This window comes from Rivularia sp. UHCC 0363 (assembly GCF_034931125.1).
GTDB lineage: Bacteria > Cyanobacteriota > Cyanobacteriia > Cyanobacteriales > Nostocaceae > Rivularia.
In genome coordinates, this window is the sequence record NZ_JAYGHM010000049.1 from 21,781 (window position 1) to 63,956 (window position 42,176).

The 42,176-nt window shown below is 39.5% G+C and carries 21 protein-coding genes; 7 read left to right on the forward strand and 14 right to left on the reverse strand.

Annotated elements, in window-relative coordinates:
- Positions 1-11 precede the first annotated feature (11 nt).
- The 11 genes from VB797_RS23965 to VB797_RS24015 form a co-directional block, all read right to left on the reverse strand.
- Positions 12-836, reverse strand: coding sequence for a WecB/TagA/CpsF family glycosyltransferase (locus VB797_RS23965; RefSeq protein WP_323240253.1), 825 nt, complete (start codon positions 834-836; stop codon positions 12-14).
- Positions 837-857: 21 nt separating this feature from the next.
- Complete coding sequence (locus tag VB797_RS23970; protein ID WP_323240254.1) at positions 858-2,006, reverse strand: glycosyltransferase; 1,149 nt, start codon at positions 2,004-2,006, stop codon at positions 858-860.
- 51 nt (positions 2,007-2,057) lie between these two features.
- Positions 2,058-2,954 (reverse strand): glycosyltransferase family 2 protein, encoded by an 897-nt coding sequence (locus VB797_RS23975; RefSeq protein ID WP_323240255.1) that lies wholly within the window; start codon positions 2,952-2,954, stop codon positions 2,058-2,060.
- A 55-nt stretch (positions 2,955-3,009) separates the two neighbouring features.
- Positions 3,010-4,026: a hypothetical protein gene (locus VB797_RS23980; RefSeq protein WP_323240256.1), complete on the reverse strand. Its 1,017-nt coding sequence runs from the start codon at positions 4,024-4,026 to the stop codon at positions 3,010-3,012.
- 34 nt (positions 4,027-4,060) lie between these two features.
- Entirely contained in the window at positions 4,061-5,335 is a 1,275-nt protein-coding gene (locus VB797_RS23985) for a glycosyltransferase family 4 protein (RefSeq protein WP_323240257.1), read from the reverse strand.
- A 69-nt stretch (positions 5,336-5,404) separates the two neighbouring features.
- On the reverse strand, positions 5,405-6,676 hold the full coding sequence (locus tag VB797_RS23990) for a glycosyltransferase family 4 protein (protein ID WP_323240258.1): 1,272 nt from the start codon (positions 6,674-6,676) through the stop codon (positions 5,405-5,407).
- A gap of 36 nt (positions 6,677-6,712) precedes the next feature.
- Positions 6,713-7,954, reverse strand: a complete 1,242-nt coding sequence (locus VB797_RS23995; RefSeq protein ID WP_323240259.1) for an O-antigen ligase — start codon at positions 7,952-7,954, stop codon at positions 6,713-6,715.
- 213 nt (positions 7,955-8,167) lie between these two features.
- The gene (locus tag VB797_RS24000) at positions 8,168-9,112 is read right to left on the reverse strand and encodes a glycosyltransferase family 2 protein (RefSeq protein ID WP_323240260.1); all 945 of its coding nucleotides are present in this window, start codon (positions 9,110-9,112) and stop codon (positions 8,168-8,170) included.
- Positions 9,113-9,238: 126 nt separating this feature from the next.
- Positions 9,239-10,576 carry a flippase gene (locus tag VB797_RS24005; RefSeq protein WP_323240261.1) on the reverse strand — a complete coding sequence of 446 codons (1,338 nt, stop codon included), beginning with the start codon at positions 10,574-10,576 and terminating at the stop codon, positions 9,239-9,241.
- Positions 10,577-10,595: 19 nt separating this feature from the next.
- Positions 10,596-11,531, reverse strand: coding sequence for a glycosyltransferase family 2 protein (locus tag VB797_RS24010; RefSeq protein ID WP_323240262.1), 936 nt, complete (start codon positions 11,529-11,531; stop codon positions 10,596-10,598).
- Complete coding sequence (locus VB797_RS24015) at positions 11,531-13,783, reverse strand: GumC family protein (protein WP_416350926.1); 2,253 nt, start codon at positions 13,781-13,783, stop codon at positions 11,531-11,533. Before VB797_RS24015 ends, VB797_RS24010 begins: the two co-directional genes overlap by 1 nt.
- 1,992 nt (positions 13,784-15,775) lie before the next feature.
- On the opposite strand from VB797_RS24015, the gene VB797_RS24020 reads away from it, so the two are divergent.
- From VB797_RS24020 to VB797_RS24030, 3 genes are all read left to right on the forward strand, one after another.
- Complete coding sequence (locus tag VB797_RS24020; RefSeq protein ID WP_323240264.1) at positions 15,776-19,078, forward strand: Ig-like domain-containing protein; 3,303 nt, start codon at positions 15,776-15,778, stop codon at positions 19,076-19,078.
- A gap of 256 nt (positions 19,079-19,334) precedes the next feature.
- On the forward strand, positions 19,335-24,044 hold the full coding sequence (locus tag VB797_RS24025) for a choice-of-anchor I domain-containing protein (RefSeq protein WP_323240265.1): 4,710 nt from the start codon (positions 19,335-19,337) through the stop codon (positions 24,042-24,044).
- 719 nt (positions 24,045-24,763) lie between these two features.
- The gene (locus tag VB797_RS24030; RefSeq protein WP_323240266.1) at positions 24,764-28,351 is read left to right on the forward strand and encodes an alkaline phosphatase PhoX; all 3,588 of its coding nucleotides are present in this window, start codon (positions 24,764-24,766) and stop codon (positions 28,349-28,351) included.
- A gap of 489 nt (positions 28,352-28,840) precedes the next feature.
- On the opposite strand, the gene VB797_RS24035 is transcribed toward VB797_RS24030, so the two are convergent.
- Entirely contained in the window at positions 28,841-29,242 is a 402-nt protein-coding gene (locus VB797_RS24035; protein ID WP_323240267.1) for a hypothetical protein, read from the reverse strand.
- Between the two features lie 181 nt (positions 29,243-29,423).
- Here VB797_RS24035 and VB797_RS24040 point away from each other — a divergent pair, with 181 nt between their 5' ends.
- Positions 29,424-30,215 (forward strand): Rpn family recombination-promoting nuclease/putative transposase, encoded by a 792-nt coding sequence (locus tag VB797_RS24040; RefSeq protein WP_323240268.1) that lies wholly within the window; start codon positions 29,424-29,426, stop codon positions 30,213-30,215.
- 639 nt (positions 30,216-30,854) lie between these two features.
- Here VB797_RS24040 and VB797_RS24045 read toward each other — a convergent pair.
- Positions 30,855-31,016 (reverse strand): hypothetical protein, encoded by a 162-nt coding sequence (locus VB797_RS24045; protein WP_323240269.1) that lies wholly within the window; start codon positions 31,014-31,016, stop codon positions 30,855-30,857.
- Positions 31,017-31,441: 425 nt separating this feature from the next.
- Between VB797_RS24045 and VB797_RS24050 the strand changes: the two genes are divergently transcribed.
- Together VB797_RS24050 and VB797_RS24055 are read left to right on the forward strand one after the other, a co-directional pair.
- The gene (locus VB797_RS24050) at positions 31,442-35,626 is read left to right on the forward strand and encodes a glycerophosphodiester phosphodiesterase family protein (protein ID WP_323240273.1); all 4,185 of its coding nucleotides are present in this window, start codon (positions 31,442-31,444) and stop codon (positions 35,624-35,626) included.
- A 488-nt stretch (positions 35,627-36,114) separates the two neighbouring features.
- A complete protein-coding gene (locus VB797_RS24055) occupies positions 36,115-38,169 on the forward strand; it encodes an alkaline phosphatase PhoX (protein WP_323240270.1) in 2,055 nt (684 codons plus the stop codon).
- A gap of 67 nt (positions 38,170-38,236) precedes the next feature.
- Here the strand turns inward: VB797_RS24055 and VB797_RS24060 are convergent, their stop codons facing one another.
- Positions 38,237-39,049, reverse strand: a complete 813-nt coding sequence (locus VB797_RS24060) for a Uma2 family endonuclease (protein WP_323240271.1) — start codon at positions 39,047-39,049, stop codon at positions 38,237-38,239.
- A 690-nt stretch (positions 39,050-39,739) separates the two neighbouring features.
- Here VB797_RS24060 and VB797_RS24065 point away from each other — a divergent pair.
- Positions 39,740-42,067 carry an alkaline phosphatase gene (locus VB797_RS24065; protein ID WP_323240272.1) on the forward strand — a complete coding sequence of 776 codons (2,328 nt, stop codon included), beginning with the start codon at positions 39,740-39,742 and terminating at the stop codon, positions 42,065-42,067.
- Positions 42,068-42,176: the final 109 nt, after the last annotated feature.

Sequence of the window (42,176 nt, forward strand, 5' to 3'; positions counted from 1 at the left end):
ACGAATTATACTCACCCCCTTCCCCTCTGCTTAGCAAGGAGAGGGGTGCCAGGGGTAGGTTTTCGGTGTATTGGACTCAATTGAATACCTCGATATTCTTGAATTAATAATTTACCGACAAACCAGGGTTGAACTAAATAACGCTTCCACAGTCTTTTCGGTTCGCTAAACAGACGATAAGACCATTCCAAACCCATTCTTCCCATCCACCGGGGAGGAGTAGGAACCACACCTGCAACATAGTCCATACAGGCACCGCTAGGTAGAATTGCATTGGTTTGCAGATGTTCGAGATTATCGATAATCCAACGCTCTTGACGCGGCATACTCATTCCTACCATTAAAACGTGAGGTTGAAAAGCATTAATTGCATTGATAACAGCTTGATTCTCTGTACTATCTCTGTCCACGTCAATATAACCGTGAGCGCAAGCAATCTTTAAACCAGGGTATTTTTCGCGTAAAATATCTGCTCCTTGTTGAGCAACTCCGGGTTTAGAACCGAGATAAAATATCCGCCAACCTTTACTAGCAGCTTGTTCCATCAAAGACCATACCCAGTCAGCATAGGTAACTCGATGTTCCCGCTCGATGGAATAACCCCGCATTTTGCCAATCAATACTAATGGCATACCATCAACATGGATATAATCTGCCTTGTCATAAAATGCACGCATCGCGGAGTCATGATGGTAGATATACAGACTATGCAAATTATGATTGGCAATAATCCATTTTTTTTGCTGTTGAATAGACTTTGCAATTAGACCATTCAATTGAGGAATATTTAACGCATCTACTTCAATGCCGAGAAATTTTAATGGGGAACGTTTCATAGATTTAAATTAATAATTACTTTAAGAATTAGTTGCGGACAACAAAACATTTGCAATAGATTGCGCTCTGGCATTCCAGGAATACTTCTCTTTAATTAAGCTGTGTGCAGCCTGAGCAAGAGGTTGATATTTGGTTTCGTTTAAAGCAACATCTAATATTTTTTGAGCAATATCTTCGGTAGAGTAACTTGTGACTAAAAGATGTTGGAGATGCTGAAATTCTTCTAAACCGCGCAATCCTTCAGGTGTAGAAATTACTAGTTTTTCACTTGCGAAATAATCAAGGGCTTTATTACGCGCTCCTCCTGCTACTGCTTGTTTAGAAAATGGTAATAAAGTAATATCTGCATATTTAATATGAGTAACAAAATCATTTCTACTGGGTAAGAATCCTGTGAATGAAATATTAGATGGTAGTGCCTCTTTAATATCATCTCGATTCCGACCAATCACAACAAAATGTATTTTTTGTGGGGAATTTTCTAGCTGTTTGGCAATATCAATGGTCATAGATACCGACATATCATTAGTTGGGAATCCATAGGTTTTTGGTGCCACAACAACTACAATTTTAGCGGGTCGTAATTCTTGATAAGGGTCTGTATCATTTAGAGAATGACTATTTAATAAATCTTCAGTAACTCCATTCCCTACACAGCAAATTTGTCGGGGAGTCTTACCATACCATTGAGAAATTAACTTAGGGGTAGATTCTCCAGCAGCAATAATGGGATGACCGGAAAAGATGAGAATTCCTTGAGCAATATAGGTTTTAATACATTGTTTGAACTCTTGGAACCAATTATCTACTGAAGATAAACGGCTCCAATATTCATAAGCAGACAAAGTATGAAAATCTAATACAAGGGAGGTTTGAGATTTTTTTGATTTCAGAGCAATTAATGCAGCGATACTTGGACGTGTTTCTTGAGCATAAATAATATCTGGACGAAACTCATCAATACACTTTTGTACTGCTTTAATATATGATTTAAGACTTCTAGAACCAACAGAAACAGCTTGAGCGTAATCAACAGATGAACAATCTAATCCCAGTTGACAAACATCGAAATGTTCAACCAAATATTGTCCGAGATAAAAAGGTCTTGTAAAAGCACCAAAAGGCTCGCTGGAATCCAGATTAGAAACAATTAATAAGCGTTTACCCATAATAGATAGTAGGGAGTAAGGAATGGGGAATTGGAAATTAAATTAAAAAGTTCAGTTTTGTTGTGGTATTTCTTCAGCAAATGTTGGAGATGCAGCCAAATTTTTATAGCCGATAATGGCGCGAATATAAGGTAATAGCCAGTAGATTAACCAAAATGGTCCGGAATGACGCGAGCAAAATGTAGTCCAAGGTTTGAGAGGAAATCCTTTTATTTGTAATATTTTTCGCAAGCGTTGTTGCAGTGGTAAATTAGTGTCAGCCCAACTATTACGGATAGAGTTTTTACTGCAAGTCCCAACATATCCAGGTGCAATCCAAATCGAGCAACCATGATTACGCGCTCTGAGACCATAATCTAAGTCTCCCAAACTATGAACAAATGCTGCATCAATATTGCCAACTTTTGCAACTACACTATGGGGGATTAATACGCAGTTACCAAACATTGCATCACATTGCTGTGTAACTTGAGTTGGTTCTAAAAATTCAAATTTATTGGAATACCATTTTTTAGATTTAACTGCTCCTCCATAGGTGGGTTTTGCGGAAATTGGGTCTTGAGTAGTACCCACCACAATTGAGTTTTGATGTTCTTGTTCGGTCAAATCAAATTGAATCTTTAATAACCTATCCAAGGTGTCAGTTTCTAGAAAAGTATCGTCATTCAACCACAGATAATAATCGTAGGAATTTTTAATTGCTGCTGCGAATGCTAAACGCATTCCTCCCACCCAGAATAAATTACCGTTTCCTTGGAGGATTGTTACTTGCGGAAATTCTGCTGAGATTGCATTTGTGGTACCGTCAGAACTGCCATCATCTGTTAAGTAAATGTCGAAATCAACTGTTTGCTGCTGTAACGCACGCAGACAATCAAGGGTTGTATTGCGTCGGTTAAAACAGGTCATGATGACCGCTATTTGTGCTTTACTTATGTTACTTTTCATTGGTGATTTTACTATGAAGTAATCGTGAAAGATATCGTTAATTTATGGAGTAAGTTTAAAGATTCGCGACTTTTTCTATCCAGCCGCTTAAGTTAATATTCAAATTAAAATTATTCAACTTTTTCTCAAACTTTCTTACCGTCAACATATGTCTGTGTAATACAGAAGTACGCGGCATTTGATGAGCCATGACTCGTTGACATAGCCATTCATATTTATCGGAATCCAGATTAAAATTCTTCAGTTTTTTGATTTGTTGATTCCAGTCATGATAATAGAACAAATTAAAATAATGCATCGAAATTAAATCATCCCACTTATTTAAACGCCATTGTTTTGCTAACCGATTGTGTAAAGGTAGTGGATAACTATAATTATCGGAAAAATGCGATACCTTTTCTGATAAAGCGCATAAAGTCACGGATAAAACTGACTGTTCGACAAAGTAAATACCTTGGGGAGGAGCAATATCTAGACGCATTACCTTCTCAAAGTTTTTCTTCCAGGATGTAAAAATACCGGCATTTCTTCTAACTGCAACTAAACCGGAATTCCAATAAGCTCTCATCTTTTTATTGCCAATTGGAGCATTAACAAATACTTCATTATTGACTCCGAGAACTTCGTAAAGCTTTTGCCAATACCATTCATGAGGGTCATTGCTACCTGTAGAACCGATACCTTGACCATATTCGGGACGCATCCGCACGTTACAATCTGCGGGGAGCAAAAATTCTGTTGGTTCTGCGAAAAAGCACTTGTCGCTATCAAGAAAAACGAGAGTTTCGGCATCTATATTCTGTTCTGCATAGGCACAGGTTAAGGGCTTATTTGCTAAGTAGTATTCGTGAAATTCTTCGTTGATCGGTAATTGCTGGTGAATTACTCCTAATTGTTGAAATGCTCTTTGGGTTTCAATAGCAATTGGTGTACCTGTTCTGGGATGAAAACTATATATGGGTGTATCTTTTAAATTGCCGCAAAATTTACGAATACTTTCTGCGAGCATTAATGATTGGGGTTCTAAACGACCCGGTTCGGTACAAATTATAAAGGCTAATGGAACTGACATTTGATTTTACTCCTTATACATTAAAGAATTGTTTTCAAACAGACTTAGAGACTTTCGTGACAATTAATGGTGTAAGCACAGTTTCTGTTCCAGAATAATTTTGCAAAATTTTCTCATAGTATTGAGTTATTGTAATTGCTTTGTTTTTCCAAGATTGCTGTTTGGCAAACTCGTAGCTAGCTCTACCCATTTCTAAGCGTTTCTGAGGATTTTTGTACATATATTCAACAGCTTGAGCTAGAGCATTAACTGTTTGATCGGGATTAGTGACGGAAACTTTTATTGCACCCTTATTTGGGACAAAATCTCTTGCTCCATGATGGTTTAAAGTAATTATTGGCAATGCTTGAGACATTGCTTCAAGTAATACAGAGCCATAAGAATCGCGCAAACTTGTAAACAGAAACACATCATTGTTCAGATATGCATCTTGCACTTCTGTCCAAGGAAGACTACCGCAATAATTTACTTTTGTTTCTAAATTAAACTGTTCTATCCACTGAGGTACATATGAGTCTAGAGAACCGTCACCAATTATCGTGAGCTTAAAAGGTATTGCAGAATTGACTTTTGAAAGTGCTTCTAAAGCCAAAAATAGCCCTTTTCTAGGTTCAATTCGGCTCAGCCAAAGTAATCGTAATTCTGGAGATTCTAATCTTTTTGGAGGTTCAACGGCAAAATATTCAGGAGGTAAACCACTATCTAAGAAAAGTTCAACATTTTTCGCGGTCATTTTTTGAGAAAGTTGAACAGTTTCTTGATTTGTTGCTAGTACCAAATCGCATCTTTTTAGAGCTTTATGCAACAAGGGGTTAAGTGCTATTAACTTGCAGTTAACGAAAGAACGTAAAGTTTCATCAAACCAACTTCCAAAAAAATATCGTTTGAAATTTTTTGGAGCTGTTTGTCCACCACCAACTGGACCAAAAACTAATGGCTTCTTAAGATTAGTAAATGATGGACCTCCTTGTAAACTCGCAATAGTCAAATGATGGATAATATCAAAATTATGTTCTTTATCTAATTGCAGTGCAATTTGTTCGGCTTTTACTTTCCATGCAAAGTATCGCAAAAAATGTAGATATTTATAACGACCTTCTGGTACGTGCTTTAAAATCGGATAAGCAACATGAACGAAATGCAAATTTGGAATTTTAGATAGTGGATGTTCTAAGCATTCAGCCGTATTCAAATTTATCACCCAAACTTCATGTCCCAATTGAGCGATTTGTATGGCATTGTTCCAGCCAAATCCTTCTTCTCTACCTCTATTCGGCATACAAGCATAAGCGCAAATTAGAACTTTCATAGTAGTTATTGATGTTGGTTTACTAATATTTTTTAGTTTGTCTAAATACTTAAACATTGAATATTTGATTCATCTACATAATTGAGATTTTCTACCCTTCATAATAATTTCTTGATATAAAGCTAAATAACGACCTGCTTGTAATTCCAACGTGAATTCTCGTTCGGCTTTCTCTCTTGCATAAAAGGATAGTTTTTCGTGTCTTTGGGTATTTTCTAAAACCCAAATAATTCCTTGAGCAAAATCATCTACATCATAGGGTTTGGCTAAATAACCACACTGTTGATGGTCAACTATATCTTTTAAACCAGTTGCGTTAAATGCTACGACTGGAGTACCACAAGCTAAAGATTCGGAAGCAGTTTGTCCGAAAGATTCTTGTAAAGATGGTACGAGCATGACATCCGCAGCAGAATAAACGGCAGCTAATGATGTATCATCATATAAATGTCCTAAATAGTGAGTTTTGAATCCTAATTCGGGTGGATTATCGGGTTGAGAAGCGCCAAATATTATCACCTCGGTATTATCTGACCATCCAGATTGACTTAATTTTTGCAACGTTGGCTGTAATAAATGAAAACCTTTATTTTTATCGCTGGTTGCCTCTATTGCTCCGAATAAAATTAGTTTTTTATCTTGAGGTAAATTAAGAATTTCACGAGCTACATTTTGTTTAATGGGTCGATATATTTGAGTATTCAATCCATGCGGAATTACTTCTACTCGCGAATTTTTAAATAATGAACTAGACCTGGCACATTCAGCTATCCAATTACTCGGAGCAATCAAAGTTAAATTTAAGTTACCTAAAGCTTTGGTTTTGCGGTTGTGTACCCAGCGAGATAAATCGCGTTCGCGACTGCTATTAAGTTGAGGACAAGCACCACAAGTTTGGGTGTAGCGTTGACAATCTCTAGCGACGTGACAACCTCCAGTAAATACCCACATATCATGAAGCGTCCACACTAAAGGCTGCTTGAGCTTCGCAATAGATTCTATTTGCATAAAGCCTCCACTAATCCAATGCAAATTAATAATATCTGGGTTAGTTTGCGCTACTTGGGGAACAACTCGATCTGGCAACCATTGACTGAAAAATGTACCTTTACTTCTATTTTTGTAAAGTTTCAAAGGTAAAGTTTCAAAGGTGAGTTTTGTTTTAGCAATACCTTGAAATAAGCGGATTTTTGGCGCAATTACTGTTTTATCGCTACTTGATTTTTCCTGCACCAACATTTGAGAATCTTGTCCTATATCTTGTAATCCTTTGTGTAGTCGATATGCAGCGCGAGCCGCACCACCGTTAGTATCCTGAGTACTTAAATGTAAAATTTTCATTGATTTATGTCGATCTCTTTGATGAATTAATTACAATTAAACTTGTGCTAGACTAAATGATTTCCTTCTAACTCTGTGATATTCCATTGTTAAAGTTAAAGAAGTTGTTAAATACATAAACCAATTCCAGCTAGGAGTTAACAATCTAGCCTCAGAAATATTAACGATAATAATAATAACAAGCATTTGCATTGGTAAATAATCTTCCGGTTTTTTTGCAACTAATACAACTCGATAAAGTGCCATAGCAAAGAAGCGCATAAATCCAATCGCAAATATTACGAAACCGCCAATTCCCATATCTAGTAGTATTTCCAAAAAGCCATTGTGAGAGTTACTTGCCCATTCGTAGGTCAATCTAAGATTAGAAGCAAATGGGCTATTCCAAAATCCAGCATATCCATAGCCAAATAAAGGTCTTTCTAGAACCTTGTTTAAAACAGGTTGCCATAAATCAGTACGTCCGCTAAAAGTCAGGTCTTTCCCCGACGTGCCAACTAAAGTTTCTGCATTCCCTGCGATTAATATCGAACCGCTAACTAACAACATTAAAACAAAACTAATTGCAATAATTTGTAATTTATAGTTATTATTTGTACTAAGTTTATATAAAGGTAAAAGAGATATCATTGCTAACACAATCATTAAAGAAGTTGTAGAACGAGATAAAATAATTAAACAAATAGCTATAGCAAATATAGTTAATCTCAGCCAGCGAAATTTGGATTCACTTAAAGCTAAATGCAAGAAAACTCCCGCACTCCAAGCCATCATGTATCCTAATTCATTTTTATGACCAAAAATTCCACTCCACATCCCAGCTAATTCTGGTGCTGTATGAATTCCGCCAAAACTTGGGATTAAGGGAAAAATCATTGATAAAACTGTTGATGTTCCTAGTGCAAAAGCAATAAATCTAATTTGTTCTTTGAAGGTGTAGCGCATTGCTAAATAAACAGCCAGCAAATAAATTCTCACTATACCTCTTACATAAGTTAAGCTCGAAGCCATATCTGCCGACCATAAAACAGAAAATAAAATTAGTATTAATAGTATTAACTGAAACACACCTTTACTACTAACATAAATAAATCCTTTCCAATAGTTGGCAATTAAAATAGATAAGATTAAATATGATAAAGCATTTAATAATGTATCTACAGATGCACCTCCAAGCGGACTTGATGAAATTTCTATTGCGGGTTTGATTGCGAAGGCACCTACAGTAATTAGTATTAGTATTAATGTGGCAAGTTTTTCAAGTCGTTCAATTTTCAATTTTATACCTCCTATCTCATAGACTTTTTTAAAACTAATTTATTTTCTTAGGAATTACGCAACAACAACGGAAAATATAGTGTCCCAGAAAATTTTGATCCCCCCAACCCCCCTTGGTAAGGGGGGCTTCCGTAAGTCCTATTTCTATTACAAATTACCCATTACCAATTACCCATTACCTATTACTCATTACTCATTACCTATTGCCCATATTTACGAATGCATAATTAACTTTTTATCTTGAAGCATTTTCTTCAATTTCTGTTTAAAAATATCTAATCGAGTTGCACCATATACGGTATTTTGAATAAATTTATCTGCTTGTAAGTTCCTTACTATATAAGGTGGATGCTGCAAAGGAAATTCCATTGTTTCTGTGGGAAGATTAATAAATGAATAGTCTTGAGAGGAATTAAAATTTGTGGAATCTGCACCAAGACCAACATTTTTAACTAAATTAACGTTAGGAATAATGTTCAATCCACCCTGCATCCAGCAAGCAAATGTCCATTGGTAATCCCAAGTGATACCCGTAGGATTATCGTAAATAGAATCAAATACACTTTCCCAATAACTCACCGCTTTAGAATCAAATAAAATGTTATTTAAAATATTAGATTCTTTGATTTCTTGCCACAATTTGATCTGCAAATCGTAATGTTGCCAAGCACGTCTCCAGCTTGCCCATCCCCAACAGTGGCTGTAAGATGAAAAGTAGTAGCTATAATCGGTACGCTTTTGTCCCAATTGGGCATTTTGAGCCGCTATTGAAGTAATTCTATTGTCGTATCGATATTTTTCTAATAATTCTTCGCAAAACTGAAAAAATGTAATATTTGGAATACAATCATCTTCTAAAATAATTGTTTCTTCTACGTTACTAAATACCCAATCTAAACCGCTAGAAACTCGTTTTGCACAACCTAAATTAACCTCAGAGTAGTTTTTTATAACTTCGCAGTTCCAATCAACTTGTTCGATAATTTCTCGTGTAGCAGCACATTTTTCGGCTTCACCTTCACGGTCGTGTCGAGGTCCGTCGGCAATCACAAACAGCTTTTTGGGTTTGACTTGACGAATAAGTTCAAAAACCTTTGCAGTGGTATGCGGACGTTTAAATATAATAAAAGTAATTGGTGTTTCTAGCTGCTTGCTCATGATTATGTTATCCAAAATCTGAATGAATATTAGTCTTATTTCGTGAAATATTCGAGTGTATGAGATACAAATAATATGTTTTAGGCTGCAAATGATAATGAAATTATTAATGTCGTTTATTAATAATTAATATTTATAGAAAGGCAAAAAAGACTCTAATTGAATCTGAAATAGTTTCCGCGTTCTTATATCGACAGCATTGCTTAGAAAAGCTGCTACAGCTTGAGATGCAATAGTTGCGATCGCAGCCCCAAGTCCAGCATATTCAGGTATTAGTAAAAAGTTGAGTATGACATTAAGAATTGCTCCTAATAAAGTTTTACCTAAAGATACATGATTTAATCCTTCAGCTATGAACCAAGGTGATGTTGCTACACCCATAAATACGAATAATGAAGCCCAAATATGCACCGCTAATATAGACCCAGCTTCTATATATCCACTACCAAACATCAGCAAAACGATGTCTTTTGAAAGGAATGTCATAGGAATAGAAATTGCTAAGGAGATATATGTCAGTAAGCGCAGTAATTGTCCAATCCGTTTATAATAATGATCTTCAGATTTCTCTTTTGCTGCATAAATTGCTGGAGCAACCGAAGAAACAATTGTGGTGGGGATAAAATACCATAGTTCGGATACACGTACAGCAGCAGAATAAATCCCAACTTCAGTATCTCCCTTCATTTGACCCAACATTATCTGGTCAATTTTCATAAAAATCAGAATCGCAAATCCTGAAAAAATTAACGGAAAGCTTTCTTTAAGTAGCTTTTTCGCAGTTGCAAAACTCCATTTCCAATTCCATAATTTTGAAAATCCTCTAACTTGATAAATAGCGATTAAAGCAACTGCACTCATGATAATTTCTGCTAATGCGACCCAAGCAAATGCGAGTAATGGTGCTTTAATTAAAATTAGCGCTACTCTTAGCAACATACTTATTAGATACGTGATATTTTTGGCAATCACGCTGTATTTCGACTGCACCTGGGATTGAAACCACAATTCAACAGTATCAGCAGAACGAAAAATTCCGGTCATGGCTAATATTGTCACCAGCCAAATTGTAGTTGCTTTATATTCTTGCAATAAGAATATGCTGAAAATTACTAACAGAACCGAAACAATTCCACCGATTAGTTTTAAGCCAAAAGTAGTCCCTAAAATTTCCGATTTATCTGACGATTCTCGGACAAGATGACGCACTACTACATCATCTAGACCCAAGGTAAAAACTGGGGTAAATAAACTGACAAAAGCCGAAGCATAATTAAACAGACCGTATTGCTCAGTCCCTAAATAACGTGCTACCCATACTCCGACGAACAAACCTCCACCCATCCGCAAAATGCGATCGCCAAATAACCATCCTGTATTACTGGCAATTGCTCTTAATTTAGAATGAGATTTAAGTTGTGATAGATTTTGTGATAGATTTCTAATCTTTAATTTTCTGAGCATAGGGAATAAGTAATCGGCTTCAGTATTTTAATTTTCCACTCATGAATACTTTGACAAAATGCATAAATAATAAAATTATTCCTTTCAACTTCCAATATAAATTTGGCTCGAAGAGAAAGATAATTTTCAAATACAAAGTGAAATCGCTAAATTTCGGACAAGGAATGGTTTTTAACTCATTAACGGATGTATAAGCTAAAAATAACGGTAAAGCTAAGCTATTTTTTTGCATGATGTAATTCATAATTGCCGATCGCTTAAACATCCTTTTATATTCAGCACTAATATCTATATCTAAAGATTTATCATTGTGAAAATTATTATTGTTGTGTATTCTATACCTAACCAAAGATTGAGACATATAAAACTTTTTGGCTCCTACTAAAGAAGCTCCCCACACCAGACAATCATCAGATCTAACCCGCCAATCATCGGTATATGGAATTGGTAAAATTTTATTTGCAATTTCTCTACGCATCGATAATGTAGATGTAATAGAGCCAATCCATTCACCAAGACAAAAGGTTTTGATTACCGAATAACCCAAATCTACATCGTATTCATATTCTTGAAATACCCCTTCTGCTACGCCAAATTTTTTATATCCACAAAAGAGAAAATCGCACTCCCGATAGCGTCGATAAAAATTTAGCGCATTCTCTAAATATTGATGTTCGTACATATCATCAGCATCGAGAAAAAAGATAATATCTCCATTTGCCGCCAAAAAGCCTTCATTAAATGAAGATAATTGTCCTTGATTTTTCTCTTTCAATATATATTTAACATTTGCTTCTCCGTCATATTTAGTAATCACTTCCGCTGAATTATCTGTAGATGCGTCATCAACTATAATAATTTCATCAAACTTCACGCTTTGATTTATCGCACTGTTAACAGCATCTGGGAGAAAATTAGCGTAATTATAATTATTAATTAGACAAGTTGTTTTCATTACTTTTCTCCTTTCGATTCAGAGAGTTCGTTTTTTTGAATCTTCTTGAACATAGTTTGTTGGATTGGGGAAAATTCATTCGGACTTGTCACCGACTCTATAGCTTCCTTGGTGTAATATAAATAGCTATTAGGTTCGTTCTTGACATTTAAACCATTAATAACTATTCCCAAAACCTTCTGATTCGACTGAGTTAGATATTCCTTGGCTGCATTTGCACTATCCAAATCGACAACACCAGGACGAACAACCAGTAAAATACCATCCGTCAAGTCGCTCAATATTGCTGCATCTGCCGTTCCCACGACCGCTGGAGTATCAAAAATGACGAAATCATAATTTTGCGTAAAATTATCTATCAACATTGCCATGCGCTGAGAATCAAGCAAAGCAATGGGATTGGGAGGTACAACACCAGAACAAAGAACATCTAAATTAGGTAAGACCTCTTGGACTGCGGCATTAATATTTAGGCGATCGATGATGACATTACTTAGACCCACTGCATTCGTCAGTCCCCAGGTATGATGCTGAATGGGATGGCGCATATCTGCATCCACGAGCAATATCCGTCTTCCCGTACTAGCCATTGCAACAGCTAAATTTGCTGCAACTTCCGATTTTCCTTCCTTACTAACAGAACTCGTGACCACAATACTTTTTAACTGAGTATCGGAACAGAGGAATTTTAAATTAGCTTGTAATATTTGATAAGCATTCCCTACAGGAAATTCCGGAATATCTCTACCGATAATTTGCGGAATGGGTCTGTTTATTCCAGCGACGGAAGAATTATGTTTGCTATGTTTACCAACTGCGGGAATAACTCCGAGCAATGTATATTTCAGGACTGCTCTAGCTTCCTTGACTGTTTTAACCGAGCGGTCTATCAAATCTAAACCAAAAGCTGTCATTAAACCTAATAACACACCAGCAGCACCTCCACCCACAATAAACAGAATTTTACGCGGTCCTTGGGGTACGTCAGGTATTAAAGCTGCCGAGATAACCCTTGCATTCGGAATCTTTTGATTTTCTGAAACATTAATTTCCTGGATTTTCGTTAACAGCGTTTCGTAAGTTGATTGTGCAGCTTTGAGTCTGCGTTCTAGTTCACGCTGGATTTGTTCTAATTGTGGTAGGTAATTAGCTCGCTGTTTATAGACAGAATATTTGTTAGAAAGCGAAATAATTTGCTGTTCCAAACCAACACGTTCTGCTTCTACGCGAGTAATCTCTGCAATCAAACCTTGTCGCAGTTCTCCCAGTTGCAAATTTCCCTGCTGAAATTGCTCTTGGGTACCCGTGATTTGGGTTGTTCTTTCGTTAAGCAGACTTTTTAAAGCCGCTACTTTTTCTTCTAAATTAACTACAGTGGGGTGTCCCGGTTGAAAACGAGTCTTTTCTAACGCTAACTGACTTTCTGCTTCCTGTAGCTGAGTAAGTACTTTTTGTATCCCTGGTGTTTGACTTAACTGTGCGGAGATAACTGCTTGTTGCGGTTCTACCTGAGCTTGAGAGCGTAAAGCTGCTAAACGTGCAGTTACATTCGCTAATTGAGCTTGATTTTGAGCTATTTGTTGTTCTAACTGATTAATTGTCCCGACTGCTGCATCAGCTTCTGCTTGTAAGACAATAATCTGATTCTTTTCTTTGAAATTCCGCAGTTGTAATTCGGCTTTTTTCACCGATGATTCTGCTTTCGGCAGTTGTTCCATCAGAAATCTGCCTGCGGTTTGTGCTTCTCCTTGGTTAGCTTTAATATTTTGTTGGATATATTTATCGATAACTGTATTGACAATTTTGGCTGCTTTTTCAGGGTTCGGGTCGCTATAGGAAATTAATAAAACATCACTACCTTTAATTCCTTCAACATACAGTCCACCAGCTAAAGTAGAAATCGGTAAAAGTTCACCTTCTTCATCCCTAAGATTCAGTGCGCTAATTGTTTCTTGAAGTACGGGATTTGAAGTAACAATACGTGCTTGAGTATCTAAAGGATTATTATTTTGAGTTAAAGCTTCCAAGCGTCCTATATCTTCCGATAATCCAGTCAAAGAAGAAGTACGATTACTTTTAATCATTACACTTCCTTCTGCTTTATAGGTAGGTTTACGTGAAAGTGAATACAGTGATGCTGCCGTTACCGTCAACGCACAAACACCTAAAGCAGGCAACCAGCGACGCTTGATAACCTGGAAATATTTTTGAATATCTATTTCTTCAATTTTTTCAATATTGCCTATTTCCATTGTCATAGCTACAAAACATCTATAGTAATGTTCAAAATTGATACAATTGACAGCACAGAATCAGCCGTTTCAGATGTACAATGCAATCAAGGCACGTCCATTCAAATCGACATTTACGATTGAAATAATATAGTTAACTTAACTCAAGTCAAAGTAGACTTTAGAAAGACTGCATGACAAAAAAATTAGGACTCACGCAACTGGCATATTTTGGTCGTAGGGTGCTGTGACACTTCGCTTGATTTCTAACGCAATAATAAGGTTTATGTGTCACGCACCGTTCCCTCAGTCTTGTGACAATTGCTTAAGTCCTGAAAAATGTCTCAGTCCAACTCTAAAATCGAAAATTAAAGTTTTTTACTAGAGAGAATTGGTAGATAGAATTGATAAATAACTGCCAGAAGGTACAAACCCCGATCCGGATGCATGAAGATGTAGATGCTGTAACCAATTAATCTTTGTCACTTTTTAGACTAGCAGATTCCCGAATAAGTTACATTACCGAAAACTGTAATAAAACTTTCACAAACTTGGTAGATGGCATAAAAAATAAAAGTAGGCAAGTCGCTTTAATCGACTTAATCATTACAACAAACAAAATACGTTCCCATCATTTATTTTTTATAAGTTATCTGGTATTTTTTACCTAACGTTGGCATTTCACAATCAGTAGCATAACATCCAAAATACGTAAATAGACTTAAGTCAAATAACTTCATTTAAATTTTATATACATTTGCACGGAGCTTTATGTTGCAATAATATATACTATATTTTCTACCTTCAAAAAAATATATTCAATGAATAGCTTGTTATATAGGAACTTTGAGTTTATTGGTTTAGTCTAATTTAAATTACCTGTGTAATATAATTTACTCTATTGGAATGATAATTACAGTCCTTGAGGTGGCTTTTGTTTATAGTTACGTAACCCTAATGGGTACCTTTAATGACCACTCCGCACTATAGTATCACGTTTTATTTTTATAAAGTTTATCCGCATATCAGCACGTTGCGCTGATGCTCGCTTGAGATATATAGCGAGCTTTCCGGCTCACACTAGTAGTGGAAGATTGGATATTTTTTAATTTGTAAGTCCCTTAAAATATAATTTAATTAAAAAAAAAGAAACCAGATTTCTATATAACTAAAAACTTGGTTTATCGATTATCTAAAATTATTCATTTGGATAGACAACCAGCAACAAAAAGCTTGTTTAATAGTCGAAATAAATTGAAATATTAGTTTTACCTTGAAAGATGCGTTACGCTCCGCGATAATGCACCCTACGTGTTTTTATTTCATTCAATTAGGACTTACATAGAAATATTGTAATCAACTACAAAATATGTGTTTACTTATAAGCTCTTCGTTGCTTATCAAACTGTATCTTAAAATTATTTATATTTAATTGTTAGTAATTACATTTAATTGAATTTTTCCTTAAACAAACATTAATCTGAAAAGAATCTTTTCTTAATCGGATATTCTTATACTTTAGGTAGAGTATCAATGTTTACATTTGTTGACTTGTTGATCCACAAAAAACTTTTATCGGAGACTTTGAAGTAAGAGTAAATGTTTAAAACGCTTAACCAGCGAACAAATACTATAGCTCAGACAACTGGAATCGTAAGGGGTGGACTTGTGATAAGCAAGGCTTTGATTAACTATACTGAATCAGTGAAAATGTAAATTGCGTTACCAATAACACTTTATTTTATGCGGGTAAATACTGTAATTAACTGTATTTTTAACCTAAAGGTAGATACCTATTAGGATTAATTCTGAGATACTACTAGCGAGAAAAAATTAAATAGATTTGAGTAATCTTTTTGCTACGAGAGAGTTTTCTTAGAAGTCGGGAAAATGTTTCTTAGATAGTTTGAGTTACGATTATCAACTGAGTCAATTTACTTGGGCGATTCGGAAAATTCGATCAACATATACATCTAATAACTTAGCTATTTCACACGACAAAACAAATTACTTATGGCTACAACACTATCTGCGGGCGATATTGCGATTATTGGCATAAATACTGATAATCCTGATAACTTTAGTTTCGTTTTACTAGTAGATATTGAAACGGGTACCGAAATTAGATTTACTGACAGTGGCTGGACGGATAGTAATGCGTTTAGAGCTAGTGAAGGAGCTTTTAAATATACTGCTACAACAAACTTATCTGCTGGAACAGTAATTAATTTTGTTAATGATGCGGTAAATTTTGCAGCCGATAATGATGCTGGTGTTGGTACTAATGGATTCAATTTGTCTACCAGTGGCGATCAAGTTATTGCTTTCCAAGGAGCATCCACAAATCCAACTTTTATATACGCAGTACAAACAAATAGCACTCAATTTCAAACTACTGCTAGTACTTCTAATGATTCTGCTCTACCAAATGGGTTAGTAAATGGTACTTCTGCTGTAGCAGTGGGACAAGGTTCTGGTACTGAATGGGACAATTCTGTTTATAATATGTCTGTGACTAGTGGAACTAGAGAAGAAATTCTTGCAGCAGTTAGTAACCCAGTAAACTGGACGGGTTCTAATGATGTGCTAACCATACCAACTAGTTCTTTCACTATCGGTGGTTCTAACAATAACGATACCACCCCTCCAGAATTGAATGCGACAACACCTTTAACCCCAGCAGACGACGCAACCAATGCTGTAATTGATGCCGATTTAACAATCAAATTCAACGAAAGCGTCCAAAAGGGTACGGGTAATATCGTTATCAAGAATAGCTCTGATAATTCTGTAGTCGAAGCCTTTAATGTTGCAACTTCCACAGCAATTACCATTAGCGGCGATACTGTAACTATTAATCCTACAAATAACCTCGCAGCTTCAACTGGTTTTTATGTAGAAATTGATGCGGGAGCGATTAAAGATGCAGCAGGTAACAACTTCGCAGGGATTTCGGGTAACAGTACTTGGAACTTTACTACTGGTACGGAAGATTCAATTACTGAAATCTACGATATCCAAGGTGCTGCTCACACTTCACCATTTGTTTCGGTAGATTTTGATAATTTACCAGCAGACACATTTACTATTTCAGGAAGTGAAGTTACTACTACAGGTATAGTTACCGCAGTAGATACCAATGGTTTCTATCTCCAAGATGCAACAGGAGACGGAAACAATGCTACTTCCGATGCTATCTTTGTTTTTACTCGCTCTGCTCCTACGGTTACAGTTGGTGATGCACTACAAGTTAGCGGTACAGTTAGCGAATTTTTCCCTGGTGGAAAAAGTACTGGGAACCTTTCCACAACTCAAATTAGTAGTCCTACCATAACCATACAATCTAGCGGTAATCCACTTCCCGCAGCAACAATTATTGGTAGCGGTGGTAGAATTCCTCCTACCGAAAATATTGATGATGATGCTTTCGGTACTATTGCTGGTAAAGGTAATTTTGATCCCGATACCGATGGGATTGATTTCTTTGAGTCGTTAGAAGGAATGTTGGTGACAGCGAAAGATGCAGTAGCTGTTGCTCCTACCAATCGCTTTGGGGAAATTTTCACGGTTGTAGATAACGGTACGGGTGCGACAGGTTTAAGCGATCGCGGTACTTTAAATATCAGCCCCGATGATTTTAACCCCGAAAGAGTTCAAATCAATCAAGATTCAGGAATTTTGCCAGGGTTTACTATTCCCCAAGTAAATGTTGGTGCAAAGTTGGGAGATGTAACCGGAGTTGTTGGTTACGGTTTCGGTAACTTCGAGATTTACCCAACTCAGGATTTTACCCCAAATATAGTTCCTGCAACTATCCAGCAAGAAACCACCAACTTGATGGGTAATGCAGATAAGCTGACAGTTGCTAGCTACAACGTTTTGAATCTCGATCCCAAAGTTGAAGACCCTGCTAAGACTAATAACCCTAATAATAATAGGGATGTAGACGATGATGAAGGAAATGGGCGTTTTACTAAAATCGCTTCTCAAATCGTCAATAATTTAAAAACTCCTGACATCATTGGTTTACAGGAAATTCAAGATAATACTGGGGCTGAAATTAATGATAATGTAACATCCGCTAGCGAAACTTTACAAAAGCTAGTTGATGAAATTAAAGCAGCAGGTGGTCCGACATACAGTTTTATCGATAACACTTTCATCGGTAATAATACTAGCGGCGGTCAACCTGGTGGTAATATTCGCACTGCTTTCCTCTACAATCCCGACCGCGTAGACTTAGTAGATGGTTCGGTTGAAACAATTCAAGACGATGCTTTTGATGGTAGTCGCTTACCATTAGTCGCTAAATTTACTTTCAACGGTGAGGAAGTTACCGTTGTTAACAATCACTTCTCATCTAAAGGTGGTAGCGCTCCGATTTTAGGTGAACAGCAGCCTTTTGAAGCCCGTCAAGAAGAAGTCAGTGTTAATGGAAGCCTTGATGAACGTCAAGCACAAGCGCAAGCAGTTAAAGGTTATGTTGATGGAATTTTAGCAGCAGATGCAAACGCAAATGTTGTTGTAGTGGGTGACTTGAACGAATTTGAATTTGTCTCTCCCGTAAAAACTTTGGCGCAAAGCTTGACAAATTTGACAGAGACTTTACCAGAAGACGAACGTTACAGCTTTAACTTTCAAGGTAACTCACAATCCTTGGATCATATTTTGGTTAGTGATAACTTAGTAGGGAATGCTGAGTTTGATATAGTACACGTAAATTCTGAATTTGCCGATACTTCTCAAAAAGCTAGCGACCACGATCCGTTAGTTGCAAGTTTGTCTATCCCACAACAAATAAAACCACAACCGGAAGCGAAAATTCTTAGCGAGAATGTTAACGGAACTACAATCGAGTCAATTGACTTACGTAATTTCGCTAGTCAAGTAACTGTGGATTTCAAAATTAGTAGAGAAGCTGATTTTGATAACCAAGTTTACTTCTACGCAGTTGATGATATTACTGGTACGGTTGATGGTTTAGCACCTGATGCTGATGGTTATCTAAAAGCTGCTTTAGATAATCTGGTGTCTCCCGCATTCTCTACCAGTGATGATAATACAGAAACAGGAACCGTTCAATTTGATGCAGGTTCTATTGTTGTTCCTGTAATTATTGCTGATGGGACTTTATCTGAAGCATTGAGCGGTGTAGCAGAAGTTTACTTTCCGTACTTGGGTGCAAACAGCGATAACGGTAACTTCGATCACATCAAATTGCTTGATAACAACACCTTCGGTTTCGAGGATTTACCCAACGGTGGCGATCGAGATTTTAACGATATCGTAATTCAGTTAGATAACTTTAGAGTGTAATTGTCAAGATTATTTCTGCCTGTAGAGCCAAAACTAAGGAAAAATCATTCTACAGGATGAAGATAACAATTTTCGACTTTAAGGTAATTTGTAATCCTTGGTTTGTACGTGAGTTGGTGATACCGTATTGAAAAACACAAGAGTTTGATATATTACATACAAACTCTTATTTTGCGGAAACTACCCAAAGAGCTAGCCTTCGTGATTAATTAGAAAATTGTCAACAAATAATCAAAATCAATAGAGCAACCAAAATATGCTGAATTTAGCCGGAACTATTAAATTAGAAGGTGCAGAAATTTCCGCTTACGATTCTGGAACTAAGCGTATTTTTGTGACTGGAGAAGCAGGAGCAAATAATGTAAATAGCATTGTTGAAGGTTCTCCTATTCTGCAAGTTGTTGATATTGCTGACCCAAGTAAACCCGTAGTAATTAACCAAATTGACCTTTCTAGCTACGGTGCGGGAGTTCAGAGTGTTGCCGTCAAAAATGGCGTTGTTGCTGTGGCTGTTTCTGCTGAAACTCCAACTGACCCCGGTAAAGTCGTTTTCTTCAACGCTTCTGACAGTTCTTTCTTATCTCAGGTAACTGTAGGCGCTTTACCTGATATGCTTACCTTCACCCCCGACGGTAGCAAGGTATTAGTTGCTAATGAAGGTGAACCCAACGATAGATTTACCGTTGACCCAGAAGGTTCGGTTAGCATTATTGATGTTTCTAATCGTGCTACTCCTACCGTCACCACTGCCGATTTTAAAGCATTTAACGGTCAAGAAGCAGACTTAAGAACAAAAGGAGTTAGAATTTTCGGTGAAAAATCTGATGGTACTCCATCTACAGCAGCCGAAGATTTTGAACCAGAATACATTGCTGTATCTCCTGATGGAACAACTGCTTTCGTTACCTTGCAAGAAAATAACGCTTTCGCTGTTGTTGACATTGCCAGTAGTAAAGTTACAAGTATTTTGCCTTTAGGATACAAAGACTGGAGCGGTGCTAATCCGACATTGAAACCATTCAAAGCAACATTTGATGGTTCTCAGGAAGTTACACCTAATACTTCTACAGCTACAGGAAACGCTTTACTGCAACTCAATCAAGCGGGAAATGCCCTAAATTATACCATGACCGTTTCCGGTTTGGATTTTGGGACATTAGCAGGTGGAGCAGCTCAAACTGCCGATACAGGTGATGATGTAACCGGGATACACTTCCACAATGCCGCACGGGGAGCAGGTGGTCTGGTTGTCTTTGGTATTTTCGGACCCGCACAAGATACCGACGATCGCACTATTACTATCAACGCTAACGGTACAACTACAATTTCTGGGGTTTGGGAAACTACAGATACCGCAGCCAGTACAAGCTTAAGTAATTTCGTTGCCGATTTGCAAGCTGCAAACACAGACGAAGATGTGAATTTGTACTTCAACATCCATACCGAAGAATTTCCAATGGGCGAAATTCGCGGTCAAATTATGGGTAGTACCGTACAACTTGATGCTAGTAATAGAGACGACGGCATAAACTTCGCTAACTACCCCAATCTATTCGGGATGTACCAACCGGATGCGATCGCCAGTTATGAAGCTAACGGCGAAACCTACTACATCACCGCAAACGAAGGGGATGCACGCATTCGTCCCGATGGGGATATTGAAGTTGATGGTAGCGAGATTGAAGAAGGTGCTGATTTCAATGAAGAAGCACGAGTTGGTGATGATGAAATAATTCTCGACCCCACCGCTTTCCCTGACGCAGCAACTTTAAAAGAAGATGAAAATCTCGGTCGTTTAAATATCACCACCACCCTTGGCAATACTGATAACGACCCCGAATTTGAAGAACTCTACGCTTACGGCGCTCGTTCCTTTTCCATCTTTAACAGCAGTGGTGAATTAGTTTACGACAGCGGCGATTTAATCGGTAAACTGACATCTCAACTAGTTCGCGAAAAATTCAACTCCCAAGGTGATGCGGACAGTTTTGACAGCCGCAGCGACGACAAAGGAGCCGAACCCGAAGGTGTAACCATTGGTCAAGTTGGTAATAAAACCTATGCTTACGTTGGTTTGGAAAGAACCGGCGGTGTAATGGTGTTTGATGTAAGCAATCCTACCGCAGCTAGTTTCGTACAGTACATCAACAACGAAGGTGATTTAAGCCCAGAAGGTTTGACTTTCATCGATGCACAAGATAGCGCAAATGGCAACTCTTTATTAGCTGTTACCAACGAAGTAAGCGAAACATTAAGTATCTATAACGCGAATATTCCCGATACTAATGATTCAGATACTTTCACCTTACAACTACTCCATGCAGCCGACCAAGAAGCCGGTATTCCCGCGCTCGATGATGCACCCCGCTTTAGTGCTGTATTGAATGCGTTGAAAAATCAAGATGCTGATAACGATGGAAGTGTTGACTATGAAAATACCGTCATACTCTCCTCTGGTGATGCTTATATTCCTGGTTTATTCTTAAACGCAGCAGCAGACCCATCCTTAGCTCCTTTATTAGGTAAAGCAGGTGCGGGACGGGCTGATATTGTCATTCAAAATGAACTTGGTTTCCAAGCCATTGCTTTTGGAAATCACGAATTTGACTTGGGTACGGGATTCGTTGCATCGGTACTTACTCCCGATGGTGATTATCCTGGTGCCAATTTCCCTTATCTAAGTTCTAATCTCAACTTTACCAACAACACCGACTTAGCTCCTTTAGTAACTGCGGATGGTCAAGAAGCCAGCACTATCCCTGGTAAAATTGCCAAGAGTACCGTAATTACCGTCAACGGTGAAAAAATTGGTGTAGTCGGTGCCACAACTCCTACTTTAAATCGAATTTCTTCTCCTGGAACCGTTGGTGTTCTCCCCGCAGACTCTACCGATATCAATGCTTTAGCTGCGGAAATTCAAAAGTCAGTTGATGCGCTACTTGCAGCTAACCCCGACCTCAACAAAGTCATCTTGCTTGCTCATATGCAGCAAATTGCCATTGAGCAAGAATTGGCTGGTTTGCTCAAAAACGTAGACATCATTATGGCTGGTGGTTCTAATACTCGCTTGGTAGACGAAACCGACCGTCTGCGAGATGGAGATACCGCTCAAGGTGTTTACCCAATCCTCAAAAAATCAGCTACTGGGGAAGATGTCGCTGTCATTAACACCGATGGTAATTATAAATATGTCGGTCGCTTAGTAGTTGATTTTGATGCTCAAGGTAGAATTATTCCCCAAAGCATTAACCCAGATGTCAGCGGTGCTTACGCTACTGACGACGCAGGAGTTGCAGCGCTCAACGCTGAAAATTTGGTAGACCCAGAAATTAAAGCGATTACCGATGCTTTACGGACAGTAATTCAGGAACAAGACGGGAATGTCTTGGGTATTACCGATGTCTTCCTCAACGGAGCTAGACAAGATGTGCGGACTCAAGAAACCAACTTGGGTAACTTAACCGCTGACGCAAACCTCACTTATGTCAAAGGTTTAGATTCAACTGTTGCTGTTTCCATTAAAAACGGTGGTGGTATCCGCAATAGTATCGGTCGCATTTTCACACCCGCAGGTGCTACCGAATCGGAAAAACTTCCTCCCGAAGGAAACGAGTTATCTGGTAAACCCGATGGTGGTATTTCTCAACCAGATGCTCAAAACGCACTATCATTTAATAACGCTTTAACTCTCCTTACCGTTACAGCAGAGCAGTTAAAGCAAGTTCTCGAACATGGTGTCTCAGCAACAGCAGCTGGTGCTACCCCCGGTCAATTCCCCCAAATTGGTGGTGTTTCCTTTAGCTTTGACGCTACCAAACCCGCAGGACAACGCATTCAAAGCGCTGCGATCCTCAACGACGATGGTACTGTAAAAGAAACCTTGGTCAAAAACGGTCAAGTCGTAGGAGATACAAACCGCGCAATTCGGATTGTCACTCTAAATTTCTTGGCTAATGATAATGGTGATGGTTATCCTTTCACAGACTTTATCAAAGCTAATCCCACTTTTGCCAATCGAATTGATTTACTTGGTGAAACCGATAAAGACCTCAACTTCAACGGTAAAATTGACGCAGCAGTTGATCCCGCAAAATTCGATCCAGGTAAATCTAATTTTGCTAATTCCGGTTCCGAACAAGATGCATTTGCTGAGTATCTCCTAGCTAACTTTAATACTCCAGAAACAGCATTTAAAGTTGCTGACGTTGCACCCGCAGAAGATATGCGGATTCAAAACCTTGCTTTCCGTGCAGATACTGTATTAGCTGGTTTAATGGAACCACCTGTAGTACAGCCTCCTGTAGAACCACCTGTAGTACAGCCTCCTGTAGAACCACCTGTAGTAGAACCACCTGTAGTACAGCCTCCTGTAGTAGAACCACCTGTCGTACAGCCTCCTGTAATAGAGCCTCCTGTAATAGAGCCTCCTGTAGTAGAGCCTCCTGTAGTAGAACCACCTGTACTAGAAAATATCATCATCGGTACTGATGTTAATGGAACTACAGTTGAATCCATTGACCTAACAGGTTTAACTGGTCAAGCCACAGTAAACTTTACTATTAGTAGAGAAGCTAATTTCAACAATGAGGTTTATTTCTACAAAGTTGATAATATTACTGGTAGTGTTGGCGGTGTAAAAGTAGGTGAAGCTGGTTATGTGACAGCGGCTTTAAACAACCGCGTTTCTCCTGTATTCTCTACCAGCGATGACAATACACAAACTGGAAGCGCTCAATTTACCGCAGGTTCCATAGTGGTTCCCGTAATTATTGCTGACGGTACATTAGCTGAAGCTATCAGCGGTGCGGCTGAAGTTTACTTCCCATACTTGGGTGCTAACACCGATAACGGTAACTTCGACCACATTAAATTTATCGGTAATAACACTTTCGGTTTTGAAGACTTAGCCAACGGTGGTGACAAAGACTTCAATGATATCGTAATTAAGATTGAGAGTATTGCTTAATTGAAGGTTTGAATATAGCTTATTTCTCACATATTTTTTGAGAAATATATTGAGGAATTAGCTATCTCTTTAAAAGCAAGTTAAGTAGATAGGCGTAATTAAATATAAGATAAGACCTCACCACGCCACTTGCTACAACGCGGGGAACCCGCGCAACGCAGTGGCTTCTCAATCCCTCTCCTTATTAAGGAGAGGGAAGCCGGACTAAGGATGAGGTTTTATATTTAATTTGACCCACTTACTTGTCAAATATTTACACCTAGCAACCTTACGGTTAACTAGGTGTTTTTTTTATTTTAATTCTTAGTTTTTAGCGATAGTTAATACAAGATTAAATAGCAATACCGTTCAGCGCAGCTGCGACTCAGGCACACCTACGGTGAACGTTCCTCAACCCAACCTACGCTATTAGCCTCACATACAGGAGTTCCCAGCCGGAGACTGGGAACAAGAAGTATTAACTGTTTTCACTAATCTATTTTTCTTACAACAATACATATTTTTTCGGTATTAAATTAAATCAAAATTAAATATTTGTAAATAGTAATTCAGTACATTGCGGTGATTAAAAGGTCGCTGTTATACTGCGATCGCAATTGGTCGTGCATCCGGGGAATTACTTAGAAATAATGAGAGCAAATTACTTTTCAGTTTTTCCCATTGCTTCAAATAGTACGACAAACGTTAATTTTATAGCAGAGGAGAATCGAGTTAATTTCATGGCTAATACTCCATTCGACACTAACGAACCGGCGCAATTAAAGGGTCTCAACGGTTACAACACCGACCCAATTGTTACCATCGGTGAAACTATTAATGATTACACTCCTCCAGGTATTCTCGATGGTTTAGGTGCTTTTGCCCTAGATGCAGATACCGTTCGCGTTTTAGCCAACCACGAATTACGTCCAGATGTTGGTTATGCTTACCAACTAGCTAACGGCACCTTCTTAACTGGTGGTCGTGTAAGCTACTTCGATATCAATAAAAATACCCGTCAGATTGAGGGTGCTGGTTTAGCTTACGACACAATTATCAACCGTCAAGGTGAAATTGTAGACGAAGCATCAGACTTAGAATTTAATGGTTTGAATCGTTTGTGTTCTGCTCAGTACATTGCAGCTAATCAATTTGGTGCAGATCGCGGTTTAAAAGATGGGATGTTCTTTACCGGAGAAGAAGGCTCTGGTGGTACTGAATTTGTAGTTGATACTGCTACTGACACCATGTACGCCGTACCCTGGATGGGTCGCGCTGCTTGGGAAAGTGTTACCGAGTTAGATACGGGAAATACGGATAACGTTGCACTTCTGGTTGGTGACGATCGCGCAGGTGCGCCTTTATTAATGTACGTTGGTACTAAAGATAAAAGTGCTAATGCTGGCTTCTTAGAACGTAATGGTCTTGTCGGTGGTAAGCTCTACGCTTGGGCAGCAGATAGCGGCGAAACTTCACCCGAACAGTTTAAGGGAACTAAGGAAAGTCGTACTGGTAAGTGGGTTGAAATCGACTTCTACCGTCCTGACCTTGCAGGTACAACAGACTATGACGCTGATGGCTTTGCAACTCAAGCTAAACAAGATGCATTAGCCCAAGCAGCAGGTGCATTCACTTTCTCCCGTCCTGAAGATGTAGCTACCAACCCTGAAGATGGAACTATTGCAGTCCTGGCTTCTACTGGTCGTGGCGATCGCTTTCCTTCCGATGACTGGGGTACTACTTATAAAATTGATGTTGATTTCAAAGATATTAACGCAGGTGATATTACTGCCAAACTTGACATCCTTTACGACGGTGATGATGCAGGTGCAGGTCAGTTCGCAGGTTCTGACTTTGGTCTGCGTAGCCCCGATAACTTAGATTGGGCTGATGATGGTTTCATCTATGTTCAAGAAGACCGTTCCACCAGTAAATTTGGTCAAACTTCTGGAGAAGAAGCTTCCATCTGGCGTTTAGACCCTAATTCTGGTGAGTTGGTTCGCGTCGCTCAAATGGATCGTAGTGCGGTTCCCGCAGGTCAAACTGATAGCAATCCTACTGATATTGGTAACTGGGAATCCTCCGGTATCATTGACGTTTCCAGCTTATTTGGCGAAAAACCTGGCGATTTGTTTTTGTTCGACGTTCAAGGTCACAGCCTTGGAGGTGGTGCGATCGCTGATTCTAACCTTGTTGAAGGTGGTCAGCTAGTGTTCTTAGAAAATCCTCTTGAGACAATTAATCAAGTCTCTGAGTCTAACACCTTCGATACCGCTGCTCCTGCTCAAATGCAGGGTATTAATAATTACAGCGTTGACCCTATTTTTACCGTTGGTGAAAGCTTCGACACAGGAACAGAAGTTTACACTCCTCCTGGTATCTTAGATGGTTTAGGTGCTTTTGCTTTAGATGCAGATACTGTTCGAGTTTTAGCTAACCACGAATTACGCCCAGACGCTGGTTATGCTTACCAACTAGCTAACGGCACCTTCTTGACTGGTGGTCGTGTCAGCTACTTCGATATCAATAAAGATACTCGTCAGATTGAGGGTACTGGTTTAGCTTATGACACAATTCTCAACCGTCAAGGTGAAATTGTAGACGAAGCATCAGACTTAGAATTTAATGGTTTGAATCGTTTGTGTTCTGCTCAATACATCGAGGCTAACCAATTTGGTGAAGGTCGCGGTTTAAAAGATGGGATGTTCTTTACCGGAGAAGAAGGCTCTGGTGGTACTGAATTTGTAGTTGATACTGCTACTAACACCATGTACGCCGTACCCTGGATGGGTCGAGCTGCTTGGGAAAGTGTCACCGAGTTAGATACGGGAAATACGGATAACGTTGCACTTCTGGTTGGTGACGATCGCGCAGGTGCGCCTCTATTAATGTACGTTGGTACTAAATATAGAAGTGCCGATGCTAACTTCCTCGAACGTAACGGTCTTGTCGGTGGTAAGCTCTATGCTTGGGCAGCAGATAGCGGCGAAACTTCACCCGAACAGTTTAAGGGAACTAAGGAAAGTCGTACTGGTAAGTGGGTTGAAATCGACTTTTACCGTCCTGACTTGGCAAATACTGATGGCTATGATGCTGATGGTTTTGCAACTCAAGCTCAACAAGATAAATTAGCTCAAGCAGCAGGTGCATTCACCTTCTCCCGTCCTGAAGATGTAGCTACTAACCCTGAAGATGGAACTATTGCAGTCCTGGCTTCTACTGGTCGTGGCGATCGCTTTCCTTCCGATGACTGGGGTACTACTTATAAAATTGATGTTGATTTCAACAACATTGGTGCAGGTGATATTACTGCTAAACTTGACATCCTTTACGATGGGGATGATGCAGGTGCAGGTCAGTTCGCAGGTTCTGACTTTGGTTTGCGTAGCCCCGATAACTTAGATTGGGCTGATGATGGTTTCATCTATGTTCAAGAAGACCGTTCCACCAGTAAATTTGGTCAAACTTCTGGAGAAGAAGCTTCCATCTGGCGTTTAGACCCTAATTCTGGTGAGTTGGTTCGCGTCGCTCAAATGGATCGTAGTGCGGTTCCCGCAGGTCAAACTGATAGCAATCCTACTGATATTGGTAACTGGGAATCCTCCGGTATCATTGATGTTTCCAACTTGTTTGGTGAAGCACCTGGTGATTTGTTCCTATTTGGGGTTCAAGGTCATAGCCTGGAAGGTGGCGTAATTGACGCTGCGAACCTTGTTGAAGGCGGTCAATTGGCATTTTTGGAAAGTTCTGACCTAGCGACACCAACACCTCCTACAACTCCTACAATCATCACTCCTGTTTCAGCAGGTAGCCCCATCGGTACCGTAACAAAAGACGGAAACGTGATGGAAGTTATTGACCTTACGGGTGCAGAGTTCGCAGGTAAAACTGTAAAAGCTAGCTTTGAAATCAGCAGAGAAGCTGACTACAACAATAACGTTTACTTCTATACAGTTGATGCTGCTGACGGTAACATCGGTGGTTTAGCGCCTGATGCCAGTGGATATATTCAAGCTGCATTAAATAACGTCGTCAACGCATCCAAGGCATTAACAACCCCCGACGAGAAAACCACAACAGGAACTCTCGACATCGCAGGTGGAGACATCTTGGGTGTTGTCATCATCGCTGACGGTACTTTAGCAGAAGCTAGAAATAACCTCAGTAGCGTAGAAGGCGTTTACTTCTCTTACATGGGCGCTAACACAGACAGCGGAAGCTTCGACCATATTAAATTCGAGAACAATATGTTCAAATTTGAAGATTTGGTTGACGGTGGTGACCAAGATTTCAACGACATGACCGTCAAGATTAGCTTTGCTGTGTAATTAAGGTCAGGAAATAAACTCTATCAAGATAGTTAAAGTCTAAATTTGTTGGTTTGTAAGATTTTAACTTGACTAAAGTTTAATTCTACTTACATCTTGCATCAGTTGCAATAACCGCCTTAGAATAAATCCCCAGGCTTATAAGCAAAGTCTGATAAATCAGACAAGGCTCATGTCCTACGGACACGCTACGCTAGTAGTACGTTTTAACACTTTGTATATCAGCCGATGATTTTGATTTCAAGGTGGGTTTGGGGGCTTGTTGACACTGCTGCAAGATGTCAAATTTTACCGACTTCTTTAAGAGGTCGGTTTTTTTATCTATATTTTGCCAGAAGACCCTCAGTCATACTCATATGCTCAACCGCAAAACTCTCGGAAGCGAATTGATTGGAACAACGGCAATATTCACAGTATCCAAAGGCACGAGCAGCAACAATACGCCTAATTGATGCTGGGGTTTTCTCTGACATTAAGCTTACCGACATTTCAGTTCGGTTGCTTGGCACGCACTTCGATATCTTCAAGCGTTTGCAGTAAAAGACGCTTAGCTTGCATTTCCCAACCTAATTTCTGAATTTTGATCGCAGCAAAAGTACCACCGATCGCAGCTAACAAACCGATGGGTTGATGAAGCGAAATTCCGAGTAATAAACCCAAACCACCAATTCCCCAAAACGGTAAAGCTACTGTTTGCCGCTGTTCTTCAATAATTTTATTTATTTCACCCGACGGCATTTGAGTCAATAATTCTTCTTTTACCTTTCGCTGTTCTGCCATTGGTACAGCTAAACAAATTTTTCGTCGCAGTTTTTCAATTTTACGAGCATCGGTGCTGTATTCTGTAAGTTCATCAAGAGTCATTGACAACAAACGTTTTAATTGTTCCACTGTGTGCCTTAAGTCCCTTATATTTTTTTAGTAAAAAGCTATTCAATGTTATTTAGGTATCTTATCAGTTTATAGGGTAGGGTGCGATGCTTAACAACTGATTAAGTATCTATTACAAAATAATAATAATACTTTTAGGCGATTGCCAAAAATATTTAAATAATAAATACAGAAAACGTGGGTGCAAAAATTGAAAACCGATACCCTCTTCTACGACCTAGTTAGAGAACTTCCACAACTATTTTTTGAACTTATTGGTAAACCAGAAACAGACACCAATATCTACACATTCACGGCACAGGAGGTAAAAGATCAATCATTTCGTTTGGATGGTTTATTATCTACCGTTACAGGTAGTGAAAACGAACCATTATATCTAGTCGAATTTCAAACTTACAAAGATGAAGAATTTTACGAACGCATTTTTGGACAACTTTTCGTTTACTTCCGTCAATACCGTCCCCCAAATCCCCAATGGTATCTAATTGTAATCTACGACAGAAGAAGTAATGAAACTCCACCCCATCCCCGCTACCAAACATTGGTAAAAAACCACCTACATCGTATTTATCTTAAGGAACTCCCTGATGATGAGTCATTAGCCACAGGAATAGCAAAATTATTCGTTGAGACTCGTAAGAAAACTAGCACCCTAGCACAACGACTTATGAGTAAAGCTACGGAGGAAATAAGTGATGAAAATAATCAAAAGAAAGTGCTAGCATTTATCCAAAGCATCGTGGTCAAAAAATTCCCAAAACTCAGTAAAGAGGAAATCGAGGCTATGCTTAACTTAGGTGATGACATAGAAAAAACAGGTTACTACCAAAGTGTCAAGAGAGAAATCGCATTAAAGGCTGCAAAAATACTACTGGAGGAAGGAGACACTATCGAGAGAGTAGCTAAGGGATTAGATTTGGATATCGAAGAAGTAAGAAAGTTAGCAGAAAAAAATAGGTCAATAGATCAGTAGCTCAATTGTAATACTTGGCTCGTTTTTAGTAGTAGAAGCGAGTCAATAATTACCATTTGTTTTAAGTCCACGGAATACCGTTACTTAAAAAATGGACAATTCTCCCCAAAACTGGATAAAACTACCCATCATCACCTGACCTTAACGGCTAGTTCAGGATTACAGCTTGGATTCTCACCAAGTTCCTTAACACGAGTCACATTTGATGTACCGACCTCCACAAGTCTTCCAAGCTGGGGTTTCCCCGCGTTCCTTGTAGAGTGACTGCTAAGGTTCGCTGTTAACGACTGTTGATTATAAAACTCATGACGGCGCACCACCTTGAGCTTTTTGTTGAGTCGGTACCATGAAGCCCAAACGTGTCTCCTTCTAGCTATCACAGCCGGGAGAGCGAACTTCCTCTGGTACAGACTCACTTAGCCTCATTGCCCTATTCGCTTGAACTAAGCCAGCAGCGGTGTCGGAACTCATTCCATACAACGCCATAAACTTTGTCAACCCAATCAATGAGGAGTTACTAACCCTACCGTAGATAACTAAAATAATTATGCTTTTTTAACTCGACAAGCAAAACATTTATAGGCTTGCTGACCTGATAAATTATCATAATACCGATCGCCACTTAATAAGTTTGTCGATTTATACAAGGGAGCTTACCCGTTCGAGCAGATGCCAGTAAGGGATTCCCTTGGGTGACGATCGCTTTGAGCGCATAAGTAAATCGGCTCCTGTGACAGCAGCAGCGCTAACGGCGACTCTTTTGATCAAGCCGCGTCGTGAATGTTTGTTACCTCCAGTCATTGAAGATGCTTCCCTTAGAAAAATACATGATTATAAAATTACTCTATAACGTTTTCATCCCCCCTAAATCCCCCGATAAATTGGGGGACTTTATCTTGTTCCTTATCTCTGACAAGAAACACAGTGCTTAAGAGAGAGCCTCATCCAATATGTTCCCAGTCTCTGGCTGGGAACAAGATAAAAGTCTGCAACTGTTAGTTTGTAAAATTTAACTTGAATTTAATCGGCTTCTTCGAGGAGTCGGTTTTTTTGTTTTTGCGGTCAAAACTTACACAGCCACTAGGCTCTATCGAATCATCAAAGATTAATCAGAGGATAATCTTTTATTAACTCAGATGTATAGAAATATTAACTACATTACATATAGGCTAAGGTCAAGGCTATAATTCTGCCGATTCAATCAGTAAAAATACATAAAAAGGAACATCTTAATGGCGGTTAAGTTAACAGGATTCGCATCGCTAAGTGCCGATACTTTTGCGGAAGGTCCTCCATCGGGTGCCGATATTTCTGCAAACGGACGCACCAGACCCTTTGAAGGACAGCCAGTTCAAGGTTTTAGTGGGGTGCAGTTTGCTCCCGGTAATGATGGTTCCTACTGGTTTTTATCGGATAACGGTTTTGGAAGTAAAGATAATAGCGCGGATTATCTATTGCGGATTTATCAGCTAAAGCCTGATTTTAAAAAGGAAGATATCGGAAATGGAACTATTGAAGTTGAGAAGTTTATCCAGCTTTCTGACCCTGATAATTTGATACCTGTCGATATTGTTAATCAAGATTCTCCACAACGCTTGTTAACTGGTGCGGATTTTGATGTAGAATCTTTCGTTATTGCTGATGATGGTTCGATTTGGATTGGGGATGAGTTCGGGCCGTTTCTACTTCACTTTGACGCAACCGGGAAATTAATTGAAGCTCCCATTCCGACTCCAAACGTTCCTAATATAAAGACTTTAAACGGTCAACCTCCCTTAGTAATCGGTCATCGGGGTGCTAGTGGTTCCCGTCCCGAACATACTTTGGCAAGCTATAAATTAGCGATCGCCTATGGTGCGGATTTTATCGAGCCTGATTTAGTTGCTACTAAGGATGGTGAATTAATTGCCCGTCATGAAAATGCTTTAGCAGTTGTAGAGCTTGATGAGCAAGGGAATATTGTATTTGATGCCAACGGTAAACCTACTGTAACTTCGGAAACTACTAATGTTGCCGATTTAGATAAATTCACCGACCGACTTACCGTTAAAGAAATCGACGGAGATAAAATTGGTGGTTGGTTTAGTGAAGATTTTACCTTGAGTGAAATCAAGGAATTACGAGCCAGAGAAAGAATTCCCGGTGTTCGTCCGCTGAATACTGCTTTTAATGATGAGTACGAAATCCCGACTTTCAAAGAAGTTATCGATTTAGTTAAAGATGTAGAAGCGGAAACTGGAAAGAAAATCGGAATTTACCCAGAAACCAAGCATCCTACTTATTTCGCGAAAGAAGGAACTTTGATCGATGGAACTCCGATCAATATGTCGCTCTCGCAAAAGTTAGTTGATACTTTGGTTGAGGAAGAGTTTACCGACCCCGATCGCATTTTTATTCAGTCCTTTGAAATCGAAAATTTGATCGAACTGGATAAAAATATTATGCCTGCTGCGGGTGTTGATATTCCCTTGGTGCAGCTTTTGGGTGACTTTAGCGATAACGGTGGTAGTTTCTCGGTTCCCCATGATATTGTTTACAATTTCAACTCGGATAACGCAGATGCTAACCCCGAAGTTTACGCAGGTTTCCCGATTACTTTTGATGAAAACACCAATTACGGCGATTTAGCGAATCAAGAAGCTATTAATTATATAAGTACTTACGCTGATGGTTTGGGACCGTGGAAGAACAGCTTTATACTACGTGAATCTTTGGTTACTCCTGTTGATGGTAACGGGGATGGGAAAGCGGAAATTACCACGCAGCTAACTGGGGAAATATTACCATTAATTGATTGGGCGCATAATGCGGGTTTACAGGTTCATCCCTACACTTTGCGGAACGAGGAACGCTTTCTGACGCTCAATCCTGACGGGACACCGCAAACTGCAAAAGCAGAATTTGAGCAGTTAATTGAATTGGGTGTGGATGGATTTTTTACTGATTACTCATTTACTGGTGCCCAGGTAAGGGATGCAATAGTTGCTCCAGAAGTGCGATCACCTCAAAATCCAGATGTACTTTTCAACACCTTGAATGGGCAAGCGCCGCTAGTTATCGCTCACCGGGGTGCGAGTGGGGAACGACCCGAACATACTTTGGAAGGTTATCGTCGTGCGATCGCTCAAGGTGCAGATTTCATCGAACCGGATTTGGTTATCACTAAAGACGGTGTTTTGATTGTCCGTCATGAACCAATTTTAGATGGTACCACCAACGTCGCTGAGGTATTTGGGGAGGAGCGTAAATCTACAAAACTTCTCGATGGTGAGGAAGTTACAGCTTATTTTGCGGAAGATTTCACTTTAGCGGAAATCAAGCAGTTACGAGCGGTTCAACCTCTGGCTTTCCGCGACCAATCTTTCAATGGTGAGTTTGAAATTCCCACCTTTAAGGAAGTAATCGAACTGGTAAAGCAAGTAGAAGCGGAAACTGGGGTAAAAGTTGGGATTTATCCAGAAACAAAACATCCGACTTTCTTTGATAATCAAGGGTTGTCATTAGAAGAGCCGTTAATTGCTACTTTGCAGGAGACTGGTTTTACCGATCCCAAGAGAATTTTTATCCAGTCCTTTGAAGTCTCAAATCTGCTCGATTTACAAAATAACTTGCTTCCCGATGCTGATTTGGATTTACCCTTGGTACAGCTTTTAGGTGATGTCGAAGATGCGGAAATCAACGCAAATGGTGGTGGTTTCTCGGTACCTTACGATATTGTCGCTAATTTCAGCAACCCCGACTTTGACGCAGCAGATGCAGCGGCAATTTACGGTGACTTTGTAAGTATTGTTCCGGATTTTGGCAAAGATGTCACGGGTGATGGTATTCCCGATACGACTTATCAAGATTTAGCGACCAAGGAAGTCTTTGATTATATTGGTAAAACTTACGCTGAAGGTGTGGGACCTTGGAAAAACAGCTTTGTATTGCGCGAATCCCTGGACACTACTCCCGTAGATGGTAACGGTGACGGGAAAGCGGAAATTACTACACAACTCACCGGAGAAGTTCGTCCTTATGTAGAATGGGCCCATGATGCAGGAATGCAGATTCACCCTTACACTCTGCGAAATGAGGAACGTTATTTAACTTTAAACCCCGACGGTACCCCACAAACTCCGGAAGCCGAATTTAAACAGTTAATTGATTTGGGTGTAGATGGTTTCTTCACCGACTTCCCCGAATCTGGAAGAATTGCGGTTAACCAAGAAATAGTTTCCCCGAATCTTTCGTCATCTCGCGGTTTTGAAGGAATGGCATTTAGTCCCGATCGCAAAACCTTATATCCTTTATTAGAAGGTGCGGTAACGGGAGACCCGGATGATGCTCTGCGAATCTACAAATTTGATGCGACGACTGGTAAGTATACTGGTAAAGTTGGTTTCTATCAAACCTCAGTTGTCGGTCATGCGATCGGTGACTTTACCCCTATTAACGATGCGGAATTTTTAGTTATCGAACGCGATGGGAAGCAAGGAGAAGCAGCCGAATTCAAGAAGATTTTTAAGGTTGATATTTCTCAGGTAGATGAAAAGGGCTATGTGCAGAAAGAAGAAGTCGTCGATTTGTTGAATATTCAAGACCCCAACGACCTGAATAACGACGGTAAAACTACTTTTGATTTCCCCTTCGTCACCATCGAAGATGTTTTAGTTATTGACGAAAACACAATTTTAGTGGCTAACGACAATAACTATCCTTTCTCTATTGGTCGCGGTCCCGACATCGATAACAACGAAGTCATCCTCCTAGAGTTAGATAAACCCTTAAATTTAGATCCGCTTTTGGGTAGAAGTGCTGCACAGAGCGAAGAATCTAAATTAGTTGCAGGTAGCAATGATGCAGATTTATTGATTGCTAGGAAAAATTTCGAGGGTAATAATAACAGCCTGTTTGCTGGTTCTGGTAATGATGAGATTGATTTAGCCTTCGGAGGAAGTAACAACCGGGTTAATGCTGGTAGTGGTGATGATTTAATTTATGTAGGGGATCAAAACCGCATATTTGGTGGTATTGGCAATGATGAATTCGATGCTACTGACAGCATGGGTGGTAATCGGATGTCTGGTGGTGAGGGTAATGATATTTTCTATCTAGGTATGGAAGACCGTGCTTTGGGTGGTGAAGGTGAGGATAAATTCTTCGTTCAATCCGGTAGTAATAATATCATCTCTGGTGGTGCGGGTGCCGACCAATTCTGGATTCTCACCGGAGAAATTCCCGAATCCGCGAATACCATCGTTGATTTTGAAGTTGGTAGTGATGTAATTGGTATTTTAGGTATTGATGCAAATACTTTGAAGCTGACCCAAATGGATGGTAATACCGAAATTGCTTTTGGTGGAAATACTTTAGCGGTGCTTAGTGGTGTGACTGACTTGGATGTCAATAATAGCGTGATATTTGCTTAATACTTGATAGATAGTTGCATTGTTCGCGTAATTTTGGAGACGTAGCAGTGCTACGTCTCTACATTATGAATTAATTTAACTATAAAACTTATTATTCATTTCAATTTTAGTCGGATCAAGCTACTTCAATTATCAAGTTATTTTTGGCTATATCAACATAATTCACAAAAGATCAAACTATCCAGATATCAAATTATATACAACATTGTCAATATAGCGATTAGGCTATAAACCTTATTATATCTATATCTAAAGTTAGGTTTTAATCTATATAGCTATTGTGCCATAACACAAAATGGTTCATATTTTTATGAGATTTTCAATGACTTAAAAAAAAGTCAAATACGCATTTTTTTTTATATTTAATCGAATATTTATAATTAGTTAACACAATGTTAAGCTTCGATTCATACCCTTAAATTGGTAATACTAATTAACTGTATCGCCACATAAGAAAATAAAAAATATACATCAGGAATTTAACCGCAATGGCTGCTTTTGACACAACCGAACAGGCTCAAGTAAAAGGTCTTAATGGTTATCAGGTTGACCCAATAGTTACAATCGGTGAAACCATTGATGATTATACTCCTCCAGGCGTTCCAGATGGTTTAGGTGCTTACAAACTCACGGAGGACACCGTTCGGGTTTTGGCTAATCATGAATTACAGCCAGATAAAGGTTACGAATATACCTTGAAAAACGGTACCAAGTTAACTGGTGCTAGAGTCAGCTATTTTGACATTGACAAAAACAGCCTTAAAGTTGTTGATGCTGGTCTTGCCTACGACACAATTATTAACCGTAAAGGTGAAGTTGTAGATGAAGCATCCGACTTAGAATTTGAAGGAATAAACAGGTTATGCTCTGCTCATTACATCAACGCTCATCAGTTTGGTAATGGTATCGGTTTAGAAGATAGTATGTTCTTCACTGGTGAAGAAACTGCTGGTGGAACTGAGTTTGTAGTTGATACTGCGACTAATACCATGTATGCCGTACCTTGGATGGGTCGTGCAGCTTGGGAAAACGTCACCGAACTCAATACTGGCAATACTGATAAAGTTGCCTTGTTGGTTGGTGACGATCGCGCTGGTGCGCCTCTATTAATGTATGTTGGGACAAAAGATACTAGTGATGACGCAGGTTTCCTCGAACGTAACGGACTAGCTAACGGTAAACTTTACGTTTGGGTTGCGGATGATACTAGTATTAATGAACCAGGCGAATTTAACGGTACTGGTAACAGCTTAGATGGTAAATTCGTGGAAATCGACTATTACCGTCCTGACTTAGCTGGAACCACTGAAGACATCGATGGAGACGCAGCTACAGAACCGGAGCTTGCTTATGATGAGTTAGGCTTTGCAACCCAGGCAAAGCAAGATGCACTTGCGGCTGAGGTAAGTAACTTCCAATTCTCCCGTCCGGAAGATGTAGCTACCAACCCCAAAGATGGAACTCAAGCAGTACTTGCCTCTACTGGTCGCGGCGAGCTTTTTGCAGAGGATGATTGGGGTACTACATACAAAGTTGATGTAGACTTTAACAACATTGACGTAAGTGATATTACTGCCAAGCTTGACATCCTTTATGATGGCGACGATGCAGGTGCGGGTCAATTTGCCGACCCCGATAATGGTTTGCGTAGCCCCGACAACTTAGATTGGGCTGATGACGGTTTCATCTACGTTCAAGAAGACCGTTCTACTCAAAATGATACCTTTGGTGGTGTTTCCGGAGAAGAAACTTCCATCTGGCGTTTAAATCCTAATGATGGCGAGTTGGTACGTGTTGCTCAAGTAGACCGGAATGCGGTTCCTGATAGTCAAACTGATAGCGAACCGAATGATTTAGGTAACTGGGAAACTTCTGGTATTTTGGATGTTTCCGAGTTATTTGATAAACAAGCTGGCGAACTTTTACTGTTTGATGTTCAAGCACACAGCATTGAAGGTGGTGAAATTGAGGCTCAGGATTTGGTACAGGGAGGTCAGATTGCATTTTTGATGGCACCCGGTAAAAGTAATCTACCCGTTGCTGGTACCGATGGTGACGACCTCGTGTTGAATAACGGTTCTAATTTTAATGGAATCAATGAAATCATCTTTACTGGTGCCGGAAACGATGAAATTGACCTGGCATTTGCAGCTAATGCGTTAACAGGTAACAACCGCATTGATGCTGGTAGCGGCGATGATACTATCTACCTTAGTAAAGGCGATCGCGCTTTGGGTGGTGCAGGCGATGATAAATTCTTCGTTGGTTCTGGTGGTGATAATATTTTATTTGGTGGCGCAGGTGCTGACCAATTTTGGATTGTCAGTGGAGAAATTGCCGAATCTGCAAATACCATCGTTGATTTCGAGGTTGGTAGTGATGTAATTGGTATCTTGGGTAGTGCAGGCTTGGGAATTGGTGCCAATACTTTGAAGTTGACTGAAATGGATGGTAATACCGAAGTTGCTTTTGGCGATAATACCTTAGCGATGCTTAACGGTGTAACTGGTTTAGATATCAATACCAGCGTTGTGTTTGCTTGATATTTGATTGATGGTTGCGTTGTTCGCGCAATTGTGGAGACTCCGCACTGCGGAGTCTGTACATAAATCACAAATCCTCTGGATTAACTCCCAACTCTCGCAACCGTGCGGCTAAACGTTCGGCTTTTGCACGTTGTTGTTCTGCAAGTTCAACAAGTGTTGGTATCCAATTTTGTTGAGCATCATACCAGCGCAACCATTTTCCTTGTATATCCTGATATGAACCTTGCCAAACTCCCAAACCTAGTTCAATTTCATCTAACCACACCTTTTCATCGGATAAAGCCATTTCTTGGAAACGAGTACCAACTAATTGGAATACTCGCAATATATTAGTATATCTATCAAACACTACATAATAAGGAATTCTTAAAATTTGTTCGTAAACTTCCCATTTAGTTGGGGGTTTATTTATTTCTCTGAGAGTTTGACCTAAATCCTCTTGTTCCGTACCGGGAGAAAGTAATTCAACTACCATAAAAGGACTAACCCCTTCTTGCCAAATTACGTAGCTCAAACGTAAATCTTGCTGTTGGTTTCCGCGAGATACACCAAGTACGGTAAACCAATCGGGACGCTTGTACCATAGCTGATGATGAACGTCATAATAAATATTTAAATCCGTAGCAATCAAAATCTCTTCTTTGGGATAGTTTGATGCTTGAAAGGTTTCTCGCAACAGTTGCGGTTGAAAAATATGAAATTCGTCAGGCAAACCAGATTCCCCTACATACTCGCTAGGTAAATCGTACATCGTGGGGAGCGTTTCTTTAGCAGGTAGAGGAGCATTTGGGTCAAACTCATCCGGATGTTCGCTGCTGTTATCGTACATCGTCGGAAGTGATTTTTTAGGGGTAAGAGGGGGATTTTTTTCGTACATAGGTGCAGATCGAAAGCAACTAACTATAGGTTAGCGGATAGGAAGTATGGATGCTTAATTATCTCTGCTCCCTCTTCCTTTGCGTTCTTTGGGTCTAGTAAGGTTTAATAATCGTATTTAATGCTCAAATTAAATGTTGGGTTACGACGACACTTTCTTTAAGCATAAAAATTATTCCTGTGCCGTGAAGCCAACCTACGAACTTCTTTTTTCGCTCTCATATAAAATGTTGGGTTACGACGCATTTCTACACTTTCTTTAAGCATAAAAATTATTCCTGTGCCGTGAAGCCAACTTACGAACTACGAGAATTATTAAGCTGTTACGCATTTAATTTGTATAATACTAGCGAGCAAGATGCATGTCCTTACGGACACGCTGCGCTACCGCACTACAATGCTTTCATTTTTTCGCATTATATAATTTAGCTGCACATCAGCTTAGCCCACGCAGGTGGGCTTTGTAAATGTAGCCCCACCCTTCCAGGGTGAGGGCTTTTTTACCAAATTCAAAACGAACTAATTATTTTTTTTTAAACTTAAATTAATATTCTCTTAACAAAGAAATGAAACAATGATATTTCCTGCTCCTCAGTATTTTTTCGCATATAAATTTTCTGAAGACCTGGCGATCGCGTTTATTTTGTTTCGATTACGTACAAATACATAAATAGGGAATTTACCTTTTTTAATGGCTAAGAATACTATTATCATGATCGGCGACGGTATGGGCTGGGAAATGGCTCGTGCTACTGCGATATACAAACAAATCCAAAGTGGTGCTACTGGTCAAACTCTCAGCGACTTTTACACCGAGGGTAAAGGTTCTGGACTCAGTTTACAAAGTTTGGACAATTACGGTTTAGTAACTACCTACGGAACCACCATCGCGGGTGATAATGGTATTTACAACACCAGCAACTCTGCGCTTCAAGGCGACCTTTCCAAACGAGTAACGGGAGAAGGGGAGATTCGTGACGGTTTTGAATTCGATCCCAGCTTTAACCCAGGAATTAACCGAAATGGTGGTGCAGATGCAAATTCCGGAGTTGAAGGTAATTTGGTCGGTTACGACCCTGTAAGAGGTGGAGAAGTCCCTTGGGATGAAGCCTATTATGGTGGTGACACTAGCGGTGGCTTTGATAAGGAATATATCAAAAACAGCTATCCCGACTCCGCGAATACGGCTACCACTTTATACACCGGCACTAAAACCTATAACGGTGGTGTGGGAGTCGATATTTATGAACAACCTTTAGAAAGTATCCTTACTAAAGCAGCAATTCAAGGAAAAGCAACGGGTTTAATTTCGTCAGTTCCCATTGACCACGCAACCCCTGGTGCTGCTGCGGCTCAAGTTAACAGTCGCGGAAAATACGATGAATTTGGGGTTATTGACACCATTCTCCAGCAAGAATTAGGTGTATTTAAACCTACAGTTCTCTTGGGTGGTGGTCATCCCTTATCTAACGTTGATGACCCCTTACCCGACGGTGTAGAACCTCCCAACGGACGTATAGAACCTGCCAGCGATTATACTTATGTATCTGAAGGTACTTACAACGAACTGAGAAATAACCCTACAAATAACATCTATGGTTATACTTTCTTGGAGCGCGGAGTTGACGCAGCCAAAGTTTTAGCCGATACCGCTGCGGGAATTGACCCAGAAACGGGACGACTGTTAGGAATTTATGGTGCTAGAGGTCAGGAAGGAAATTTACCTACCGCTTCTGCTGATGGTGATTATGGGACAACAGGTTTCGCTCAATTCACCTTGGGTTATGGCACAGATCCACTCTACCCATTAGGAGTCGGCGATACAACCAGACCTTTGCTACCTGGGGAAACAGACGAGCAGTTTATTGCTCGCGAACGTAACGAAAACCCCACCCTCGACGACTTGACAAAAGCAACTCTGGATGTGTTGGAAGATGACGAAGATGGCTTCTTCATGATGGTAGAAGGTGGTGACGTTGATTGGGCTGCTCATGACAACAATTTAGACAACCTGATTGGTAATACACTGGAATTTGATAAATCAGTTAAAACCGTTTTAGATTGGATTAATGCTAATGGTGGGTTTGAAGAAAACCAGTTAGTGATCACAGCTGACCACGACCATTACTTAACTTTAAATGAGAACTTCCCCGAACTGCTGCGGAATATTGGACCAAACGCACTTACCTACGGTGTGAACGCTCAAGATACGGATGATGCATTAGATGGTGAAGCTTCACCTACAGATTATGATGCTTCTACACCCGAAGCAGCAGGTCACTTCTGGGGTTCCGATTCCACTGTTAAGCACGCTTGGACTAACCATAGTAATCGTCCCGTACCTGTTTATTATGCAGGACCCGAATCCGCTGCTATTACAGCTTCAGTTGGTCAAGGATTTGAAAACTACGGCGAAAAAATTCCGGGAATTCCTGGTTTAACAGACCAAGTTAACATCGCTGAAGCAATCAGCGCACCATTAGAACTTGGAAATGAATTCGGAGAAGAAATCGTCAATGTAGAATTTGATAACGACAGCATAGAATTAATTAACCTTAGAGGTTTCGGTGACGTTACTGTCAAAGCTAGTTACGAAATCAGTAGAGAAGCAGATTTCGATAACGAAGTATACTTCTACAAAGTTGACAGCGCTAACGGTTTGATTGGTCGTGAATTACCTAGTGGTGATAACTACCTCCAAGCTGCTTTAAATAACGTCATCACTCCTGCTTTCTCGATTGAAGATGACGAAAGCGAAAGTGGAGTTGTGAACCTTGAAGCTGGTTCGATTATCGGTGCAATGATTATTGCTAATGGTAGCTTGGCACAACTGCAAGATGCAGATACCAGCAACGACCCATTGGTTTACTTCTCATTCCCTGGTGCTACTGGTGGTGATGGTTTTGACCACATCAAATTAGTTGGTGACAACACCTTCGGTTTCGAGGATTTACCCAACGGTGGTGACATGGACTTCAACGATATCGAAATCAAGTTTACTAATTTTGCTGTTGCATAATTAAATTTACTTAGAGTTTTATCAACCCGGTTTCTTCGAGGAGCCGGGTTTTTTGGTTTATAGAACGCAAAAAAATATAATCTTATATTTAACTGCATAAAACTAAATC

Bases quoted from the DNA above. Each gene is read 5' to 3' on its own strand.
- VB797_RS23965 (WP_323240253.1), bottom strand. From the start codon at position 836: ATGAAACGTTCCCCATTAAAATTTCTCGGCATTGAAGTAGATGCGTTA.
- VB797_RS23970 (WP_323240254.1), bottom strand. From the start codon at position 2,006: ATGGGTAAACGCTTATTAATTGTTTCTAATCTGGATTCCAGCGAGCCT.
- VB797_RS23975 (WP_323240255.1), bottom strand. From the start codon at position 2,954: ATGAAAAGTAACATAAGTAAAGCACAAATAGCGGTCATCATGACCTGT.
- VB797_RS23980 (WP_323240256.1), bottom strand. From the start codon at position 4,026: ATGTCAGTTCCATTAGCCTTTATAATTTGTACCGAACCGGGTCGTTTA.
- VB797_RS23985 (WP_323240257.1), bottom strand. From the start codon at position 5,335: ATGAAAGTTCTAATTTGCGCTTATGCTTGTATGCCGAATAGAGGTAGA.
- VB797_RS23990 (WP_323240258.1), bottom strand. From the start codon at position 6,676: ATGAAAATTTTACATTTAAGTACTCAGGATACTAACGGTGGTGCGGCT.
- VB797_RS24000 (WP_323240260.1), bottom strand. From the start codon at position 9,112: ATGAGCAAGCAGCTAGAAACACCAATTACTTTTATTATATTTAAACGT.
- VB797_RS24005 (WP_323240261.1), bottom strand. From the start codon at position 10,576: ATGCTCAGAAAATTAAAGATTAGAAATCTATCACAAAATCTATCACAA.
- VB797_RS24010 (WP_323240262.1), bottom strand. From the start codon at position 11,531: ATGAAAACAACTTGTCTAATTAATAATTATAATTACGCTAATTTTCTC.
- VB797_RS24015 (WP_416350926.1), bottom strand. From the start codon at position 13,783: ATGGAAATAGGCAATATTGAAAAAATTGAAGAAATAGATATTCAAAAA.
- VB797_RS24020 (WP_323240264.1), top strand. From the start codon at position 15,776: ATGGCTACAACACTATCTGCGGGCGATATTGCGATTATTGGCATAAAT.
- VB797_RS24025 (WP_323240265.1), top strand. From the start codon at position 19,335: ATGCTGAATTTAGCCGGAACTATTAAATTAGAAGGTGCAGAAATTTCC.
- VB797_RS24030 (WP_323240266.1), top strand. From the start codon at position 24,764: ATGGCTAATACTCCATTCGACACTAACGAACCGGCGCAATTAAAGGGT.
- VB797_RS24045 (WP_323240269.1), bottom strand. From the start codon at position 31,016: ATGACTGGAGGTAACAAACATTCACGACGCGGCTTGATCAAAAGAGTC.
- VB797_RS24055 (WP_323240270.1), top strand. From the start codon at position 36,115: ATGGCTGCTTTTGACACAACCGAACAGGCTCAAGTAAAAGGTCTTAAT.
- VB797_RS24060 (WP_323240271.1), bottom strand. From the start codon at position 39,049: ATGTACGAAAAAAATCCCCCTCTTACCCCTAAAAAATCACTTCCGACG.
- VB797_RS24065 (WP_323240272.1), top strand. From the start codon at position 39,740: ATGGCTAAGAATACTATTATCATGATCGGCGACGGTATGGGCTGGGAA.